Raw genomic sequence first — 57,671 nt, 5'->3', positions numbered from 1 at the left:
AGCAAATTCTAAAAGTGGTAACAATTTACTTTCTTCTTTGCCAACCATCATTTTAAAGTAATTAGAAAAACCCAATCCATGAATAAAACCAAAAAGAACAGCAAACAATAAGTTGATGCTTTGTTTACCAGAAGATGCCTTTTTAGCTGTAAGCACATTTACCAGTCCGGTTATAAAAATAGTTACCGGAATCGCAAACTCAATAAGATCCATTTTTACTTTTAGAATTCCGTAAGCAGATAAAGCCAATGTAATAGAATGTCCGATAGTAAATAAAGTAACCAACCATAAAACTTTTTTCCATTGGTGAAAGCTAAAAACTACAGCCAAAACAATTAAAAATAAAATATGATCGTACGCAGCTAAGTCTAACACATGGTTTAAACCCATTTTAAAATACAGTAAAAAATCGTCCATTTAATAAAAATCGTTAGGTGATTGTCAAAGATATTAAAAACTGTAATCGTATTAAAGCTTAAATACACTATTAACAATTCTAATTGCTAAATTTTAAATAATATTAAATTTATAAGTATTCATTTCTTTAAATCAATAATAATTTGATTAATACGTAAATATTACAACTAAAAATACGTATAAATACGTAATAATACTTAGTTTTGTGATTCAAATACGTAATTATGAAAACAGTTATAGTTGTCGGAAACGGAATGGTTGGTTATAAATTTTGTGAAAAATTTGCAGCAACTCCAGAAAGTAAAAATTTTAAAGTTATTGTTTTTGGTGAAGAGCCAAGACCTGCTTATGACCGAGTTCATTTAAGTGAGTTTTTCGAAAACCAAGATGCAAAAGCTTTAGAAATGGCACCTGCAGAATGGTACAAAGAAAACGGAATAGATTTAGTGGTAGATGAAAGAGTTTCTGACATACAAAGAGAAACCAAAACAATTATTACTGCAAAAAACAGAGTGCTTAATTACGATTACTTAGTTTTAGCTACAGGTTCTTCTGCTTTTGTTCCGCCAATTAAAGGCGTAGAAAAAGAAGGTGTTTTTGTATACAGAACCATCGAAGATTTAGAAGGAATGTTGGCGTATGCTGCAAAATTGAAAGAGAAAAACCCAAATGCAAGAGCTGCTGTTTTAGGTGGAGGATTGTTAGGTTTAGAAGCTGGTAAAGCAGTTATGGATATGGGTTTAGAACCTCATATTGTAGAGTTTGCGCCTAAATTAATGCCAAGACAATTAGATGCGAGAAGTAGTAAAGTTTTGCAATTAAAATTAGAATCTATAGGATTAAATATACATTTAAGTAAAGCAACCAATCAGATTTTAGGTGATACATCTATCACAGGAATGGAGTTTGGCGAAGACGATGTTTTAGATGTAGAAATGTTAGTGGTTTCTGCCGGAATTAGACCAAGAGACGAGCTTGGTAAAACTTCTGGTTTAGAAATGGGTGTTCGTGGCGGAATTGTAGTCAACAACAAAATGCAAACTTCCGACGAAAATATTTTTGCAATTGGTGAGGTTGCTTTGTACAATCAAATGATTTATGGTTTAGTTGCTCCTGGTTACGATATGGCGGGTGTTGCGGTGAATCAAATTATTGGAAATACAGAAGAGTTAATGCCTGCAGAAATAGATATGTCTACCAAATTAAAATTAATTGGTGTAGATGTAGCAAGTTTTGGAGAACCTTTTATGCCAGCATCAAAAGGACATTCTGTTATTTTCGAAAACAAAACACAACATTTATATAAAAGAATTAATGTTAGTTTAGATGGTAAATCTTTATTAGGAGGAATCTTAGTAGGTGATGCATCCGACTATAATATGTTACATCAAGTATTTTTAAACGGAATGGCAATTCCAGAAGATGCAGCACAATTAATATTACCAGCAACAGAAGGCGGAGCTTTTGGTAGCGCATTAGATTTGCCAGACACAGCGCAAATTTGTTCTTGTGAAAATGTAACGAAAGGTCAGATTTGTGGCGCCATAAAAGATGGTTCTTGTGAGGATTTAGCCGGAGTTATTTCATCTACAAAAGCAAGTACAAGTTGTGGTGGTTGTAAACCAATGGTTACCGATTTGGTAAACGAAACTTTAAAATCGTTAGGAAAAACGGTTAAAAATGTAATCTGTGAACATTTTGAATATAGCCGACAAGAGTTATACGGAATTATAAAAGCCAAAAAACTGACTTCTTTTAATGAGGTCTTAGATGCTTGTGGAACCGGACATGGTTGTGAAACGTGTAAGCCTTTGGTTTCTTCAATTTTTGCAAGTTTATATAATGACACGCCAAATAAAGAAGACGTTACCCAAGATACTAACGATAAATTTTTAGCAAACATACAGCGTAACGGAACGTATTCTGTAGTGCCAAGAATTGCGGGTGGAGAAATTACACCAGAAGGTTTAATTGTTTTAGGTACAATTGGTGCTAAATATAATTTATATACCAAAATTACTGGTGGAGCGCGTATCGATTTCTTTGGTGCAGAATTAAACGATTTACCGGCCATTTGGAAAGAGTTAATTGCTGCTGGTTTTGAAAGCGGACATGCATACGGAAAATCTTTAAGAACGGTAAAAAGTTGTGTAGGTTCTACATGGTGTCGTTACGGTTTAGATGAAAGTATCACGTTTGCCATCGAACTAGAAAACAGATATAAAGGATTGCGTTCTCCTCATAAAATTAAAGGTGGCGTTTCTGGTTGTATTCGTGAATGTGCAGAAGCGAGAGGTAAAGATTTTGGAATTATAGCTGTAGAAGGTGGTTGGAATCTTTATGTTGGTGGAAATGGTGGAGCAACACCAAGACACGCACAGTTATTAGCAGAAAAAATAGACAACGAAACAGTTATAAAATATTTAGACAGATACTTAATTTATTACATACAAACGGCTGCTCCGTTAATGAGAACTGCTGCTTGGTTAGATAAATTAGAAGGCGGAATAGAGCAATTGAAAAAAGTGGTTGTAGAAGACAGTTTAAATATTGTTGAAGATCTAGAAAAAGAAATGCAATTCTTAGTAGATGCTTACGAATGTGAGTGGAAACAAGCAATTGAAAACGAAGAAACAGAAAAACGTTTTCAGCATTTTGTAAATTCAGAAGATAGAGATGATAACTTGGTATTTGTGCCTTTACGTGATCAGAAAATGCCAGAACTTTGGAAAAATTAATTTTTCAGCTATAAATGATAACGTACAGTTTTGTCATTTCGACGTAAGGAGAAATCACATAAAGTTGCTCAACATTATGTGTTCACCGTAATGCGACTTCTCTTAAAATCAAATTGACAGAACGTTTTAAAATAACATTTTAAATCTCAATTATTTTCAATAAGACCACTTAGTTGAACAGAAATAACAAATATAATTATGGACACATTACTTTTAAAATACAAAACAGTAAAAGAAGCAGATGTAAAAGTTTGGTTTAAAGCAGCATCGGTTAGTGCATTTCCCAAAGATGGTGGCGCCTGTGTAAAATATAAAGATTTACAAATTGCAGTTTTCAATTTTTCGAGATTAGGTAAATGGTACGCTTGTCAGAATTTATCACCAGAAAAGCAAGAAAACGTATTGTCTAGAGGTATGTTAGGCGATCATAAAGGGATTCCTAAAATTGCGTGTCCGTTGCATAAAAAAACGTTTTCATTAGAAACGGGTGAAAATTTAAATGCAGATTTAGCACCTATTGCTGTGTATCCTATTAAGATTGAAGCAGAAAATGTGTATATTGGCTTCTCAGAATAGAAAAATGAAAATGGTTTTTTCTATTTAGATTCCTGTTTTCACAGGAATGACAATTTTAACGGATACTACCAAGAAAATTGGTAGCACGTTTTTAAATAAATACAAAAGATGAAGCCAACAATATTTGAAACTGCCATTGCATTAATAGATAAAAAAAATGCAGAAGACCCAAACACCTATCAAGTTTCTGGATTAGAGTATCCTAAAGAGTTATTGTACTCGCAAAGGATGACGAGAAAGTTGCTTCAGTTTGACTCTAATGCATCAAAAGCACTTCAAATTTCTGTAAGAGGGCATCATATTTGTCGTTGGAAAATTGGTAGAAAAGAATATCCAATGGATAGAGTTGGATATTTAAAATGGCGTGAAGAATTAAAAAAGATGCATGCAAGTACTACCGGAGAAATTCTAGAACAAGTTGGTTTTGATGAACAATTTGTAGACAGAGTAGAAAAAATTATCTTAAAAAAACTCATAAAGAAAAACGAAGAATCTCAAACTTTAGAAGACGTTATTTGTCTGGTTTTTCTAGATTATTATTTTGATGAATTTGCAGCAAAACATACCGATGAAAAAATTATCGATATTTTAAAGAAAACATGGGTAAAAATGTCTGACAATGGACATGCAGCTGCCTTAAAAATTCCATTTTCAGAAAAAAGTTTGGCCTTGGTAAAACAAGCTATTTCATAAACAAAATGTAATTTATTATGACTAAAAACGGCAATTCATTAGACCAAAGAACGTTTAATAAATTAAGCCGTTTATATATTGTGGCATTAAGTACTATTGCACTTTCTGTAATTATTAGTCAGGTTTTAGTTCGCAATCATTTAGAAACTCAAAAAAGTGATTCTACCGTAATTAATGTTGCTGGTAGACAAAGAATGCTGAGTCAGAAATTAACCAAAGAAATAGTTTCTCTTTTGGTTTCTTCGGATGAAAAAAATAGAATTCTCCTTAAAAATAAAATAACAGCCACACTTTATTTGTGGGAATTATCTCATACGTCACTTCAAAAAGGAAATGACAGTTTAGGGCTTCCTAAGCAGAATAGTGATAAAATTAAAAGCAAGTTTATAGCAATTAACCCTGTTTTTGAGACTATTCAAAAAGCATCAAAGGCAATTATAGAAAAGTTAGATAATGCTACTATTTCTGTAGAAGAATTAACTTCGGATATTAAAAAAGTAACTAATAATGAAGGTTCTTTTTTGTTGATAATGGATGAAATTGTAAATCAGTACGATTTAGAAGCCGATGAAAAAGTAGTTTGGTTAAGAAAATTAGAACTTTCTTTAATGGGTTTAACATTATTGATTCTTTTAGGAGAATTAGTATTTATTTTTTGGCCGGCAGCAAAATCGGTAAAAGCAACATTATCAGATTTATTATTTGCAGAAAAGAAGGCTAAAAAAATGGCTTTTGATGCAGATGAGTTAAGTCTTTCTAAAGAAAAATCAATAAAAGAATTACGCGCTTTAAGTCATGCTATGGATGAAACTTTGTTGTTTGCAAGAGTCTCTCCAAGTGGAAATTTAATTCATATGGGAAATAAGTTTTCTCGTTTGTTTAAGTTATCAAAATTTAAAAAAGAAGTATTGTTTTGGACTGTTTTATCGAGCAATGAAAACGAGCAATTACTAATTGAAGACTTAATTAATAGTCATAAAAAAACGGGTTGGCAAGGTGAAGTAAAAGCAACCATAAAAGGCGATATAGCAATTTGGTTAGAAATGTCGATAGTGCCTTATAGACCTACAGAAGAAAGATCTGAATTGTTAATTATTGCATCAGAAATTACAGATAGAAAAGTAGCTCAAATAGAAATAGAAAGACTTACAGAAGAAAGTTTTGAAGAGAAAATTAGTCAGCAAAAGATAATTTCAAGTAAGATTATTGAAAATCAAGAAAAAGAACAAAACAGAATTGCTAAAGACGTGCATGACGGAATTGGGCAAATGCTAACTGGATTAAAGTACAATCTAGAAAGCATCAATATGAATGATATTGAGAAAACGACTTTAAAAATTGAACACCTAAAAGAATTAACTACCAATATTATAAAAGGCGTTAGAACCGCTACGTTTAACTTAACGCCGCCAGAATTATCAGATCACGGAATTGTGCCTGCAATTACCAAGTTAACCCATGAGTTAGGTAGATTAACGGGAAAGGAAATCATCTTTTTTAATAAAACAGGTTTTAACGAACGGCTAGATTCTTTAGTAGAAATTAATATTTACAGAATTGTACAAGAAGCAATTAATAATGCTATTAAATACGCGGATTCTTCACATATTTTAGTGTCTCTTTCTCACAGCCAAAATATTTTAAGTATAAATATTGATGATGACGGACAAGGTTTTGAACCCTCTAAAGTAAAGAAAGTTAAAAATGGAGATGGTGGTATGGGCATGACTTTTATGAAAGAGCGTATTAAATATATTAATGGTCGTTTGTTCCTAAATTCTGAATTAGGTGAAGGAACTAGAGTTACATTGAATATTCCTATTTAATAGTCCATCTTAATCTTCCAAAAGGGAAGAAACACAATACCCACACCACTTTGCGCCTTAGCGAGAGAAACCCCACAACAGTGATAACCCCAAACATAGCAACCTTATGTGGTCGAAAAGACAAAACGAGAAATGAACTATTGATAATTCTTTAACGACAATATCCACACCACTTTGCGTCTTAGCGCCTTAGCGAGAGAAACTCCATAACAGTGATAACCCCAAACATAGCAATCTTATGTGATTTCTCCTACCGTCGAAAAGACAAAACGAGGAGCAAACAATTTAGATGAAACACAATAACCACATCACTTTGCGTCTTTGCGCCTTAGCGAGAGAAACTCCACCCTATAAAATACGTAGTTTTACTTAAAAACCTTATTTTTGTACGTATAAAATAGTTACAATTATGATAAATGTAGTTTTAGCAGACGACCATGTTTTGGTACGAGACGGAATAAAAGCACTTTTAGAAGATCAAACAGGAATTACTGTGATTGATGAAGCTTCTAACGGAAAAGAAGCGCTAGAAGTTATTGCTAAAAACAAACCGCACGTTCTTATTGTAGATATTCGTATGCCGGAAATGAACGGAATTGAAGTAGTTGCAGAAATTACTAAAAACAAGATTGATGTAAAAACTCTTGTACTTTCTATGCACGATTCTGAAGAATACGTAGTAAAATCGATTCAAGCAGGAGCAGATGGTTATTTATTAAAAGGAGCAAGTAAAGAAGAATTTTTAAAAGCGGTCAATAATGTAGCTGCTGGAGATAAGTATTTTACCGGTGATGTTTCTACCATTATCATGAACAACTTTGTAAACGGAAATACAGCCAGAAAAGAAGAACCTAAAACAGTTATAAAAGAACTTCCTTTTAAATTGACAAAGAGAGAAAGACAAATACTGACTTTAGTTTTAGAGTTAAAGAATAATAAAGATATTGCTGATGAACTAGCAATTAGTAAACGTACTGCAGAAGTACATCGTTTTAACTTAATGAAGAAACTAGAAGCTAAAAACCTACAAGAATTAACCAATAAAGCGAAAGAATATCAGTTAATATAGAATAAACCGCAAAGCTCAGCTCGCAAAGAAAAGAATCTCTGTGCATCTCTGAGTTTCTTAGCGCATCTCTGTGTAACAACTAATACTTACTTTTTCGTTTGATTTTTTTTTAATTTATCAATTACAAATACACTGTATATCATAATTAGTAAGCCAAGAATCATAGCGCTATATTGTAAATTTCTATAATCAGCTAAAAATGTCATTCCGATTGTTGAAAGTGCCATTCCAAGTACAAATAGGTTTATTCCTTTATTATTTTTCATTTTTGTTCTGTTTATTTTCAATTGATTAGTAGTATAATTGAACTATTTGTTACAATTTATCTCTTGATTTTTAATTGAATAGCATCATTTTATATAATACACCTTTTTCATACCAATTATTTTTAAACCCCAATTTTATCAAATTCATAAATTCGATACTACGTAATTATTAATCTAGTAAATTTTAAATAATACGTATTTTTTAGATAGTTAATTAAGTATTTATACTTAGTTTTGTGTATCTAAAAATATGTATTATGATAAATCTAGCTCAAGAAAAGTCAACAAAATTAAGTCTATTCGATTTTAAGAATGTAGCAACTCGTACATTCTGGATTACCTCAATATCATTCTTTTTATGCTTTTTTGCATGGTTTGGTATTGTACCATTTATGCCAGATGTTGTAAAAGATTTAGGTTTAACACCAGATCAAAAATGGAACTCAATTATTTTAGCCGTTTCTGGTACTGTTTTTGCCCGTTTACTAATTGGTAAATTATGTGACAAGTACGGACCAAGAATATGTTATACTTGGTTGTTAATGTTAGGTGCAATTCCTGTAATTTTATGTGGATTGGTACAAACACCCACTCAATTTTTAGTTTGTAGACTATTTATTGGTTTTATTGGAGCATCCTTTGTAATAACACAAGTACACACTTCTTTAATGTTTGCGCCTAATATTGTAGGTACTGCAAATGCAACTTCTGCAGGTTGGGGAAATTTAGGTGGTGGAGCCAATAGATTAGGAATGCCTTTAATTGCAGCAGCAGTTGTTGCTTTTGGTGTTGCAGATGGTGAGGCTTGGAGATATTCTATGGTAATTGCTGGTATTGTTTGTTTTGCAATGGGAATTGTATATTACTTCTTTACAACAGATACGCCAAAAGGAAATTTTAGCGAGTTAAAAGAAGCTGGAGAAATGGTGGTTACTAAAAAAGACCAAGTTGGTTTTTTAGAAGTATTAAAAGATTATAGGGTTTGGATTCTTTTTGTAGTCTATGCAGCAAGTTTCGGAATTGAATTAACCGTTTATGGAACTATGGATGATTATCTTCAAAATACGTTTCAATTACAAAGAGTAACTGCTGGTAACATTGTTTTATCATTTGCATTGATGAATATTTTTGCAAGAACTTTAGGTGGTTTCTTTGGTGATAAATTCGGTAAATTAAAAGGATTAAGAGGTCGTGTTTTATTCTTATCTTTCATTTTAACATTACAAGGAGTAATGTTGATATTTTTCTCTGGAGCAACCAGTTTAGTTTTAGGAGTTGTATTATTAATTTTATTTAGTTTAAGTGTTCAAATGGCAGAAGGAGCAACGTTTTCTGTAGTGCCATTTATCAATAAGAAAGCAATTGGTTCTGTTTCTGGAATTGTTGGAGCAGGAGGTAATGTAGGTGCTTTTTTAGCAGCAATGTTGTTAAAATCTAAATCTGCATTGGCAGAAAAATCAGCAATTTTATCTAGTGAAGGTTTAAGTGCAGAGGTTGTTAAGGCAGCACAGTCTGCGGCATCTTCAAGCGCGGTGTCTAGCGGATATTTACTAATTGGTTTTGTCGTTGTAGTTACAGGTATTGTGGCATTAACTATTAAATTCTCAACAGAAGAAGAAGAAGAGCAAGCTCCAAGAGGTGTAGAAGAGTTAATACCTATAAAAATAAAAGCTTAAAAGAGAGTTCTTAAGCGTCCAATCTAATCAATAAAAAAATAACAAAATTCATTGTTAATCTTGTGTTTTTTTATTGATTTAAAAATTCGATACCACTTTTTTAGTGTATTCAGAATAATAAAATCAAACTTTGGTTGGTAAAATTTTAATGTCGTATTTAGTATAAAATATTGGTCTAAATGATTAAAAATGAAATTAAAACAACGTGTTCTTACTGTGGAGTAGGTTGTGGAATTATCGTAAAAAAAGACATTAACAACAAGATTTTTGTTGAAGGTGATAAAGACCATCCTGTTAATAAAGGAATGTTATGTTCTAAGGGGATGAATCTGCATTACGTTGCCAATGATACTTCAGACAGAATTTTGTACCCAGAAATGCGATGGTCTCGTTCGCATCCGCGTGAGCGTGTTTCTTGGGATACAGCTTTAGATAGAGCAGCCAGTGTTTTTAAATCCATCATAAAAAAACATGGTCCAGATTCAGTAGCTTTTTACGTTTCCGGACAAAGTTTAACCGAAGAATATTACATAGCAAATAAGCTAACAAAAGGGTTTTTAGGAACCAATAATATAGATACCAACTCACGTTTATGTATGAGTTCTGCGGTGGTTGGTTACAAGAAAACATTCGGAGAAGATAGTGTGCCAATTTCGTACGATGATATAGAATTAGCAGATTGTTTTTTAATAACAGGTGCAAATCCTGCTTGGTGTCATCCAATTTTATTTAGACGAATAGAAAAACACAAAGAAGAAAATCCGAAGGTAAAAGTTATAGTAATTGATCCACGTAAAACAGATTCAGCAAAATTTGCAGATTTACATTTGCAATTAACACCAGGAACCGATGTTGTTTTGCACAATGCCATTGGTAGGTGTTTGTATAAAAGTGGTTTAATTGACGAAGATTTTATCAAAAAACATACGCAAGGTTTTGATGGTTATAAAGAAGTGATTTTTGGAACATCTTTAAAGCAAGCTTCCAAAATTTGTGGAGTTCCGGCAAAAGATATTCAGAAAGCCGCAGAAATGATTGGTCTTGCAAAAGGATTTATCAGCATGTGGGCAATGGGTTTAAACCAAAGTGTAATTGGTACAGACAAAAACACCTCACTTATAAACTTATCTTTAATAACGGGACAAGTTGGTAAACCAGGTTCGGGTCCATTTTCGTTAACAGGGCAACCAAACGCAATGGGTGGACGAGAAGTTGGAGGAATGGCAAACTTATTAGCAGTTCATAAAGATTTAGGAAACGAAGAACACAGAAGAGAAGTTGCTCAGTTTTGGGGAGTAGATAAAATATCTGCAAAACCAGGCTTAACAGCAACAGAATTATTTGATGCTTTAGAAAGCGGAAAAGTAAAAGCTGTTTGGATTGCGAGTACAAATCCGTTGGTGAGTATGCCAAACTCTCATCAGATAGAAAAAGCCATGGCAAAATCTAAATTTGTGGTGGTGCAAGAGATTTCTCACAAAGCAGATACTTTAGCTTTTGCAGATTTGGTTTTACCAGCTGCTGCTTGGTTAGAGAAAGAGGGAACTATGACAAATTCTGAACGTAGAATTTCTTATTTACCAAAAGAAATTGAAGCGCCAGGAGAAGCAAGACCAGATGTAGAAATTTTCTGTGATTTTGCACAAAGAATGGGCTTTAGAGGTTTCGATTTTAACGGAGCAGAAGAAATTTACGACGAATACGCGTCTATGACCAAAGGAACAAATATTGATGTTTCTTTCTTAAATTATGATCGTTTAAAAAACGAAGGTACTTTTCAGTGGCCCGTAAATGAATATAGAAGTAAAGGAACACCGCGTCTTTTTGAAGATAAAAAGTTTTATACACCATCTCAGAAAGCAATTTTTAATACACCATCTACCATAGAAAATACATCCGTAAAAACAAACGATGAATTTCCTTTAATTTTAACCACGGGTCGTATTAGAGATCAATGGCACACGATGACGAAGACGGGGAAGGTAGCAAGATTAAAAACACATTATCCAAAACCAGTTTTAGAAATTAATCCGGTAGATGCTTTTTTAAACAAAATTAAAGAGGGTGATATTACCGAAATAAAAAGTGCAAATGGAGTTGTAAGAGTGCGTGCAAAAATTACAGACGATATTAAAGAAGGTGTTGTTTTCTTGCCAATGCATTGGGGTAAAGTGTTAAAAAGTAATTTAAATAGAGCAAATAATTTAACAAACACACATGTAGATCCGGTTTCTAAAGAACCCGATTTTAAGTTTACATCTGTTTCTGTTTCAAAATATAAAAAACCGAAGGACAAAATTATTATTGCTGGTGCAGGGGCCGCAGCTTTTCGTTTTTTACAAAATTATAGAGATTATAATGAGGTTGATGAAATTCATGTTTTTTCTATGGAAAAGAACCTGTTTTACAACCGTGTTTTATTACCAGAATATATTACAGAAGAACTTTCTTGGGAGCAATTATTGAAAATAAAAAATGCTGAATTAAAGAACTTAAATATAAAAATTCACCCAGAAACAATTATCAATAAAATTGATAAAGAAGCAAAAGTTGTTACAGATTCTAACGGAGAAACGCATTCGTTTGATAAATTAATTTTAGCAACCGGAAGTAGACCTTTTATCCCGAAGGATGTACAAATAGAATTACCTGGTCGTTTTACCATGCGTAATAAAAGTGATGCAGACAGCTTTAAAAATTACCTAAACAATACAGGTTTGCCTCCAGAAGAGCAACATGTTGTAATTGTTGGTGGAGGTTTGTTAGGTTTAGAGTTGGCTGCCGCGATGAAGCATAAGAATGTAAAGATTACAATTATTCAACGTGCATCTCGATTAATGGAACGTCAGTTAGATAAAATTTCTAGTAAATTATTATCTCTAAATGTACAAGAAAGAGGTATTCAAATTTATTTTGATAATGAGGTAAGTACTGTTTTTGATGATGAAGATACAGGCGAATTAACCATCAACCTAAAATCTGGAAAATATATTACGGCAAACGCAATTGTGTATGCGATTGGTACCAGACCAAATATAGAAATTGCTAAAAATAACGGTGTTCTTTGCGGACGAGGTGTAAAAGTGAATCAGCATTTACAATCTTCTCATCCAGATATTTTTGCCATTGGAGAGATTGCAGAGTTTGAAAACAAGTTATTCGGAATTACTTCTGCAGCAGAAGAGCAAGCAGGTATTTTAGCCAACTTTATTGCTGGAGATATCAGTGAAGCTTACAAAGGTTCTGTGTTGATGAATATTTTAAAATTCAGCGATTTAAACTTGTGTAGCATTGGTGAAATTAAAGTGCCAGAAAACGATCCGAGTTACGAGGAAATTATTTTCACAGATATTTCTAAAGGATATTATAAGAAGTGTATTGTAAAAGACGATTTATTAATTGGAGCAGTTTTAGTAGGTGATAAAAACGAATTTGCAGAGTTTAAAACCTTAATAGAAAGTAAGATTGAAATGTCTGACAAACGAGATACTTTATTGAGAGGAGCCTCTAACGATACTCCAATGTTGGGAGAATTAGTTTGTTCTTGTAGCCAAGTAGGATCGGGTAATATAGAAGAAGCAATTGCTGGTGGTTGTACAGATTTTACAGCATTATGTAATAAAACGGGTGCCGGTTTAGGGTGTGGAAGTTGTAAAACGGAAGTAAGAGATATTTTGAATAATGCAAAAGTAACGGTATGAGCAAGCAATTAAATAGATTAATAGTTAGAGGTGGCGTTTTATCTCCAGGAGAACTAAAATATATATGCGAATCTGTAGAAAGTTTAGGTCAGAAAACAATTTCTTTTGGTTCTAGACAAGATATTTTATTACCAAAAAAAATAAATCAAGAAGAGCTTGCTCAATTTGATAAATTAGAATTGGTAGAAGCAGATGATACGGGTACAGAAAACATTGTTTCGTCTTATGTTTGTGCAGATATTTTTCCGAGTACTTCTTGGTTAACAGGTGATCGGTATTTGTATTTATTAGAACAATTTCGCTCAAAATCGAAGTTGAAAATCAATTTAACCGATCCAAAACAACGTTTAGTTCCTTTGTTTACAGGGAATATAAACTTTATAGCTTCAGAACACGAAGATTATTGGTATTTGTATGTGAGGCTTCCAGATTGGAAAAAAACGCAAATGTACCCAGCTTTAATTTATAGTTGGGATTTAGATAAGATTGAAACAGCCATAGAAAACATCCTTCAGGAAGAACCAGAAACCATAGAAATGATTTTTGATTTGGTAAGTGATGCCATTGACACCAATAATAGAACAGTTGATAAACCTTTAGAAGTGCCTTTTTATCCTTTTCCTTATTTTGAAGGAATGAACAAAATTGGTATGGATAAATATTGGTTGGGCTTGTATTGGAGAAACAATAAATATGATATTTCTTTCTTAAAAGAAATGTGCGAATTGTGCTCTGAAAATAAAATTGGTAAAATTTCTATTACACCTTGGAAATCTTTTGTAGTGAAAGGGATTCCGAAAGAATCTAAACTGGTTTGGGAGAAGTTTTTAGGCAAGCGAGGAATCAATGTTCGCCATTCTATGTTAGAGTTAAATTGGCACATTCCGGTAGCCAATAAAGATGCCTTAAATTTAAAGAAATACTTGGTTTCTAACTTCGATCAGAATGATATTAGTACCTATGGTTTAACCTTCGGAATTACAGATTATAGCAAAGCCGCTTATTATTTTACATCCATCGTAGTTGAAAAAAATAAGCAACCAGAAATGATTGGTAATTTTCAGACAAGAGATACGTATAACCTGTTATATGCTAAAAATTTCGATCCAAATACAAGACAATATATTATGCACGTACAAGACGTGGATAAAGTAGAATTACCAGGTTTGTTGATGGAGTTAAGTCAGTTGTATTTTGATCAATTAGGTAGTGAAAAAGAAGTAGAGAAAGAGGCTGAAGCAAAAAAGGAAACAACCGAATTAGAAGTATATCAATGTAAAGATTGTTTAACAATTTATGATGAAGCTTTTGGAGATATTACACAAGATATTGCACCTAAAACTTATTTTAAAGACCTACCAGAAAGTTATGAATGCTCTCTTTGTGAAGCATCAAAAACCAGTTTTCAGAAAATAGTACTCGTTAAATAATATCAATTTATACAACATACAAAAGTTTAAAATAAAGATATTTTTCAACAGGATAATATGAGTTTTATCATAAAAAAGATGTTTTTGTCTTTTTATATTACATGCTCAAATAAAAATTAAATTAGAACTTAAAATAGAATTAAAAATGAAAAAACAATACATAGTTTTAGCGTTATTGTTAGTGAGTTTCCAATTTGTAAACGCACAACTTACTTTAGACGGAGAATTTAGACCACGTACAGAATATAGAAACGGATTTGGAAGTTTAATTCCGGATGCAGCAGATGCAGGGTTTGGAATTTCTACAAGAGTACGGTTAAATACTAGCTACATGACCGATAATTATTGGGTATATGTTAGTTTACAAGACGTAATGGTTTGGGGAGAAAACAGACAGATTTTACCTAATGATCAAAATAACTCATTTGCCATTTTTCAGGCTTGGGCAGAAATTAAATTAGGAGAGAATACATCTACAAGAGTTGGTCGTCAAGTGTTATCTTATGATGATCAAAGAATTTTAGGAGGCTTAGATTGGGCACAACAAGGTAGAAATCATGATGCTGCTTTAATTAAGTATAAAAAGAACAATTTTATGTTAGACTTTGCACTAGCATTTAACCAAGATTATTCAAATCCAACAGGTTTTCAATCCGCAGGAACTGCGTATAATACAACAGGTTATTTCTCATATAAAACAATGCAAATGTTATATATGAAGCAAAAATGGAATAAATTATCTGGTAGTTTATTGTTGTTAAATAACGGTTTTCAAGAATTTGATGCTACTACAAATGAAGCAGATGGAGTTAGTAATTTACAAACTTTAGGAACGCATTTAGAGTATAAAGACGGAAGTTTTGGTTTGTCTGCAAATGCTTTTTTACAGACAGGGAAACGTCAAGGTGCCGTTGATGTAAAAGGTGCTTATTTAGTAGGTTTAGATGCAACATATAAAGTAGCGCCAAAAGTAGGTTTAGGTCTAGGTATTGAGGCAATTAGTGGTAATGATGGAGCTGCAGGGGAAACCGGAGCGTTCTTTCCATTATATGGAACAAACCATAAATTTAATGGTTTTATGGATTATTTTTATGTGGGTAACCACGCAAACTCAATTGGTTTGGTAGATTATCATGTAAGTGCAAACTTTACTATAGATGATTCTTCTAGTTTAATGGTAAAAGCCCTTAATTTTAGAGGAGAGCAAGCCTTAGCAAGTGGAGAAAAATCTTTAGGAACAGAAGTAGATTTAGTTTACAAAAAGAAATTTAAAGGCTATTCTTTAGTACTTGGATATTCGCAAATGTTTGCAAGCGACGGTATGTATGAGTTAAAAGGAGTTACAGAAGCAACTGCAGCTAATAATCAGAATTGGGCTTGGGCAATGTTAGTAATTAAGCCTAAGTTTTTAAGTGGAAAATAAAAAATAGCAAAGTAAATTATTAGTATTATAGTTCCTTTTTAGTGTTAAGAATTATGATTTCTAATATTTTAAATCCCTCTTTTAGAGGGATTTTTCTTTTGTGTAAAGTCAATAGTAGTCTACTAAAAATGGTTTTAACACACAGTTTGTCTTTTCGACCGTAGGGAGAAATCACATAAAGGTTATAAATTGTTGTAGCATCACTGTTATGAGGCTTTTCGTAGACTCGAAGTGACGTTGGGTGTTTATACTCACAGTTTGTCATTCCGAAATGAGCTTTTTTCAAGCGATTGAGGAATCACATAAAGTTTGTAAATATTGCTGTGGTATCACTGTTATGAGACTTCTCCTAAACTCGAAGTGACAAACGGTGGTGGTTTTGTTGTGTGCATATTTGAGTTGGGTGGAATGCATTTAGCATAAAAAAAGCCACTAATTCACGAATTTTTTATGTTTTGAGGTTAAAACAAAAGAATAAGACTATTTTTTTTATGGACAATTCTGCTTGTTTAGTATGTCTTTTTTTTTGTCATTTAGATTAGCGGTCTTACGTCTTTTTAATATATACTAATGATGATATATTATTTGAAAAATATAGAAAAGTCTAGTGCGTTTTCGTCCTAGAATCATGATATTATTAGTAATTTTATCAAAAAAAAATGAAGTATAAAGCTGTTATATTCGATTTAGATGGAACGCTCGTAAACTCAATTAAAGATATTGCAGATGCGATGAATATTGTGCTTAAAAAACGCGAATATCCTACCTATAATTATGAAACATATAAAACTTTTGTGGGCAGTGGTGTTAAAAGTTTAGTGATTAAAGCGTTACCAGATGCAAAACCTAAAACGGAAGAAGTAGAAGAATGTCTTATAGATATGATGCAGGTGTACAGTGAGGTTTGCACAAATAAAACAAAACCTTATGAAGGTATATTAGAGTTATTAGAAGCGTTAAAAACAAAAAATATTAAAGTAAGTGTACTTTCTAATAAAGAAGATACGTTAACTAAAAAAATATCGGCCTTTTTGTTGCCAGATTATTTAAGTCCTGTTTTAGGATTGAAGGTTGAGGTTGATAAAAAACCAAACCCGAAAGTAGCTTTAGAAATCTGCGAGGAGATACAAGTAAAACCAGAGGAAACCATTTTTGTTGGTGATACAGACGTAGATATTTTGGTAGCTAAAAATGCAAATATGCTTCCTGTTGGCGTGTCTTGGGGTTTTAGGGATAAAAAAGGATTGATAGAAGCTGGAGCGACACATATTTTAGAACATCCTTTAGATTTGTTGAAAATTATAGAACTAGATTAGTAACAAAAAAAACGTTTCTTTTTTTAAAGGACTCGTCACAATAAGATCATTTATATTGATTTTTATAATAAAATTCATTTAAATAGATAGAATTTCATCAAAAGTTTTAACTGATTAAGTTAGTATCATTTTTAGCTATTTAATTAAAAAACCTCAACTTTTACAGTTGAGGTTTTTTTTTGTTTCTTTTATACTTTGATATTAAAGTAATCTACTTTTTAATAATGCCATCTTACAAATGCTTCCATAGCTGCGTAATGAGACAAGCCTAATTGGTCATATAATTCTGCGGTTTCTCTATTTCGGTCTTCTGCACGTTGCCAAAATTCTCTACTGTCTGCACCTTGAAAAACAACACCATCTTTCTGAGATTGATGCTTAAAAATTCCTTTTCTTTTCTCTAGAACTTGGTCTGGTCCCATTGGTACGGCCATTTCTATTTCATCAATGCCCCATTCTTGCCATGCACCTCTGTACAACCAAACCCAACAGTCTTTCATAAACTTTTTAGGTTTTAGGGCTCTAACAGCTGCAAAAATTGCATCTAGACACACTTTATGAGTTCCGTGTGGATCTGCTAAATCTCCAGCTGCATAAATTTGATGCGGCTTAATTTTTTCGATTAATTCTTTGGTTATCTCTACATCTCCAACTCCAATTGGGTTCTTTTTTATCGCTCCGGTTTCATAGAAAGGCAATTCCATAAAGTGGATTTGAGTATCTGGTAACCCTATAAAATGACTGGCTGCTCTTGCTTCTCCTTTTCTAATTAATCCTTTAATGTATCTAACCTCTGCAGTATCTATTTCGCTCGCTTTTTTGTTCTTTAAAAAGTCTGCTGCTTTCTTGTAGATTGCATTTGCTTCAGAATTATCAATTCCAAATTTATCATTATAATCACACACAAAACTTGCAAAACGCAATGCTTCATCATCTGCAACTGCAATATTGCCAGAGGTTTGGTATCCAATATGTACTTCATGGCCTTGCTCATGTAATCGTTTAAAAGTACCGCCCATACTAATAACGTCATCATCTGGATGCGGACTAAAAATTAAGACACGTTTTTTAGCGGGTTCAGCTCTTTCTGGTCGTTTACTATCGTCTGCATTTGGTTTTCCACCTGGCCAACCGGTAATAGTATTTTGTAATTTGTTAAATATTTTTATGTTGATGTCATACGCAGGACCCGAATCTGCCAACAAATCGCTCATTCCATTTTCTATGTAATCGGCATCTGTTAACATTAAAATTGGTTTCTTCAAATAAAGCGCTAAACTTAAAACGGCTTTTCTAGTAAGCGTGTCTGTCCAAACTATTTTTTCTACCAACCAAGGCGTATTGATTCTTGTTAATTTAGAAGCTGCTGCTTGGTCTAAAATAAAAGTTGCATTTCTATGTTCTTGCAAATAAGAAGCAGGTACTAAACTTGTAACCTCATCTTCTACAGAGGCTTTTATAATATTAGATTTGCTTTCTCCCCAAGCCATTAAAATGACTCTTTTAGCTTCCATTATTTTTTTAACACCTAAAGTAATTGCTGTTCTTGGTGTGTTTTCTAAACCAGAAAAATCTCCACTAGCTGCAACTCTTGTAATATGGTCTAAAGCAACCAATCTTGTTTTAGAATTTTGAAGAGATCCAGATTCGTTAAACCCAATATGACCATTTCCTCCAATTCCTAAAATTTGCAAATCGATACCACCTAAAGCTTCAATTTTTGCTTCATATTGATCACAATAATCTCTAATAGCTGCTTTTGATAACGTTCCGTCTGGTACATGACAGTTTTCTGGTAAAATATCTATGTGATTAAACAGTTGTTCTTGCATAAAACGCACATAACTGTTTATAGAATCTGGTTCCATTGGGTAGTATTCATCTAAATTAAAAGACACTACGTTTTTAAAACTTAAACCTTCTTCTTTATGTAATCTTACCAATTCTGCATATAGTCCTTTTGGTGAAGAACCTGTTGCTAAACCTAAAATACAAGGTTGTTTTTGAGACTGCTTTACCTTAATAAGGCTCGCAATTTCTTGTGCAATTGATTTTGCTGCTGATGTAGAATCTTCATATACGATAGTTCCAATATTTTCGAATCTTTTTTCGAAACCTGTTGCTTTGTCTATAGTGCTTTTTAACATAATTTGTTATTTGTTTCTTTGAAAAGTTACTTTATTTATTTGCTCCAGTTTTTAATTTTATGTCCCCATATTGCAAAAAATAGTACAATGGCATAACAAGGAATTAGAATCCAATAACTACTGGTAGAAGCTGTTGCTATTGCTTCTGCTTCTTCTAATCCGCTTGTCATTAATTGATGTTTTCCTGCATCTACTAATTTTCCGTATAATGGTAAAATAACAGCTCCTCCTGCAATTGCCATAATTAATAAAGCAGATGCAGTTTTAGTGAATTTACCTAGCCCATTTAATGTTAGAGGCCATATTGCAGGCCAAACTAAGGCGTTTGCAATACCTAAGGATGCAACAAATAGAACAGAGGTAAAACCTGTAGTTGATAGTATACAAAAACTAAAAATAATACCAAGAATGGCACTTATTTTTAGGGCTGTATCTTGTTTTAGGTATTTTGGAATAAGGAATACTCCTAGTGCATACGTTACTACCATTGCAGATAACGTAAACAATGTAAAGAATTTAGCATCTGCAGCTGGTATTCCTAGAGATAAACCATAAGCTATAATAGAATCTCCGGCTATTACTTCTGCACCAACATATACAAACAATGTAAGTACTCCTAACCAAAGATGTGGGAATTGAAAGATACTTGTTTTTGTAGTTTCCTCATTTTTAACGTCATCTTCAACTTCTTCCTCTGTTGCTTCAACTTCTGGTAAGGGAGCTTTTCTTATTAAAATAGCAAAAATGAATAGTACAACTGCCATTACTATATAAGGTGTAATCACACTATCTGCCATGGTTGCTAATAATTGTTCTTTTTCTAAAGCAGAAACGGTTCCTATTTTTTCTTTAACTTCATCAATTCCAGATAATAAAAGAGCTCCAAAAACTAAAGAGCCTAAAGCACCTGCACTTTTGTTTGCAATACCCATTAGCGCCATACGTTTTGCACCACTTTCAATAGGTCCTATAATTGTAATGTATGGATTAGCAGCTGTTTGACATAAAGTCATTCCGGTTCCTTGAATAAAGATTGCTGTTAAAAACAACCAATATGTTTGAGATTCAGCTGCTGGAATAAATACTAATGCTCCAATAGCCATGATTGATAAACCCAAAGACATCCCTTTTTTATACCCTACTTTTCCTATGATATAAGATGATGGTAGTGCCATTACAACAAATGATATATAGGATGCAGAAGCTACCATGTAGGATTGCGCCTCTGTTAACTCATTTAAAGTTTTCATAAACGGAATTAAGGCACCGTTAATCCAAGTTACAAAACCGAAAATAGAAAATAACCCTGCTATTATTGCAATTGGAATTGTATAATTTGTTTTTGATAAAGTTTGTTGATTAGACATATATAAGAGATTTTAATAGGTGATTTAGTTGGTATAATTATTTATAGACTTATTTTTTTAGAAAAACTTTTTATCAATTTAAATTGATTTTTTGCTCTGTCTAAATTATGCTCTTGGTAACTGATTTTGTAATAAACATCATTATTTAAGTAGTCTGTTAAAAAACGCAGTGCCATTATAAAAATCATTGTTTTTGCTGCTAATGGCAAATATTTTAATTCTGTTTCTGTTAATGAGTCTTGGGTTTTTTCTAAAAATCCTTTTTCGTATGCTTTGTAATAGTCTAAATTGAATTCTACTTTAGATAAATCTGTTTCATCTTCTGCGGCTGTGTTACAAATTGTTCTAATAGCATCGCCAAAATCATAATGAATAATACCGGGCATTACGGTGTCTGTATCTATCATACAAACTCCTTTATTGTTTTTTGTAAATAACGAATTAGATATTTTTGTATCGTTATGTGTAACTCTTATAGGAATTTCACCTGCATCTTTTAAGTTTTGAAGAATGTGCATTTCTTCCTTTAAATCTGCCACTATTTGTATGTAATCTGCAGCTTTGGTTAAGCGGCTTTTAGAAGCACTTTGTATAGAAGAAGCATACTGCTTAAAACGAAAAGCCATGTTATGAAAATTAGGAATCACCTCTATTAATTGGCTGCTATCAAAATCTGATGTTAAGTTTAAAAAGTCTCCTAAAAGTTTTCCGCCTTCGTACGCAATTTCTCCATCTTTTACAATTTCGTGGGTCACGCTATCATCAATAAAAATCATCACATTCCAGAAATTTACACCTTCTTTGTGGTAATAAGAATTACGATTCTTTTCTTTTATAAAACTTAAAACAGTCTTATTTAATGCTTCGTTTGATGCGTTTGAATATTTGCTTCTAATATGATTACTTGTTAACACTTTGTTGTTTACCAAACCTGGTACATCTTTAAAAACAACCTCATTGATTCTTTGGAGTATGTAATTCGTATCTCCATCTGTTTTTATTAAAAAAGTATCATTTATATGCCCAGAATTTAATTCTGAATGACTTTTATAATTAAATTGATGATCGAATTCGTTAAAAATAGAGATAATCGTTTCTGCTTTCATATTAGTTCCATAATTTAGTTGGATACACTCCGTTTTCTTTTAGTTTATTAATCTCTAATTGTGCTTTTTCTTTATCGTCACTATAGGTAACTCCAAACCATTTAGAGTCTGATTCTATTACTTTTACAGATGCTTTTTTAGACGCCAACATGGTATTTACAATGGTTGGTAAATAAAACTCTGCTTTTAAGTTTTCTTTATTTTTTTCTAAAAAGTCTAAAAATAAGGTGTCTCCAAACTCAAAACATTTAGGAGTAAAACCCCAAAAATTCATAGAAACAGTGGTGTTTTCATCAATAGGAACCATTTCTCCGTTATTATCTTCACTTTTTAGGATTCCGTCTATTTTTTCAATTCTAACTCTTTCTGTAACATCAGTTAAAAAACCGTCTTTATCAACAGTGCATTCTCCTCTAGAAACATAACCGTTTTCTGAAATTGTATTTTTTAAAGAATAAGCTACCATGCTAAAATTATAACTATTTTTATCTGTATTTCTTAGCTTTTCTGCAATGGCAACAAAAGCTTGTCTGCTATAAAAATCATCTGCGTTTATAATGGCAAAATTTTCTTTTACCACATCTTTTGTCATTAATAAAGCATGCCCTGTTCCCCAAGGTTTTACTCTTTCTGGATTTCTGTACTTTTTAGGTACGTTTTCTAATTCTTGAAAGACATATTCTATAGTTATCTTACCTGCTAATTTTGAATTATAAATAGCTTTAAATTCTTTCTCAAAAGTTTTACGAATAATAAATACCACTTTACCAAAACCAGCGTGAACGGCATCATAAAGAGAAAAATCTATAATAGTATCTCCTTCTTTAGTAAAACTGTCCATTTGTTTTAAGCCGCCGTAACGACTTCCCATTCCTGCTGCTAAAATAACTAGTGTAGGTTTCTTGTTTTCATTCATAATTAGTTGATATTTAGTCAGTATTAATGTTTTTGTTAAGTTTCAATGGTTTCTGATTGAAACAAAAATATATATATTATTTTGTGTTACCAAGAGAATAGTAATAAAATGTGCTCGAACACATTTATTAAGACGAAAAGATATATATTTGCTTTGATGAAGAAATATACTATTAAAAACATAGCAGAATTAGCAGGAGTATCTAAAGGAACGGTAGATAGAGTTATTCATAAAAGAGGTAAAGTATCTGCAATAGCTTTAGAAAAGGTTACTGCTATTTTAAATGAAATAGATTACAAGCCTAATTTACTAGCTAGAAGTTTAAAGAACACCAAAGATTACCACATTTGTGTTGTTTTGCCAGATTATAATAAAGATGCTTTTTGGCTTCCATGTTACCAGGGTATTGTAGAGGCAGTAAATGAATTTGCGTCTTTTGGTATTTTTATAGAGCCCTTCTTTTTTCATCCTAATGATGTGTATTCTTTTGTAGAGGTTAATAATAAAGTATTAGAATTATCTCCGGATGCTGTTTTATTAGCTCCTTTATTCTATAAGGAAACGGTAGCTATTATTAATAAATATGCACTTAAAAAGATTATTGTTAGTAAGTTTAATAATCAATTAGAAATAGAAAATACAAAGAATTTTGTTGGTCAAGATTTATTTAAAAGTGGTAGAATAGCGGCAGAATTGTTACAAATGATTGTTAAAAAAAATGCTTCGATTGCTATTATTCATGTCGATGAAGATTTTAATAATTCCATTCACATGCAAGAAAAGGAAAAAGGCTTTAGAGCGTATTTTGATGAAATAAAAAATGCTAATTATAAAATTGTAACGCATAACTCTAAACAATCTGACCTTGCAAATAATCTAGAGGCTATATTTTCTGAGTCTTTTACTTCGGATGCCATATTTGTAACCACTTCTAAAATTTTTGAGGTTGCAGAATTCATCCAAAGTAAAAATTTAAATCACGTAAAATTGATTGGTTACGATTTATTGGAAGAAAATATTCAGTATTTAAAAGACAATATCATTCATTTTTTAATTCATCAGAACCCTAAAAAACAGGTGTATTTAGGTATAAATTATTTAGTTGATTTCTTTCTTTTTAATAAAGAAATACCAACAAAAAGCTTGTTGCCAATAGATATTATTACAGCAGAAAACTTAGAAACTTATTTAGAAAATTGAAAACATACTCCGTAAAATATAGTGAAGAAAATGATATTGTAATTTCTGGAGACGGAAATAACAATATATGGAATAAGGCCGATTCTTTAATTGACTTTACATCACCTTGGAATGGAAATGTGATAAAAAAAACAACATTTAAGGCTGTCTATAATTCAGAAAAAATATTTTTTCAATTTATAGTGAACGATTCTTTAAGACATCTTCATTTATCTGAAAATAAGAATGACAGTATTAATGTTTCCGATAGGGTAGAGTTGTTTTTTAGAAGTGATGCTTCTATAGATCCGTATTACTGTTTAGAGATTGATACTGCAGGAAGAATTATGGATTTTAAAGCAAAGCCGAACAAAAATTTCGATTTTAATTGGAGTTGGCCAAGTGAGGATATCTTTGTAAAATCGTCTATCAATAAAACGAATTTTATTGTAGAAATTGCCATCTCACTTCAATCTTTAGAAGCATTAAACTTGTTAAAAAATGGAATTATAGAAACAGGTATTTACAGAGCAAAGTACCACAAACAAAAAGAAGGTACATTTTTACCAACTTGGATTACTTGGGTAAACCCAAATACAAAAACACCTAATTTTCATACTCCAACTTCTTTTGGAATTTTAAAATTAGAGAGGTTCTAAATTTCTTTTAAAATTTAATATTAAAATCTAACCGAACACGGTTTCCATTTTCTTTTTCTATACCCAAAGGAACAATTTGATTTACAAAAAAAGCTCTCAATTTTAAGTTCATACTTTGGTTGATGGCATAACCACCCATAACCTCTAATCCTTTAAAATTTGTAAGTCTTCCGTCATTAGAACCTTGTGAAGAATAATCCCATCTTGCCCAATCGTTTTGTGCAAAAAAATCTACCGCTGCAAATTTTTCTAAAAAAGAGTAGGTGAAGTTCAGTTTCCAATCTCCAGATTTTTTAAGGTTTCCAAAACTTAGACTCGTGATCATTCCTTGTTTTTGATTCGAAATTTCTTTTGAAATAGTAGGGTTGTTATCATAATTTTTTACGTTTTGATAAAAATCGAAACCAGCTGTAATTTGTTTTTCTGGCGCAATTATAAATTTTGCACCCATATGTAAAATGGCGTAATCCATTACAAAAGTTTCATTACCATCAGGAATATTTGGAATATTATTAAAATAGTAAAACGAAGGAAAAAGCTTTAACCTTTTTTGTAAATGGGTTGTAACCACCTGAATTCCTTGAAACGAAGCATCTTTGTCTAAAGAAGATCCATTAGAAGCCACAATAAAATGGCCTGTATTTACTTGCAAAGCGTTTATAAAATTACCTTCTAAATTAAAGGAACCACTTAAAGATATTCCTTCTGGAAACACATTATCACTCCAAAATAATTCATTTTGTTTTTCGAAAGGAAAGGCATTTTTTCCAAGCCAAGAAGAAAACCATTTATGGTTAAATTTTACATATATTTTTTCAAAAGAAATAGGTAAAGTTCCAAATTCTTTAAAACTATCACCTAGTGTTAATTGAGGGTCTTGCTGCTTTTTTGGATCTCCAGTACGCAATCTAGACCCAAAAGAAAGCCAATCTTTGTATTGATACTCTACACCAAAACGTGCCCTATATCTTAACCTTGTTCTATCATTTCTATAAGTTCCGTCGCTTTTACGAGAACTCCAATCTTGTTCTACTCTAAACCTAAAATCACCCTGAAAAGAAAGTTTAGATTTTGTGCTATCTATTTGTCCAAATAGTAACGTTGGAAATATTAAAAGTAGCAGTAAGTTACCGATTTGTTTCAAAATGATAAATTTAATTTGAGTATGTTTTATTTAATTACATTTAATCTTTTACCTACTTTAATAAATGCAGCTACCGCTTTATCTATATGTTCTTTTGTATGCGCTGCAGATAATTGTACTCTAATTCTTGCTTTGTCTTTTGGTACTACTGGAAAGAAAAAACCAATTACATAAATACCTTCTTCTAATAATTGATTTGCCATAATTTGAGACAATTTTGCATCATACAGCATAACGGGTACAATTGCAGCATCTGCCCCCACTAAATCGAAACCTGCTGCTTCCATTTTAGATCTAAAATAATTGGTGTTTTCCTCTAATTTATCTCGTAAAGAAGTATCATTTTCTATCATTTCAAAAACTTTTAAAGAGGCACCAACAATTGCAGGAGCCAAAGAATTTGAAAATAAGTAAGGTCTAGAACGCTGACGTAACATTTCTATAATTTCTTTTTTACCAGTAGTAAAACCACCCATTGCACCACCCAAAGCTTTTCCTAAAGTTCCGGTAATAATATCTACTCTGCCAAGTACATTTTTTAGTTCAATAGTACCACGACCGGTTTTACCTATAAAACCAGAAGCATGGCATTCATCTACCATTACCAAAGCATCATATTTATTTGCCAAATCGCAAATTTTATCTAACTCGGCAACAACACCATCCATAGAAAATACACCGTCTGTAACAATTATTTTAAAACGATGGTTTTGTTTGTTGGCTTCAATTAACTGTTCTTCTAAAGAAACCATATCGTTATTGTTATAACGGAAACGAGCTGCTTTACACAAACGAACTCCGTCTATAATAGAAGCGTGGTTTAGGGAGTCGGAAATGATTGCATCTTCTTTAGATAATAAAGGTTCAAAAACTCCTCCATTAGCATCAAAAGCGGCAGCGTACAAAATGGTGTCTTCACAATGAAAAAATTGGGCAATTTTAGCTTCTAATTCTTTATGAATATCTTGAGTTCCGCAAATAAAACGAACTGAAGACATACCAAAACCATGAGAATCTAACGTGTCTTTAGCTGCCTGAATTACTTCTTTGTTATTAGACAAGCCTAAGTAGTTATTGGCACAAAAATTAATTACTTCTTCTCCTGTAGAAACTTTTATAACGGCATCTTGAGAGGTTGTAATAATGCGTTCTTCTTTAAATAAACCATTGTCTTTAATGGCTTGTAATTCTTTTTGTAAATTCTCTTTTATGCTTCCGTACATCGTGTATCTTTTATTTTACAGTATTTAAACTGTATTTTTCTTTCATTATTTTAGAAGTGCTATCTAAATTGAATTCTGGTTTTCTGTTTCAATCTTGTCTTGCAGCTGCATCATTTATACTTTCTGGCAACGAACTTACAATTTCTAATTCCATTTTACTTGCATCTTTTTTGTAAGTACAGTAACTATTTGTTTTACTGCTTCTAAAATTAAAAAAAGGAATAAAACCTTAAATGTACTTAAGATTTTATTCCAAACATAATTCAAAAAAAAAAAACTAATATGTATATCCTTTAATTTCTGCTAATGCACCAAATCGGTCATTATCATGAGCAGAATTCATGGAGATTTTAATATATCTTGTAGTTTGTAAATTTTCAAAATCTATATTCTGATTGTCAGTAGAATTTGCTAAATTAAAATCTCCTAATGCAATCCAATTAGTATTATCTACACTCACACTTACAGAAATAGTGCTCACTGTTCTAGAAAGATTATCTCTTTGATTAAATTGTAAACCGGCAATTTCTGTACTTGTTCCCATATCAATTGTAATATGATGCGGATAAGCAGCAGTACCGCAATCTCCGTTCCAACAAGAATGCCAATAAGTTGCTAAATCTCCATCTAATACATCTGAAGCTAAGCCATTATTTGTCCCATCTTCTCCTACAGCTTCTTCTGTACTAAAATCTTTAATAGACCAATTACTTCTGTCAATTAAAGATACCGTTACTGTTGTAGGTGGTGTTGGTATTGGTAAAGTAGAAAAATTGATGTTTGGCGCTGTTCCGCTTACGGTTCTCGTAAAAGTTGTACCCGGAGTAACAGTATCATTAAAGAAACCACAATTCTTTAAAAAGAATTTATTTCCGTTAGCTCCACCAGAAAAGTCTACTCTATCTCCTGCGGCTGCAGTAGCATCTGCAGTAAATTTGGCGGTAGTAACTTCTGTCCAAATTTTATCAGTAGAATACGCCCATTGATTTCCGTATTCTCCTTGTCTTGTTTTGTAACCAGTACTTGGGTTAAAGTTTTCTAAGAAAGAATGAGGTCTTTTTATATAGGTACTTGTTTTTGGTCTTCTTAAAGAAGCTATTAACTCCCATTTATCTGTATCAGGATTAAAGAAGTATCCTGTATAATCTGTAGAACCAGACACTTCTGTAGAAGGTTCTGCTTTTAATAATAATTTATAGGTAACTCCTGCTTTCCAATTTACATTTTTAAAACTCTGTATTCCAGAACCTTCATTTCCAAAATCTTGAACCGTTACGCCAGCACCATGTCCTAAACTAGTTACTTTATAATCATCCGGAATTTGGTTTGGATCGTCTGTACTAAAAGCACTCCAAATAGAAAATAATACACGTCTTTCGGTATCAGAATTTACTTGTAAACCAAAATACCCTTCTGCATGCCCATTTACCATAAAGAAAGAACCTAACTTATCTTGTCCTACAGGAACTGTAACTTCATTATAAAAATATTGAATTTCTTTGTTCTCTGGCAGATTGTAGTTTAAATGAACAGAAGGACCTCTTCTACCAAAATGCTGATTGGTTGTTGGGTTAAAGTTAAGTGTAGAACTTATTGCAGAACCACCTAAAAGTAAGCTGTTAATATCGCCAATATAAGTACCAGATTTAGAGATTCCTTTAATTTCTATATAATTATATCCTGCTGGCACTGTAAAAGAGCCAACATCTATTGTTGTATATTCTGTAGAGGTAAGTGTAATTTCTTTTGTTATAGTACCTACTGTAACTTTTATTTTTGATGTTCCATCTTCAGATTTTGCACTGAAACCAACATCTAAAGTTCCGGCTCCTGTATTTACGTACGTACGAATTACATCATCTGTTGATGACCAGTTATGAATTCCGTCTGCAGAAATAATTGCTAGATCTTGCGCTAAATTATCAATAACCCAACTATTAGAACCAATTGGTATTGTTTTAGTAAAGGATAAACTGGTTACAGCATCTTTAGGGTCTACAGGTTCTGGCGTGGCACTTTCTGCAGCAGAGCATGAGCAATATAAAAATACAGATAATGTAACAACTGTAAATAATAGTAAGGTTTTATTAATTCTAAATTGATTATTTAATATATTCATTGCTAAATTTATTTGGTTGTATTATACTTTTGGTGGTTGCTATTATTGTTGATTACAATTACAGATGTACCGGCATTTGTTTTTATTTTTTTTAGTGCTCTAACATCTTTATCAGCAAAAAAACCAGTTTTTGTATTTACAAAAAATTCAAACTCACCTTGTTTTTTTCCTTTTAAGAAAACACCAATTCCACTATCTGCACGCGTAGTTTCTATTTCTGATAAATGGTTATTTCCTGCCATTAAAAGATCTTTAATTTCATCGCCATCAAAATCATCAAAAAGAATGCTGTTTATAGGAGCTCTTTGTGCTTCTAAAGGAAATGGCTTAAAATTAAAATTACCAGCACCTTCATTTATAAATATTCCAGATTGAAATTCGTTTACTTCGTAGTGTAACGATTCAGAAAAATTAGCACCTAATATGCCTCCAATGTCTTTGCTTGCAAACTCGTTGTAGGTTTTTATTCTATCTTTTAAATAAGGCATTTGTTGTGCAGTACAGCCTTTTCCTCTAACGGGTACTTGTTTGTTATTGTAGTATTTAGCCAACATAATGTCTTCTGTACCATTGTTGTCAAAATCATGTGTGTATACATGAAAAGATTTTTCTTTAGAAGCATGGAATTTATAATTCAGTCCTAAATTACCAGCAACAATATCTTTATCTCCATCACCATCAATATCTTCAATTACAATGGTATTCCACCAGCCTTTGGCTGATGATAAACTAGCGTAAGAATTATTTTCAGATAGTTTTCCGTCTTCATTTACAAAGACTTCAATCCCCATCCATTCTCCGGTAACAATTAAATCGATATCATTGTCATTATCAATATCTGCCCATTGCGCATCTGTAACCATACCAATAGTTACTAATTCTGGAGAAATAGTAGCCGTTTTATTTTTAAATACACCTTTTTCATTTATCAAAAGATAAGAAGTAGGAGCGTAGGGATATTTATCAGGAACAACTCTGCTTCCTATAAATAAATCGATGTCTCCATCATTATCATAATCGGCAGCTCTAACAACAGATCCAGCTGTTTTTAAAGATGGAATTTTAGTAGTATTTCTTCTGAATTTAAAATTTCCATTATTGATGTACAATCTATCTTCTAAAAGGTCTGAGCCTTCTTTAAATTCATAACTTCCGCTTACTACATATAAATCTAAATCTCCATCATTATCAGCATCAAAGAAACTAGCAGAAACATCTTCATATTTACTGTCTTTTTTAAAATCTGCAATTGCAATTGAGGTATAACCTCCACTTTTTTGAGCAATTAATAATTGTGCTTCTTGTAGATGGGCACCTCCTATAAAAAGATCGTCTAAACTATCATTATTTAAGTCAGCTTTTGCTATTGTTGGTCCGGTTTGAGATAATTTATGAGGTAACAATACTTGTTTATCAAAATCATTATACGGAATTTCTTTGTGAGAAAAATTAAAAGCTTCTTCTGTAAATATTTTTGTAGTTACTGGTTTTTCTACTTTTGAAATTTCAGAGCTTTCAGCATAATTGATGGTTAAAGTCTGATTGACTTTTACGTTCTCTAAAACCTGTTTTTTACCATTATACCATGTAACTTCTAACTTCGGAATTGTGGTGTTTTCTCCAATACCAAAATTTAAAGTGTTAGACATAGAAGAAAGATATCCTCTAGCATTTATTAATTGTCTTGTAATTATTTCGTCGTTATTTAGAAATAATTGAACCTTTGTACCTACACCAAATTTGTTTTTATCAGAACCTTTAAACTTAATGTTTAAGTAGTTTTTATTACTGGTTTCTCTGGTGTTATTTCTTAGAATAGTAGCGTCTTCATCTAAATTATTGGTAACAATATCTAAATCGCCATCGTTGTCTAAATCTACATAAACTGCTCCGTTAGAAAAAGTTGGTGCTTCACTTGCCCAATCTTCTGTAGTGTTGCTAAACTGTCCTTTTTGGTTGTTTTTAAAAAAGTAGTTGGTTAATTTTTGTTGTGGTAATTTCTGAGTGAATTTGTAGAAATCTTCTTCACTTAGTTTTGCTTTATTTTCTTTAATATATGCATCAATTTCTTTGTTAGTGTCTCTATCTACCACATCTCTATACACACCATTTGTAACGTAAATATCATTATAACCATCTAAATCGAAATCTGCAAACAGCGTAGACCAACTCCAGTCTGTACTTGCTATACCAGACATGTTAGCGACTTCGCTATAGGTATTATTTCCGTTATTTATTTGCAATACATTGTGCATGTATTGGTGGTGGTAATCTGCATCTACCATTTCTTGAAAACGGTCTATAGACATCATAGACATGGTGGTTTTAGAACGTACATAGTCTTCGGGACTCATATCTAACACCATTAAATCTGTGAGTCCGTCATTATTAATATCTGCAATATCGCTACCCATACTATAGTAAGAAATGTGCTTAAATAAGTCATTTCTAGCTTCAGTAAAAGTACCATTGCCATTATTTAGATAGGCAAAATCTGGTGTAATAAAATCGTTAGAAACATAAATGTCATCCCAACCATCATTGTTTAAATCGCCAACTTGTGCATTTAATCCAAAGCCAATATCTAGTTTAATTCCGGCTTCTTTAGAAACATCTGTAAAATGCCCATTTCCATCATTTTGATACAATCTATCGCTACCTCTTAAGCTTTTCGTTTGTTCGCTTCCTTCAATTTTATCTAAGTCTATAATTTTTCCTGTTAAACCAAAATCTGAAGGAGCATTTGCAATATACACGTCTAAATCTCCATCTTTATCATAATCGAAAAAAGTAGAATTTATAGATTTATTAGTATCTGCTAAACCATATTTTTGAGCTTGCTCTGTAAAAGTAAGATCGCCATTATTTATGTATAACATATTGGCTAATTTTTCATCTCCTTGGTACCAACCTGCTCGGTTGATATAAATATCTAAGAAACCATCATTATTAACATCGGCTACAGAAACACCTACATCAAAACCTGGTCTTTTTACAATACCAGCTTTTAAGGTGATGTCTTCAAATTTAAAATTGCCTTTGTTGATAAATAATTGATTGTGATATACGTTGGATGTGAAAAATAAATCTTCTAAGCCATCATTATTAAAATCGGCAGCAGCAACGCCACCACCAATATAAATGTATTGATATTTATAGTAATGCAGTCTTTCTGATTCTAATATTTTATTTTGAAAAGTTACTCCAGAAATATCCGAAGGTACTTTTGTAAACATTTTTTCTGAACCTAAACTATCTACAGATTTAGAACATGAAAAAACACTAAATACTATAACAAGTGCGCTTAAATATTTTAGGGCTATGGTTCTCAAAATTGTTTACGTTTATTAAATTAGTTAAAAAAGGTATTTAAAAGCCAAGACAAAAGATGTTGCCTTGGCTTTAAAAAAAAGGGGGAACTATATTTTAAAAGTAAGGTGCAAACTCAGCTAAAGCAGCGTTGTTAGAACCGTCATAAACTGTTATTACATTCAGTCTAATGTAACGAGCAGCAACTACTTCTTCTAATTCTTTTTGTTGTCCTACTTTTACTTTTTCTAAAGAAAATTCGCCTAAAGAAGTCCAAGTAGTATTGTCATCACTAATTTCTATAGAACAAGTTTCAATGTTTCTAGAAAGAGATTGTCTTTGTGTAAAAATAATACCACTAATCTCTTTTACAGATAACATATCTATAACAAAAGAATGAGGAGGTACTGCGGTACAACCATTCCAGCAAGTATGCCAAAAGGTATCTGGGTTACCATCAAACGTATTAAAAACTCTTCCGTTTCCTTCTCCTTCTCCGTCTTGATCTTCTTGACTAGTGTAATTTGTAACTACCCAACCTGTTGTATCTAAAGGTACAGGAGGTAGTTTAAGACTCGTGTCTATAAGTACTGTATCTGGTGTGCAAGAATATGTAATTGCTAATATGGCAATTGAAAATAATGCAACCACAGAGAGTGTTATCTTTCTTTGTATGATTTTTGTTTTCATAAATTTCATTTATTTTAAGTGTTCCAAATCTTCATTATCGTTTTCAAAATACCTTGTGAGGTTTTTTTACTAATCATTCTGAATTAAAGTTGGTTGTATTAATATTTGTTGCTCAGGAATAAATTCTATAATAACATTGTTATTAGCCTCTATTTCATAAAATGGATTTGAATTATTTAAGTGCGTACCAGGATACTTTCTATTCATTGTTTTTCCATTTCTATATACATCAAATTTTCTATGACCTTCATAAGCTAATTCTAATCTACGTTCTTCTAAAACAACATCTAATATTGATTTTCCTACAGGAATAGTACTCGTTGTGTATGTAGGAACTGTAGCTCTTGTACGTAAAACATTTACTTCATCTAGGGCAGCTTGTGTAGCTCCTTGTTTGGCCAACGCTTCGGCTTTGTTTAAGTACATTTCTGCTAAACGAGATACTGTTGGAGACCAAAGGTGTAAATCGTTTTCTTGTTGAGATGCTTTAAGGATAAAGAATTTTGGATACCCATTTCGTTTGTCCATATCAAAATCAAAAGTTACATCTTGTCGTCCGGTAGCTGCTACAAAGTAATGTTGTGTTTTACCAGCTACTGTTTCAGATAGTAAAGGGTATGTAATTTCATCATCTTGTAAAGTAATTACACCACCTGTATTTGTAGTACGTCTAAATTGGTATGTATAGGTATCATCTACCCAATATACCGCTGGAATTTTTTGACCATTAGCATCTAATAAATATTGTGGTTCTATAAAACTTTTTCTTAAATCACTTGCATTTTTATTTACCAATTCTAGATAGGTTTGAGAAGCATACATTTCTCCCCAACCAACACCGTCTATCGTTGCGTAAAAAGAGCCAATTGTATACCAATCTTCAGTTCCAGGAATATCAATATCTTTGGTTAAAGTAATAGAAAAAATTGCCTCTTCGTTTTCTGCCGGAGCTAATGTATTCATTACAGCAAAACGGCTAGAAGGTAAAAGTGAATAACGCCCGGAGTTGATTACTTTATCGGCATATTCTATGGCTTTTGTATTATCTTCCATATATAAATATACACGAGATAATAATGCTTGTGCCGCTTCTTTAGTAGCAAAAGAAGCACTTTTGTTTTCATTCATTAAAGCTTCTGCTTTTAATAAATCTGCAATTACTTGGTCATACACTTCACCAACCGTATTTCTGTCTGGTAAATCTGTAATATCCGAAGTTAATTTTAAAGGAATTGATAGGTTTGAAACACCTTGGTTATAAGGTTTTCCAAAAACATTACCCATTTGGAAAAATACGAGTGCTCTAATGTAATAGTTTTCTCCAATTACTTGATCTGCTTCTGCAGAGCTACCTTCTGTTAAGCTCTCTATAACTCTATTTGTACCAACAATAGCTTTAAAAGAATTACTCCAAAATCTATTATTTCTTGAGTTGTTTTGAGTTCTTTGGTAGTTGTAAAAGAAAAATAGGGCATCTGTTGTTCCACCACTTATCATTACATTATCTCCAGAATATTCAGACATTCTATGTAAATCGTCTGACCAACCATCATATCCTTTATCACCCTTTAAAAACAAATAATTACCAAGAGTAGCAGATTGGGCGGCTCCAGGATCTTTAAATAAATCATCTGCGGATATTTCTGTGAAGGGACTTCTATCTAATTCACAAGATGTAAAAACAGCTGTGATTGCTAGTAGTGATATATATATTATTTTCTTCATGTTTAAATTTTTATTTAATTAAAACGTAATATTAAGTCCTAATGCATAACGCTTTGGAATAGGGTAGCCTAAATCTGTAAAACCACCAGCTCCTCCAATAGTAGGATCTACACCTGTAAACTTCGTAAAAGTAGCTAGGTTATCTCCTGTTAAATAGATGTTTGCTCCAGTTACACCAATTTTACTTAGTACATTTTCTGGTATGTCAAAAGAAACTCTAACATTATTTAATCTTAAATAACTTCCGTCTTCTAAATAACGAGAAGAAGTTTGGTTACTTCCTGGATAACCACCAATTCTAGGTTTTGGATGCGTAACAATATCTCCTGGATTTTCCCATCTACTAGAACCTTCTGGCAATACCATTTGATTAAATTGTAAATAATACCCGTCTGAATCAAATAAATTACGAGAAGAATTGTATAATTCTGCTCCGTAAGCAAAACTCCAGTTAGAACTTAAAGTGAAATTTTTATATCTAATATTGGTATTAAAACCACCTGTAAAGTCTGGATTAGAACTTCCTACAATTTGTACAGTAGCATCATTATAATCTGCTGTAGTACTTACAGTACCATCTTCTTCGATTTTTTCATAAACAGGAGCTCCATTACCTGGGTTTACACCTAACCATTTTCTCATGTAGAAAGTACCTAATTCTTCACCTTCTCTAAGAATGGTAGATCCGCTAATGATATCTGTACCATCTGCAAGCTTTTTTATGTTATTTTGATTAAAACTAGCATTAAAGCCAACATTAATTCCAAAATCATCTTTATTTACGATGTCTGCACCTAAAGAAAATTCAACACCTTTGTTAGTAATAGATCCAATATTTTCATACCTACCACTAAAACCTGTTTGGTCTGATAATGCTCTGTAGTAAAGTAATCCAGAATTTTCTTTGTTATAAAAATCTACTGCTAAATCTACTTTATTAAAAAATCTAGACTCTAAACCAATATTTGTTTCAATCGCTTTTTCCCAAGTTAAATTTTCGGTACCTAACCTAAGCGGTTTTGCTGCAATAATACCAGCATATTGAAATTTAACATCATACGTACTTAAATATCCAAAACCACCTGGTTGATTACCAACTGCACCATGACTGGCTCTTAGTTTTAAGATATTTATATCATCGATATTAAAAAAATCTTCTTTGTGAATATTCCAACCTGCAGCTATAGAATAAAACGTACCATAACGGTAGTCTTTTGCAAATGCAGATGCACCATCTACTCTTACAGATCCTTTAGCAAAATATAAACCTTTGTAATCATAATCTCCAGAGAATAGGAAAGATTGCTGAGCAAATTCACTTGCGTCACCATTGGCAACAGAAGCTTTTAAACCAACACTTTGTACTTCTCCGTTTACAACCACATTTTCAGACCCAGTAGTAATGTTTTTAGAACTACCATCATTATACTCATAACCTGCTAAAAGGTTTATAGTATGATCATCATTAAAAGTGTTAGAATATTTTAACATTTGGTTTGTAAACCTTGTTAAGTTTCTATAGGTATAATCGCTTATAGAACCGTTGGTAGATTTACCTCCGTTAGATCTTGGATCTGTATAGCTAAAAGATTCATACGTTCCATATCTAAAGTTATTAGTAGATATAAAAGTTAAGTTTGGAGCTAGTTTGTATTCAAAATCGAAACTTGCAAACAAGTCAAAAGATTGTGAGTCTGAATAATTCCATTGACGGTCATAGAAAAAGTTTCTTTTATCTCTACCCAACCAATCATCTCCTTGAGAAGTATTTGCATTTATTACAGAACCATCTTCTGCAAAAGGATTGTCCCAAGGCATGTTTGTGTAAGCCTCATATAAATTAGCTTCTCTTGTATTATCTCTACCATCAAAAACAAAATTAATTTTTGGTTTAATCGTTAACTTATCGGTTATTTTATAATCTAGATTTGTACGGAAAGTATATCTGTCAAGCTCATTTCCTATAACAGTACCCTCTTCATTATAATACCCCATAGACATAAATAAATTATGCGTTTCTGTAGCAGATGTAAAAGTTATAGAAGCATCTTTTACAAAAGCGTCTTGTGTTGCTCCATCTACCCAATCGTAATCTCTATTTAATAAATCTTCTGTAAACCAAGGATTAGGATTTCCTATTTCTGTATGAAGATCATATAGTTCTTGAGAATTCATTAATCTAAAGTTTCCAGGATTAAATACATTTACACCACTTTTTAAAGAAACCTTAACTTGTGGTTTAGCGCCTATTTTACCTCTTTTAGAAGTAACTATAATTACACCATTTGCACCTCTGTTACCGTATAAAGCAGTTGCAGATGCATCCTTTAAAACAGAAATACTAGCAACATCATTAGGGTTTAATTTAGGATCACTATTACCAATAATAACACCGTCTACTACCCACAATGGTGAATTTGTAGAGTTGATTGAAGATCTACCTCTAATTAAAATACTTGGAGAAGCTCCAGGTGATCCACCACCAGGTAAAACTTGTACTCCAGTAACTTTACCTTGTAACATAGATGCTACTTCTGGAGTGGTTACATCGGCTAATTTTTCTGCGTCTATTTGCACAACAGAAGAAGTTACAGTCTCTCTTTTTTGAGTACCATAAGCAACAATTACCACTTCGTCTAATTGACTTAAACTCTCACTTATAGAAATTTTTAAATTTTGTTCATTTGCAACTGTTACTTCTTTGGTTGTATACCCAAGAGAAGAAACGACAATAATATCTCCAGAACTTAATTTAATGGTTACAACACCATCAAAATCTGTAGACCCTCCTTTGGTTGTTCCTTTAAGAACAACACTTACACCTGGTATTGGCACTTGGTCACTATCTACCACGGTAACAACAACAGACTTTTCTTGGGCAAATAGTACCGCCGAAAAGAATAGCATTGTTATAAAAAATAAGGTACTTTTTTTCATATAAGATTGGTTTTAGTTGATTTTTGATTAATAGTTTTCTTTAATCCAGTTATAAGGTTTTCTTTTTATCCAAGTTCCTCTTGTAAAGTCTGGGAAATCTTGAGGTTCACCATTGTTTTCTATAGATAATTCAGATAATGGAGTAATTGCACTCCAAGCTGCGGCATCATAAGCATCCATTGGTGGTGCAATATTTTCTTTAGCAGATTCTACAAAGGCATTTAATACAAAAAAGTCAATTCCTCCATGGCCAGCTTCGGTTGCAGAATCTCCATATTTTTTCCATAATGGGTGATCGTATTTTTCAAACCAAGCATCCATACCTTCCCAACCATGTCCTTTGGTTGTTCCTTCTACATGGATTCTTTGTGTGTGGTAATCAAAATCTGTTAAGCCTTGTACCCCCTGTACTTTAAAGCCTAATGAATATGGATGTGGTGTATTTACGTTGTGTGTTACTATAATGGTTTCTCCATTAGAAGTTTCTATAGTAGAGGTAATAATATCACCTTGTTTCCACTTTAATTTTGCATTCGGGTGGTCTTTTCCGCCATTATCAACAATATATTTATTTAATCCAATAGCTTTGGTAGCGTGAGATGTTAAAGAGACCATTCTATTACCTCTATTTATATCTGCCATAACTGCTACAGGACCTAAACCATGTGTAGGATACACATCTGCATTTCTTAATAAAGAATGTTGTGTTCTCCAAGCAGATTCAGAAATACCTTTCTCACCAAATTCTACACCTTTTCCATAAGCAGATTTTCCATCGTTTAATTTTACCCCTCTTAAATCGTGTTGATAGCCACATGTAAAATGTAATAATTCACCAAAAACATTTTGTTTTACCATATTTAAAACGGCAAGTACATCTCTTCTATAGTTAACATTTTCTAAAATCATTAAATGAGATCCTGTTTCCTCATGTGTGTTTACCAGGTCCCAACATTCTTCTAATGTATTTGCTGCAGATACTTCTAAGCCTGTATATTTACCAGCCTTCATAGAATCTACTGCCATTTTTGTATGCCATAACCAAGGTGTAGCTATAATTACAGCATCAATTTCTTTTAAAGCTAGAAGGTTTTTATAGTCGTAATCATCTTTACCAAATACTTCTGGAGCTTTTTTACCTGCTTTTTTAATTAACTCTAAAGACATGTCTATTCTCTTTTGGTCTAAATCACAAATAGCCACAATTTCAATATCTTTTCTTTGTAGTGCATTGTTTAAGTGATTTGTTCCTCTTAAGCCTACACCTATAAAAGCAATTTTTAATTTATCTTTTTTTAAATTAAAATCTGCACCAAATGATACACCTGGTAATATTGATAATCCTGCTGTTGCTATTGCTGCTTTTTTTATAAAAGATCTTCTTGAATTTGATTCCATGTTTACACAATGTTAAAGTTATACTGTACAAATATGGTTTTTTTAAGAGTATCTTAACTATATTTTTTCAGCCAAATAAGGCGTTATTTACAGTCAAAATTCAATTTTTGACTGATAAGTATACTTTTATGAATAATCTTAATACCTATATAATCTTAATCTAAGAAAAGACTTTTATAAAATAAAGAATATCTTTATGGAATATTATCCCCCATAATAAAAAAAATATGAGTTATAAGAAGCGATTTTTTTTCCTTCTAGTTTTGTTAATAATTGGCGCTGTTGTTCGTGTAAATGGGCAAAGTAATTTGAATATAAAACACATAAGTCCTTTTTATAAAAATAAAAAAATTGATATCGGTGAAATTGCACACGACTCTATAGGTAATATTTGGATGTCTAGTGGTTCTGGAATCTTAAGATACAATGGCTATTCTTATAATTTTATTGATAAAAAAGAAATTTTTTCAGAAATAGAAAAAAACGATAGAATACATCAAATTTGTACGGATTACTATAATAATATTTGGATAAAAACTAGCAATGGTCTTTTAGCTAAATACAACTCTAGAAAAGGTATTTTTACTACTTTAGATTATTTAATAGAGGAATCTATAGAAATTATAAAACCAATAAAAAAAGGACTTTTAATAGCCACAACTTCAGGAAAAATATACACTATTTATAAGAACCAAGCAGTATATATTTGTACAATTCTAAATACCAATAAATCTGAAAAACGAATTTCAAATATAGATTTTGATGGAGAAACAGAGTTTTTTATAAGTACTTATAATGGAAAAGTTTTTAACTATTCTCTAAAAACGAAACGTTTAGAAGAAATTATTGGAGATTATACCGGATATCCAGGGAAAATTATTTTAGAGGCAGATTACAAAGGTAAACTTTGGATGGGTACGGAGGCGCATGGTTTATTTGTGTACGATGTAAAGCGAAAAATATTTATACAAGACAGTTTTTTAAATGGAAAAACAAAAGGAATTGCAAAGGAATTCTTTATTAGTATTTTTTATGATTCAAATGGTTTTATTTGGTGTGGTACAGACGGTGGTGGTTTGTATAAAATTAATAGCAAAACAGGTAAAATTGTAGTTTATAAGAATAAGTTTCCTAATCATTTTTCTATTAGTAGTAATACTATAATGAATATTAGCGAAGATTTGCAACAAAATATTTGGTTGGTAACCAATCATGGTCACGCAAATGTAATTCCAAAAGAAAATAAAAACGTTAATTACCATAAAGGTTCTATTTCTAGCACTCCTATTAGAGTTTTAAGTATTTATAAGAGTAAAAAAGAAACCTTATGGATTGGTACAGATGGTAATGGATTAACTAGACTTGAAGCAAATAAAAAGGCAAAAGAATATTTTAATAATATTGATAACAATTTTTATATTCAATCTATTACAGAAGATGAAAATGCAAACCTTTGGTTAGGAACTTATAGAAATGGACTTTGGAAATTTGATGCTAAAACAGCCTTATTTTCAAAAATACCTGTAATAAACAAGCTTAACCAAAAGGGAAAAGATGTTAGAATTGTATTTAAAGACTCTAAGGGGCGTATTTGGGCAGGTTCTACTGTATCTTTAAATATATATTCTAAAAATGAAAAATTATTAGCAAGTTTTAATAATAAGCAAGATGCTTTAAATGGGGTTGTTGTAGAAAGTATTATAGAAGATCACGATAATAATATTTGGTTGGGTCAACAAAATGGAGGTCTTTATAAGTTTAATGAAAATAGTAAAGATTTAGTACAATCTACATTTACGCATTATGTTGATAAAGATGAGAATACGCTGCCTAGAATTATAGATATGAGTTTAGGTAAAGAGGGAGAAATTTGGTTTATCAACCAGAACTTTGAGCTTAAATTATTCAATTCAAAAACAGCTACTTTTTATGAGTTTAAGAATTTGTTTCCAAATAAAACACATACTTTTTCGGCGATAGAAGCAGATGATTCAACCAATTTATGGTTGAGTTCTTTTCAGGGTGTTCATCATTTTAATACAGAGAAAAAAGAGGTAACATCTTATTATTCATCCGAAGGCTTTCAAGAAGAACCTTATATATTAAGAAGTGGTTTTAAAGATAAAGAGGGACAAATTTATTTTGGAGGAGCAAAAGGAATTAATTTTTTTAATCCTAAAAAATTAGAAAGATCATCAGTCAAAAAAACTATAGAGCCACATTTATTTATTACTAGTATTGATATTTTAAACAAACCTGCAAAACAAATTATTCCCGAACAAATAACTTCGGAAATTTTTAATGTTGATCATTTAGATTTAAAATACAATCAATCTTCTTTTACCATTCAATTTGCAGCTATTGGTAATATTATTAACCCAAATTATAACTATTCTTATCGGTTAAAAGATTTTGATAAAGAATGGAAATCTACCTACTCAGAAGTTTCTGCAACCTATACAAATATACCTTCTGGTAACTACATTTTTGAAATTAAGGCCAATGAAATTAACCAGCCATTACAAGAGTTACATAAGCAAATTACAATTACTATATCACCACCATTTTGGCAAAACTCTTATGCTTATCTCTTTTATTTATTAATTTTATTTGTAATCATATTTATAGTGTCTAAATGGGTTTTAATAAGACGAAAATTATTGATAAATAAAATTAGCAGACGACAAGAAAAGGAGTTTAATAAAGCAAAAATGAATTTCTTTACCAAAATGTCTCATGAAATTCAAACGCCAATAACTTTAATTCTTGGGCCAATAGATAATATGTTAGAAAGGGCAGCACAAAATGGAGATCTTCTACTTAAAGAACGCCTAAAGATTATTGCAAATAATGCGAGTAGGTTATCTAGAATTGCCAGAGATTTAACTTTGGTTAGAAATAAAGATTTAAACAGGTTAAAACTTTCGGTTACTCAAAATAATTTAAAAGAAAACATAGATCAGGTTTCTTTATCCTTTAAAGAATTAGCAAGAATTAAAAACATCGATTTTACAATAAATTGCCCTAATAATATAGGAGATACTTGGTACGATAAAGATAAGATGGAGCATATTTTATATAACATTTTAGGAAACTCTTTTAAATACACCCCTAAAGAAGGGAATATTTTATTAACGGTAAAACCAATAAATAAAAAGGAAGTATTAAAAATCTCTATATCAGATTCTGGTATTGGAATTCCAAAAGATGAGCTAGAAGATATTTTTAAATTATTTTATAGATCTAGTAATAAAAATGAAGCAAAAGGTACCGGAATAGGTTTAGCACTTACCAAAGAATTGGTGACTTTACATAAAGGAAGAATTAAAGTAGATAGTTCTAAAGACGAAGGCACCACTTTTACATTTAAGATACCTGTTTCTGAAGATTCTTATTCAGATGATGAAAAAATTACGTCAAGTAAAAAAGAAGTTCATAAACCTATTGCTATAGAAACAAATTTGGTAAAAGAACCTGTTGTAAAAAGTACTATTAATAAAACCAAAAAGACAATTTTAGTTGTTGAAGATAATTTTGAGTTGCAAAATTTTCTACAAGATTTATTATTAGAAGAATACAATGTTATACTGGCAGAAAATGGTAGAGAAGGCTGTTATTTAGCCAAAAATAACTTACCAGATTTAATAATTAGTGATGTAATGATGCCAGAAATGGATGGTATAGAAATGTGCGAAGTGCTGTCTAAAGATAATTTAACAAAACACATTCCTGTAATTTTATTAACAGCAAAAAACTCTACCCAAGCAAAAATTACGGGTTTAAAAACGGGTGCAATAGAGTATATAAATAAGCCTTTTAACTCAAATGAGTTGTTGTTAAAAATTAATAATATTATTGCTTCAAAAGACTCTATTATTTCTAAATATAGAAAAGAACTAATTAATAGTCCTAAAATAAAAATAGAAAAATCGCAAGATGAACTCTTTTTAGAAAGTTTTAATGAAATAGTAAATGAACGCTTAAATGATCCTAATTTTAAGGTAGATGAATTAGCAGATAAATTAAATATGAGTCATTCTAGCTTGTATAGAAAATGTTCTTCGTTAACCGGTTTAAGTCTTATAGATTACATTAGGCAGGCGCGTTTAAATAAAGCTGTGGTCTTGTTGGTTAAATGTGGCTACAATATTTCTGAAGTTGCTTATATGGTTGGTTTTAACAACCCTAAGTATTTTTCAAAAAGTTTTAAAGCTCAATTTAAATTAACCCCAAAGGTGTTTAAAAATAAGGCAAATGCATCTAAAGATATGGAAGCGTATTTAAAAGAATACAACATAGATATATTAGACTTCGAATAATATTTAAACATAATTTTATGAAACTTCAAAGGTTTTAAAGCCTTTGAAGTTTTATTCTTATAATAAAATCACTCTTCTATATACATTTTGCTTTTTTCTATCAAAGCATCTTCATCACTATTTTTAAAAGGAATTAAATAAAAACTATAGTTATGTTTTTTATCGCCCTTAATTAAATATTTTTCTTGTGGTTTAGAGTACCAACTATCATCTCCAGCAACACCACGTTGTGCTAAATCTATATTTAATTGTACTAAATCTTGTTCTTTAATATCTATGGTATGTTTAGAAGCATTTATTTTTGGAATTCCATCTATTTGATACTCTTTATTAATTTTAGTGTTTCCTCCATAAGATAATCCTGCAGTAGTATCAAAATCTTCATTTGGCATGTGTAAAGCACTAATACCTAATCCTTTTTTAATGTTATTTGCAACAACTAATAAACCCGTATTATTCGTGTTTGCTAAGGCAACCCAACGGACATCTGTTTTGTAGCCGTTCTCTTGAGGTCTAATATAAGGTACGTATTGATTTTTTACCTTAGAGTGGTAAATAGCTACAAATGCTGCATTATTTCTGTCTTGGTAATTTTCCCAAGGCCCTCTACCTAAAAAAGTCATATTTTCATATTCTTTTAAAAGTTGCATGCGCATACCAATTCTTGGTAAATCTGCTCCATATTCTGTAGTATTTAGGGTATTATCTATTTTTACAACACCGTCTCCGTAAATTGTATACTTAGAAACAAATGTAGTTTCTACGCCTGGTAATTTATAAACTACATTTAAAAACACACTACCGTTGTCTAAGGTAGACACCTCTAATTTTACTACTTTAGAAAATAAGGAAGCTTTTTTCCATTCTATATTTTTAATATGCATTTGGCTTCCAAAATCATTATCTGTAACGGCTCTCCAGAAATTAGGTTTTGGCCCTTTTCCTTCTTTTAACAACTCTTTTCCTTTGTATTTATAAGTTGTTATTCTTCCTTTATCTTTACTAAAATAAACGTCTATATTATTATTAGAAACCTTAATTCCGTTTGCTTGTTTATCGATGTTTAATGTTGTTGAATTTTTAATTTCAGAAACACTTTTTTGATACTTTTTGGTTAGGTTAAATTGCTCGTGTGCAACTTCAAATCCTTTTGGTAAAATTCCCCATGTTTCTTTTGTTAAGGCACTTATCTCAAGAAAATATTCTGTGTTTTCTGTGTATTTTACATCGCTTAAATCTACTCTTACCAATTTACCAATATGTGGTACTACATCTATAGAATTAATTTTTATTGTTTTTAAAACTTTTCCATCAGCTTTAATTTTTGCAATAAAATCAAATGCGTTTAAATTTGTAAAATCGTATAAGTTTTCTATAAAAATTCTTAATTGATCTTTTTTGGTATAGCCACTATTTTTAAAGTTGATAAACTCATGCGCTTTTTTAACTTCATATAAAGCAGGTTGAGGTGTTCTGTCTGGAAACACAATTCCGTTGTTTAAAAAAGAATTATCTGTTGGCATATTTTCGCCATAATCACCACCAAAGGCATAATATTTTTCACCTTTACTATTTTTTTTCCAAATAGATTGATCTACCCAATCCCAGATAAAACCTCCTTGTAAATTATCATATTGCTCAATAATATCCCAATAATCCTGAAAATTACCTGTACTATTTCCCATTGCATGGGCATATTCACTTGGTATAAAAGGGCGATCTGTTTTGTGTTTTCCGATGTACTCAAAGGTTGCTGGAGACGGATATTGAGGAACAATAATATCTGTATTCCAATCCATATCTAAAATACTACCATCTTCTTCTTTATATGGTCGCTCATATTGTACAGGTCTTTTTGTAGCATCTTGTGCTTTTATCGCTTTATAACCAGCATAGAAATTAATACCGTTACCAGCTTCATTTCCCATAGACCAAATAATAACCGATGCATGGTTTTTATCACGCTGTACCATTCTAACCATTCTGTCTACATGGGCATTTTCCCAAGTTGCTTTTTTAGCCAAAGAATGCTCTCCATAATACATACCATGAGACTCAATATTGGCTTCATCAACAACATAAATTCCGTATTCATCACACAACTCATAAAATCTTCTTTGTTGCGGATAATGGCTTAAACGAACTGCGTTAATGTTATTTTCTTTCCAAAGTTGAATGTCTCTTAAAATTTGAGATTCTGGCACTACATGTCCCGTTTCTGGGTTATGTTCTTGTGTATTTACCCCTTTCAATGTAATTCGTTGCCCGTTTACCAAAAGCAATCCATTTTTAATTTCTACAGATCTAAAACCTATTTTTTGCGGAATTACTTCCAACGTTTTACCTTTTTTATCTTTTAATTCAACAAGTAATGTATACAGGTTTGGGTGTTCTGCACTCCATTGTTTTACATTATTAATTAATCCATTAAAATTAACAACACCTTTTTTACTGTTTAAAACATCTGTTTTTAGTTCATTAGAAAGAACTACTTTATTTTTATCATTTAAAACTTTATAATGAATACTAACTTTTTGTTTTTTTGAAGTGTGATTTTCTAAAGATACCGTTGCTTCAAAGACACCCGTTTGGTAAGCATTATCTAAAACCGATTTCACTTCAATATCTTGAATACGTGTTTTAGGTTGTGCATAAATATAAACACTACGTTCAATTCCGCTAATTCTCCAGAAATCCTGACATTCTAAATATGAACCATCCGTCCATCTAAAAATTTGTATTGCAATGGTGTTTTTTCCTGGTTTTATTGCTTCGGTAATATTAAATTCTGCTGGTAATTTACTCCCTTGAGAATACCCAATATATTTGCCATTTATCCAGACAAATCCACCAGATTTCATTGCACCTATCTGTAAGAACATTTCTTTATTGCCCCAGCTAGATGCCACATTAAATGTTCTTCTGTAAGAACCAACCGGATTGTAATTATCTGGTACATTACCTGGGTTTTTCGGGTATACTCCATTTATAAGTTCCATATCTTCTGCTATGGGAGCTTTATAATCTGCAAATTCATATTGATGATTTACATAAATAGGAATTCCAAAACCTTCTATTTCCCAGTTAGAAGGTACTTTTATCGTTTCCCAATCTGTAATATCTTCATCAGGATTCATAAAAGTTACCGATCTGTCTTTAGGATTTTTTACCCATTTAAAATTCCAATCACCATCTAAACTCTGTGTATATGTTTCTGTATTTGACAACGCCTTTTTTTCTGAAGTAAAAGAGGTAAACGAACTATGTGTATCTAATTTGTTTTCAGAAATAACTTTTTCATTTTCTATGTAGCTCTTATAATCGGTAATAGGGTTTAGTTTTTGAGACCAAAAAGAATTGGTTAATAATAACATCGCAATAAAAAAAGTGCCTTTAAAATTTAAATAATTTAATTTTTTAGAACTCATAATGGGAATTTTTTTAAACATAGTTTTCATTTTCTAAATTGGAGAAGATTATTGCCTTTATTGCTTGGGTAGCAATTCTAAAGAAAAAAAATGTAATATCAACTAAAAAACGAATTAGGCTACTTTTCTGACGGAATTTTACCCTCTATCACTTCTTATATTTGGCTTTTAATTTTAATCAACTTTAGAAAACACACGTTTTTGGTAAATTAATTTCCTGTAAGTTGAGATTAAGAAAGCATATTCAACAGATAAAAAAATATGAAGAACAACAAAAATACTTTTGATGCCATTGTAATAGGAACCGGAATTTCTGGTGGATGGGCCGCAAAAGAACTTTGTGAGGCAGGCTTAAAAACTTTGGTATTAGAAAGAGGTAGAGATATAACGCATATTACAGATTACAAAACAGCCAATAAAGAAGCTTGGGAATTAGATTTTAGAGATCAGACTTCTAACGAAGATTTAAAAAAACAAGGCAAGCAGGCTAGAACAGGCTTTGTAACTAAGCAAGCCTACAAACATTGGTTTGTAAATGATTTAAAACATCCTTATAACGAAACCAAAAGATTCGACTGGATTAGAGGCTACCATGTTGGCGGTCGTTCTTTAACTTGGGGCAGACAAGCGTTGCGGTTAAGTGATTTAGATTTTACAGCAAACAAAAAGGAAAATATAGCTGTAGATTGGCCTATTAGATATAAAGATATTGCCCCTTGGTATACCTATGTAGAAAAATTTATTGGCGTAAGTGGAGAGGCTTTAAACTTGCCGCAATTGCCAGATAGCCATTTTACACCCGCTTTTCCGTTAAATTGTGTAGAGCAAGAATTTAAAAACCAGATTGGTGAAAATTATAAGAATCGGTTTTTAACCATGGGTAGGTTTGCTAATATTACTGGAGATACTGTTTATGAAAACAGGCATACTTGTGCACATAGAAATAGGTGTATGCGAGGTTGTCCGTTAGGAGGTTATTTTAGTAGTAATGCATCAACATTACCAGCAGCGAATAAAACGGGTAATATGACGTTAAGACCCAATGCCATTGTCTATGAAATTATCTATGATGCAGATAAAAAGAAAGCAACCGGAGTTAAAGTTATAGATGCACTAACCAAAGAAGTACACGTTTTTTATGCAGAAATTATTTTTTGTTGTGCTTCTACAATTGCATCGACCAGTATTTTAATGCAATCTAAATCGGCACGTTTTCCTAACGGGTTAGGAAACGATTCTGGCGAGTTAGGTCATAATTTAATGGACCATCATTTTAGAGTGGGAGCCACCGCAATTTATAATGGGTTTAAAGATGTTGGTTATAAAAACACTAGACCCACCAGTTTTCATATAGTCCGTTTTCAAAATTTAGGAGATAAAGCATCAAAAAAAGAATATCTAAGAGGTTATTCTTTTCAAGGAGCAGCAAGCAGAAGAGATTGGAGACACCATATTAAAGAATTAAGTTTTGGTTTAGATTTAAAAGAAAATCTAAAAAAGCAAGGACCTTGGCGAATTGGAATTATTGGTTTTGGAGAATGTTTGCCGTATCACGAAAATAAAATGGTTTTAGATTATCACAAAAAAGACGAATGGGGTTTGCCTACAATTACATTTGATTGCGAGTTTAAAGAGAACGAAAAATTAATGAGAGTAGATATGAAAAAGGAAGCGATAGAAATGCTTACAAAAGCTGGTTTTGCTAATGTAAAAGGGTTTGAAGATGCTTTTGTGCCAGGACACGCCATTCATGAAATGGGTACAGCAAGAATGGGGAATGATCCAAAAACGTCCGTTTTAAATAAGAATAATCAAGTTCATAATGTGCCAAACGTTTATGTAACAGATGGTTCTTGCATGACTTCTACTGGCAACCAAAACCCGTCTTTAACCTATATGGCGTTAACAGCAAGAGCGGCACACCATGCAATACAACTATTTAAAAAACAAAATGCTTAATTATGGATAGAAGAAAAGCGTTAAAAAGCATGTCTTTGGCTATTGGTGGTTTTGTAATTACGCCATCTATACTTAGTATTTTTGCATCTTGTACTTCAGATAAAGTTGATGTTAATTATCTGTTTTTATCAAAAGAACAATCTTTAGTGATGAATCATTTGGTGGCTGTTGTTTTACCAATTTCTAATGTTAATATTCACTATACTTCGTTTATCGATAAAATGCTATATCATACAGTTTCTAAAGAAAATAAGCAGCTTTTTATAGCTGGATATTTAGAATTTGAAAAAAACTATCAGCGTTTATTTAATCAAGAAATATTAAAAGTGAATACAAGTAATATTCAAAAAATAGTAGAGAAATACTTTTCAATATCGAAGCAAAAAGAGGAAGCTGTTTTTACTTTGTTAGAAAAAGATTTTTCTTTGGTTGATGAAAATCAGAAATCTAAATATCTAAATTATTATTTTCTTACAAACGTTCGGTATTATTGCTTACTTGGGTATTGTACTTCAGAATATTATGAGAAACCGGTTTAGATATTGCCTTTGTAAAAATTATAAAAAGAACTTTCTCTACTACTAATTTTTTTAAATATGATTTTACTTTTTTATATTTTTTAGTTTTAACCTTATTATTAACAGAGTATATTATTTAATATTTTATTTTCTTCTAACGCATTCTCTATCATAAGGTCTTCAATAAATTCGTCAATCTGTTTTTTGGTAACATTGGGCATACAAATTAAATGACTAACATCTTCTGTTGCTAACTGCCACTTTTCTTTAATAGCTTGGGATACTTTAGGGAATACAACTGTAATTGCTTTTTCATTTCTCCATGCCTTTATACCTAATGCTGTTAATCTGTCTACGCAATAACTGGCTGTTTCTTCGCAATGCTGGTAACGCTTTTCTAGTCCTTCTATGCCTAGTTTTTTTATAGCATACCATAAAAAAAGCGGACTATGGCCATTTCTAGAGCCTGTAATAGTAGTATCATAAGAACCGATATAAGAAATCCCTTTAGAAATACGATCCTTTAAAGTCCGTTTGGTTATAATTACACCTGATGGAAAAGGAGATCCAATAAATTTATGACCACTTATAGATATACTGTCTGCTCCGTCTTGAAAATCAAAAGGAATGCGAGGTTCTATAAATGGACCATAACAACCAGACAAAGCAGCATCGCAATGTATATAATGATCTTGAATGGCTAATTTTTTTAAAATACCTTTTACCTTAGATACATCATCTTTGGCCTCCATCATCGTTGTGCCAAATGTTGTAAGAATAATAGCAGGTATATGACGATTAAGTTGAAGCGTGCTTTCTAGATCTTGATAATCTATTTCACCATTTTCTTGTGATCTAATGGTAATACTAGAAATATTTAATAGATGAATATTTTTCTTTACACTATAATGTGTAGATTCTGAATAATACACCATTGCTTTTGGGTATAATTCTCTTGCAATATATAAGCCATACAGATTGCTTTCTGAGCCTCCATTAGTTACATAACCCCAATAATCTTTTGGGTTGGCTCTAAAAAAGGACGCAAAAAAGTTAATTACTTCTTTTTCCATTTCGTGTGTATGCACTTTATAGGTACTATCTTCAAATGGGTCGCCTAAATTATTTATAGGGTATTTTAAGAATTCATTTAATTCAGAAAAGTCAAAATCTTTAGAAACAGGGTAACCGAGAAAAGTATCTCTTGCTTGTTTTACTTTTTTTAGAAGATCTTGTATTTGTTCGTCTTGCACAGTATTAATTTCCATACTATAAGGTTTTTTTTAAGCTTTTTAACACTGTAAATGTATAGTATGTAGTGTTTTTATTCTGATATATAATTGAATTAAGAAAATTAATCTATATTACATAAAATATCAGTTTTTTATTACTGTACTTCTTCTGATATAATGAAAATTTGGAAAAATAATCTAGAATGGATAAAATAGATAAAGAGATCTTGATGCATCTTCAAAGAGATGCGAAGCTAAATACAAAAGAAATATCGAGTTTAATAGGCTTAAGTGTAACGCCAACTTACGAGAGAATTAAAAAATTAGAACAAAGTAAAATAATAAAATTATATGTTGCCTTACTTGATAAAACTAAAATTGACAGAAAGGTAATTGCATATTGTCAAATTACGTTGGCTAAACATCAAAAAGAATTGATAAATAATTTTAAAGATGAGGTGCTTTTGTTATCTGAAATTATGGAATGTCATCATGTTTCTGGAAATTTCGATTTCTTATTGAAGGTATCTGCTAGAGATATTGATGAATTTTATGAATTTATTAATGAAAAATTATCTTTAGTGGGGGGTATTTTAACCATACAAAGTTCTTTTGTAATGGATTCTGTTAAAGATAGCACCGCTTATGAATTAGATTCGTTTATAAAGAAAAAATAACGATGTATGTGTTGTGTTGGTAATCAGGTCTTTGCGGCTGTTCGGGTTTGAGTATGCTGTTTTAAAATATGATTGTAAATAATAAAAACCTGTTAATCGTTTGATTAACAGGTTTTTTTAGTACTCAAGGCGGGAATCGAACCCGCACTTCCGAAAAAACTGGATTTTGAATCCAGCGCGTCTACCAATTCCGCCACTTGAGCAAGTATTAATAAGATTGCAAATGTATAAAATTATTTTATTTTAAAGTCTATAAATATATTTCAAAGTCAATAAATAAATTCTACTTTTGTGAGGATACAACAACACAACAAAAAATAACAACTAAATGCCTACAAATCAGTTAGCCCCAAAACTTTTTGCTTGCAGACAAAGCACCGTTTTGGCAGAAAAAATTGCAAAAGAATACAATACAACCTTAGGAAAAGTTAAAACAACTTACTTTAGTGACGGAGAATTTCAGCCAGCATTTGAAGAATCTGTTCGTGGAAGACGTGTTTTTATTATTGGTTCTACATTTCCGAATGCAGACAATTTAATGGAAATGTTGTTAATGTGTGATGCAGCAAAAAGAGCATCAGCAAGACACATAACAGCAGTTATGCCATATTTTGGTTGGGCTAGACAAGATAGAAAAGATCAACCTAGAGTTGCTATTGGAGCAAAATTAGTTGCAAAACTTTTAGAATCTGCTGGAGCAACTAGAATTATGACGATGGATTTACATGCAGACCAAATTCAAGGGTTTTTTGAAAAACCTGTAGATCATTTATATGCATCAACTATTTTTATGCCTTACATTAATAGCTTAAATTTAGACAACTTAACAATTGCATCTCCAGATATGGGAGGTTCTAAAAGAGCCTATGCATACTCTAAGCACTTGCAATGTGATGTTGTTATTTGTTATAAACAACGTATTAAGGCCAATCAAATTGGGCACATGGAGTTAATTGGAGACGTTAAAGGAAAGAATGTAATTTTAGTAGATGACATGATTGATACTGGAGGTACATTAGCACACGCAGCCAATTTAATGATGGAAAGGGGTGCATTAAGTGTAAGAGCAATCTGTACACATCCTATACTTTCTGGTGGTGCTTATGAAAAAATAGAAAACTCAGGATTAACAGAATTGATTGTTTCAGACACTATTCCGTTAAAAAAGGAGACATCTAAAATAAAAGTGGTATCTTGCGCGCCATTATTTGCGGATGTTATGCACAAAGTGCAAGACAATACTTCAATTAGTGGACAATTTTTAATGTAAATAAATAATACAAAAAAGTAATGAAATCAATTTCAATTAAAGGATCAAAAAGAGAAAGCGTAGGTAAAGTAGCAACTAAAGCCTTACGTAATGCTGGTATGGTTCCTTGCGTTATATACGGAGGAGAAAACCCAATACATTTTTCAGCAGAAGAAAAAGCGTTTAAAAAGTTGGTATTCACTCCAAATGTGTATACAGCAAGTTTAGATGTTGATGGGGTTAAAATACCAGCAGTTTTACAAGACATTCAGTTTCACCCGGTAACAGACAAAATTATTCACGTAGATTTTTATCAATTATTTGATGATAAAGAAATTACAATGAAGATTCCTGTACAATTAACTGGTACTTCTCCAGGGGTATTAAATGGTGGTTCTTTACGTTTTACAAACCGTAAATTAAGAGTAAAAGCATTACCTGCTAACTTACCAGATTTTGTAACTGCAGATATTTCTAAATTAAAAATTGGAAATAAATTAACAGTAACATCATTAGCAACAGATGGGTATACATTTATGCACCCAGACAATACGGTTGTTGTTCAAGTAAGAACTTCTCGTAACGCAACTGTTTCTGAAGATGATGAAGAAGAAGCAGAAGCAACAGAAGCTGCAGCAGAATAATTTTTGCAACATAAATTATAAAAAGCGTTACAAATTTGTAACGCTTTTTTTTTGCCATAAATTTAATTTTAAACCTTATAATTATAATTAGGCAATCTAAATTTATTTAATTCTTCTTATTTTTGAAGAATGAATTTTACAAACTTTTTTTCTGAAATATTTGGTATTAAAGTTGAAGCTAAAGAAAAGTTGATGAAGAAATTTTTAATTATAGGATTAGGTAATATTGGTGAACAATATACAAATACACGTCATAATATTGGGTTTAAAATTGTAGATGAGGTTGCAGAAGAACACAACGCAACTTTTGAAACAGAAAAGCTTGGAGATGTAGCTACTTTCCGTTTTAAAGGAAGAACATTTGTTTTACTTAAACCAAGTACATTTATGAATTTAAGTGGAAAGGCAGTAAAGTATTGGATGGATAAAGAAAATATATCTGTAGAAAATATTTTAGTAGTTACAGATGATGTAAATATAGATTTTGGAGTAATTCGTGTAAAAGCAAAAGGATCTGCTGGCGGACATAACGGTTTAAAAGATATTCAAGAAAAATTAAATACCCAGCAATATGCTCGTTTTAGATTTGGTGTTGGTGGTAATTACGGTAGAGGTAGGCAAGTAGATTATGTGCTTGGTGAATGGAATAAAGAAGAAACCAGCGAATTAATAGAGCGTTTGCCAACATCGGCTAAAGTAATTGCTTCTTTTGGTACTGCGGGTTTAAATAATACTATGAATACGTTTAACGGAAAATAAAAAAAGGTATCTATTTCTAGATACCTTTTTTTATTAAAGTTTACTTACTTTTTTAATTTCTTTCTAAAGTAATGTCTGTAATAGAATCTATTCTAACGTCACCTGTTCCTTCAACTGTTTGTTTTAGTACCATTTTATCTTCATTAAAAGATTTAATATCAAAAGAGCCACCAACAAAAGCTCCGTCTTCAGAAGCTATAAGAGTAATTTTTTTATCTGTTGCGTTTAAAGAGTAATTTCCACTAGAAGCAATAATTTCTACATTTTGTTCACCATTATTTGGTGTTAATATAAAATTTCCATCAATGCTATATGTTCCATTTGCTTTTAATTCTACAACTACTTTAAAAGAACTTCCTGTTTTTGTAGTTGTCGAAAGTGTAGATTCATTACCATTAGAAGCTGTTGCTATTTCTGTTTCTACAGATTTATAAGCTGTAAGGTTATAACTACCAACTAAATTGGTTGCTACTAACTCAAAAGAATTGTTGTCGTCATCACTACTACAGCTAGTAATAGAGATTGCGATAAATAAGATTAAAAATGATTTTAATAATTTCATAATATATTGATTTTTTTTTGGCAAAGATAAGTTATAATTTAAAATGCTACTATTAAAAAATAGCGCTTTTTTAACTACAGAATGTTAATTTTCACTAGCATACCATTCTGCAAAACTAGAGTCTGTTTCTTGCAGTTTTATAGCATGAAGTTTGATGTTTTTAGGGAGCCTATTTTTAATTTTTTCGGCAAAATCTATTACCATCATTTCACTTGTTGGTTGGTAATCTACCAATAATACATGGTGGCCTCTGTCTATTAGTTCTTTAGCCAAATCTACATGCGGTGTGTTTTTATTAAATACGGTTGCATGGTCAAAAATATCTACAATTTCTTCGTTTACAATCTTTTTTAAATCTCCAAAGTCAATCACCATACCAAATTTCACATTGTTATTGTCTTTAATTGGTTTTCCAGAAACGGTTACAGAAAGTTTGTAAGAGTGTCCGTGAACGTTTTTACATTTACCATCATAACCATATAAGGCATGGCCAGTTTCAAAGCTAAATTGTTTTGTAATTCTAATTGTACTCATTTGTGTTTTTTATTAGTTTGCTATTTCGAAAATAAGGAACGATAGAGAAATCTAATTAATCTGAGGTTTCTCGTCATTCTTTGTTCGAAAAGATAAAGTATTCTAATTATCTTCTGTTTCTAAATTTGTTGTAAAAGTAAACAATAACTAAAGCTACTGCCAATCCTAAAAATAAAAAATTTCCTCCCATTTTGTTTGTGTTTATTACTCTTTAATTAAAAAATTATTTAAAACATCTGCAATTTTTCTGTTGTCAGATAATTGCGGAATCTTGTTCTGTCCTCCAAATTTACCAATAGATTTCATATATTCATGAAAACCACCTTTTTTTACTTTTCTAACTATTAAAGGACGTAAAACTTTTCCTTCAATTAAATCTATATAATAAATATTTTGAGCCTGCATAGAGATGTCTATTTTGGTAGCAAACTCTTCTATATTTTCTGGTTCATTTTCAAATTCTATAAACCATTCATGATAGGGCAATCCCCTTTCTGGACTTACTTGTGGTGCTACCGTAAACTCACTAATATTTATGTTTGTGCCGGTTATTGCATCGTTTAAAGCTTTTTCTACTTCTTTACCAATAACATGTTCGCCAAAGGCGGATATAAAATGTTTTATTCTACCGGTAACTTTTATTCTATAAGGTTTTGTTGATGTAAACTCTACCGTATCACCAATATTATAACCCCAAAGACCTGCTGTTGTGTTTAAAATGATGGCGTAATTAACGCCCATTTTTACATCTTTTAAAGAGATTCTTGTTGGGTTTTCATTAAAAAATTCATCCGCAGGAATAAACTCATAGAAAATACCAGAATCTAATTGTAACAACATTCCTTTTTCTGTCTGAGAATCTTGATAGGCAATAAACCCTTCTGATGCTGGATACAATTCTATATAATCGATTTTTTTACCAATTAAACTTTCAAACTTATTTTTATAAGGTTCAAAATTAACGCCTCCGTAAATAAAGAAATTAAAATTAGGAAACAGTTCTGAAACTGATTTACCTGTTTTTTCAATTAATTTCTCAAAATACATTTGCACCCAAGAAGGAATTCCGCTAATAACAGACATGTCTTCATTAATGGTTTCTTCTACAATAGCATTTACTTTGGTATCCCAATCTTCTATGCAGTTAGTTTCCCAACTTGGTAATCTGTTTTTTAATAAATATTGAGGTACATAATGTGCTACAATACCGCTTAGTCTACCTAGTTTTACGCCGTTTTTATCACTTAAAACAGGGCTTCCTTGTAAGAAAATCATTTTTCCATCTACAAAACTGGCGTCGTTTTTTTCTTTGATATAAAATAACAAAGCATTTCTTGCAGCCTTAATATGTGTGGGCATAGAATCTTTGGTAATAGGAATAAATTTTGCGCCAGAAGTTGTGCCTGAAGTTTTTGCGAAGTATAGAGGTTTTCCTGTCCAAAGAACATCCGATTCTCCAGCTACAATTCTATCTACGTAAGGTCTTAAACCTTCGTAATCTGTAACTTTAACTTGTTTTTTAAAATCATCATAATTAGAAATAGTATCAAAATTATGATCTTTTCCAAAAGCTGTTTTACTTCCTTTAGAAATTAAGTTTTTAAAAACTTTTTCTTGTGTTTTATGTGGGGTATTGGCCCATTTATAAACTTTTTTTGTTGCAATTTTAGCAAACGGAATCGCAAAAAATGATTTAATGCTCATTATTTAAAATCTATAAAATTTGTTGGGTTTACGGTATAACCACCGTTCCAAAGTTCAAAATGTAAATGAGGTCCTGTACTTAATTCTCCAGTAGAACCTACAGTAGCAATTACTTCACCAGATTTTACAAAGTCTCCTTGTTCTTTTAATAAATTTCCGTTGTGTTTATAAACAGAAATATAATCTTTAGCGTGTTTTAAAATGATAACGTAGCCTGTTTCTGTAGTCCAACCAGAAAAAATAACGGTACCATCTGCGGTTGCTTTAATGGGGGTTCCGGTTTTTGCGGTAATATCTACAGCAAAGTGTTTAGAGGTAGCGTCAAAAGATTGAGATACGGTACCATTTAAAGGAGCAAAAAAGACAATTTTAATATTGCTTTTTGCATTTTGTTCAATAGAAAACAGTGTTTCACTCTCTATTTTTTCTCTAAATAAAGAATCTTCTTTTGTGGCAGCCAACTCACTTTCATCTATAAAACGATGTCTTGCTTCCGCTTGCACAGAATCTATACTTTCTGGTTGAATTTCTCCTGTTAAAACAGGTCTTAATGCTTTTGTGTAATTTTCTAAAATGGCTAATTTAATTTTTAAAGAATCTGCTTCAAAAGTTAAATTGGCGGCTTTTCTTTTTAAAGTAGTAGATGAGTAGCCCGGTATGTATTCTTTTAAAGGCGTAAAAGCAATTAATAAAATGGTGCCAGCTACTAATAGTATAGAAAAAAAACCACCCAAAACAAATACATTTAATCTTGATAATTTTAATGAAAAACGTTCTTCAAAAGTGTCTTCATTTAAAACAACCAACCTGTATTTATCAGTTAGTTTTTGTTTTAGTTTTCCCTTTTTTTTATCCTTTTTAGCCACAAATATTTATTTGATGTTTAGTAAATATACAACGAAACCCTCATAGAGCGTATTGTGTCTATGAACGATATAAATGTAATTTAATTATTTATTGTAGAAGTTCATTTCATCTATATATTCCCAAACTTCTTTAGGTAACAGAGGTTGTATGTTCTTTTTTTTTTTTTTTT

At 31.5% G+C, this 57,671-nt stretch carries 39 protein-coding genes and 1 tRNA gene (1 of these 40 only partly in view); 19 read left to right on the top strand and 21 right to left on the bottom strand.

The window, feature by feature from the left end; all coding sequences use genetic code 11:
• On the bottom strand, positions 1-417 hold the 5' portion of the coding sequence (locus tag GQS58_RS11495) for a HupE/UreJ family protein (protein WP_166385999.1). It extends 165 nt beyond the left edge of the window; the window shows 417 of its 582 coding nt (coding positions 1-417); its start codon is at positions 415-417; the stop codon falls past the left edge of the window.
• Positions 418-641: 224 nt separating this feature from the next.
• On the opposite strand from GQS58_RS11495, the gene nirB reads away from it, so the two are divergent.
• From nirB to GQS58_RS11470, 5 genes are all read left to right on the top strand, one after another.
• Positions 642-3,155: a nitrite reductase large subunit NirB gene (gene nirB, locus GQS58_RS11490; RefSeq protein WP_166385997.1), complete on the top strand. Its 2,514-nt coding sequence runs from the start codon at positions 642-644 to the stop codon at positions 3,153-3,155.
• A gap of 198 nt (positions 3,156-3,353) precedes the next feature.
• Positions 3,354-3,731: a nitrite reductase small subunit NirD gene (nirD, locus tag GQS58_RS11485; protein WP_166385995.1), complete on the top strand. Its 378-nt coding sequence runs from the start codon at positions 3,354-3,356 to the stop codon at positions 3,729-3,731.
• 108 nt (positions 3,732-3,839) lie between these two features.
• Positions 3,840-4,424, top strand: a complete 585-nt coding sequence (locus tag GQS58_RS11480) for a DUF4202 domain-containing protein (protein ID WP_166385993.1) — start codon at positions 3,840-3,842, stop codon at positions 4,422-4,424.
• Positions 4,425-4,441: 17 nt separating this feature from the next.
• Positions 4,442-6,250, top strand: a complete 1,809-nt coding sequence (locus tag GQS58_RS11475) for an ATP-binding protein (RefSeq protein ID WP_166385991.1) — start codon at positions 4,442-4,444, stop codon at positions 6,248-6,250.
• 409 nt (positions 6,251-6,659) lie between these two features.
• Positions 6,660-7,319: a response regulator transcription factor gene (locus tag GQS58_RS11470; protein ID WP_166385989.1), complete on the top strand. Its 660-nt coding sequence runs from the start codon at positions 6,660-6,662 to the stop codon at positions 7,317-7,319.
• Between the two features lie 86 nt (positions 7,320-7,405).
• On the opposite strand, the gene GQS58_RS11465 is transcribed toward GQS58_RS11470, so the two are convergent.
• Positions 7,406-7,585, bottom strand: a complete 180-nt coding sequence (locus tag GQS58_RS11465) for a hypothetical protein (protein ID WP_166385987.1) — start codon at positions 7,583-7,585, stop codon at positions 7,406-7,408.
• Positions 7,586-7,842: 257 nt separating this feature from the next.
• On the opposite strand from GQS58_RS11465, the gene GQS58_RS11460 reads away from it, so the two are divergent.
• From GQS58_RS11460 to GQS58_RS11440, 5 genes are all read left to right on the top strand, one after another.
• Positions 7,843-9,261: an MFS transporter gene (locus tag GQS58_RS11460; RefSeq protein ID WP_166385985.1), complete on the top strand. Its 1,419-nt coding sequence runs from the start codon at positions 7,843-7,845 to the stop codon at positions 9,259-9,261.
• A gap of 179 nt (positions 9,262-9,440) precedes the next feature.
• Entirely contained in the window at positions 9,441-12,962 is a 3,522-nt protein-coding gene (locus tag GQS58_RS11455; RefSeq protein ID WP_166385983.1) for a nitrate reductase, read from the top strand.
• The gene (locus GQS58_RS11450) at positions 12,959-14,392 is read left to right on the top strand and encodes a rubredoxin (protein WP_166385981.1); all 1,434 of its coding nucleotides are present in this window, start codon (positions 12,959-12,961) and stop codon (positions 14,390-14,392) included. Before GQS58_RS11455 ends, GQS58_RS11450 begins: the two co-directional genes overlap by 4 nt.
• 145 nt (positions 14,393-14,537) lie before the next feature.
• The gene (locus GQS58_RS11445) at positions 14,538-15,815 is read left to right on the top strand and encodes an alginate export family protein (RefSeq protein ID WP_166385979.1); all 1,278 of its coding nucleotides are present in this window, start codon (positions 14,538-14,540) and stop codon (positions 15,813-15,815) included.
• A gap of 659 nt (positions 15,816-16,474) precedes the next feature.
• The gene (locus tag GQS58_RS11440) at positions 16,475-17,131 is read left to right on the top strand and encodes an HAD family hydrolase (protein ID WP_166385977.1); all 657 of its coding nucleotides are present in this window, start codon (positions 16,475-16,477) and stop codon (positions 17,129-17,131) included.
• 218 nt (positions 17,132-17,349) lie between these two features.
• Here GQS58_RS11440 and nagB read toward each other — a convergent pair whose 3' ends face one another.
• From nagB to GQS58_RS11420, 4 genes are read right to left on the bottom strand one after another with little or no spacing between them, the layout of a single operon-like run.
• Complete coding sequence (gene nagB / locus GQS58_RS11435; protein ID WP_166385975.1) at positions 17,350-19,278, bottom strand: glucosamine-6-phosphate deaminase; 1,929 nt, start codon at positions 19,276-19,278, stop codon at positions 17,350-17,352.
• A gap of 35 nt (positions 19,279-19,313) precedes the next feature.
• On the bottom strand, positions 19,314-20,645 hold the full coding sequence (locus GQS58_RS11430) for a sugar MFS transporter (protein WP_166385973.1): 1,332 nt from the start codon (positions 20,643-20,645) through the stop codon (positions 19,314-19,316).
• Positions 20,646-20,686: 41 nt separating this feature from the next.
• The gene (locus GQS58_RS11425) at positions 20,687-21,751 is read right to left on the bottom strand and encodes a phosphotransferase enzyme family protein (RefSeq protein WP_166385971.1); all 1,065 of its coding nucleotides are present in this window, start codon (positions 21,749-21,751) and stop codon (positions 20,687-20,689) included.
• Position 21,752: 1 nt separating this feature from the next.
• Positions 21,753-22,667 carry an NDP-sugar synthase gene (locus GQS58_RS11420; protein ID WP_166385969.1) on the bottom strand — a complete coding sequence of 305 codons (915 nt, stop codon included), beginning with the start codon at positions 22,665-22,667 and terminating at the stop codon, positions 21,753-21,755.
• Positions 22,668-22,823: 156 nt separating this feature from the next.
• Between GQS58_RS11420 and GQS58_RS11415 the strand changes: the two genes are divergently transcribed.
• Positions 22,824-23,867: a LacI family DNA-binding transcriptional regulator gene (locus GQS58_RS11415; RefSeq protein WP_166385967.1), complete on the top strand. Its 1,044-nt coding sequence runs from the start codon at positions 22,824-22,826 to the stop codon at positions 23,865-23,867.
• Entirely contained in the window at positions 23,864-24,505 is a 642-nt protein-coding gene (locus GQS58_RS11410; RefSeq protein WP_166385965.1) for a carbohydrate-binding family 9-like protein, read from the top strand. Before GQS58_RS11415 ends, GQS58_RS11410 begins: the two co-directional genes overlap by 4 nt.
• Before the next feature lie 7 nt (positions 24,506-24,512).
• Here the strand turns inward: GQS58_RS11410 and GQS58_RS11405 are convergent, their stop codons facing one another.
• The 8 genes from GQS58_RS11405 to GQS58_RS11370 all read right to left on the bottom strand — a co-directional run bounded on the left by GQS58_RS11405 (position 24,513) and on the right by GQS58_RS11370 (position 39,050).
• On the bottom strand, positions 24,513-25,649 hold the full coding sequence (locus GQS58_RS11405; protein WP_166385963.1) for a putative porin: 1,137 nt from the start codon (positions 25,647-25,649) through the stop codon (positions 24,513-24,515).
• Between the two features lie 26 nt (positions 25,650-25,675).
• Positions 25,676-26,872: a glycine C-acetyltransferase gene (kbl, locus tag GQS58_RS11400; protein WP_166385961.1), complete on the bottom strand. Its 1,197-nt coding sequence runs from the start codon at positions 26,870-26,872 to the stop codon at positions 25,676-25,678.
• A gap of 277 nt (positions 26,873-27,149) precedes the next feature.
• The gene (locus GQS58_RS11395; protein ID WP_166385959.1) at positions 27,150-28,991 is read right to left on the bottom strand and encodes a DUF3472 domain-containing protein; all 1,842 of its coding nucleotides are present in this window, start codon (positions 28,989-28,991) and stop codon (positions 27,150-27,152) included.
• A gap of 8 nt (positions 28,992-28,999) precedes the next feature.
• On the bottom strand, positions 29,000-32,323 hold the full coding sequence (locus tag GQS58_RS11390; RefSeq protein WP_166385957.1) for a VCBS repeat-containing protein: 3,324 nt from the start codon (positions 32,321-32,323) through the stop codon (positions 29,000-29,002).
• A gap of 94 nt (positions 32,324-32,417) precedes the next feature.
• On the bottom strand, positions 32,418-32,990 hold the full coding sequence (locus GQS58_RS11385) for a discoidin domain-containing protein (RefSeq protein ID WP_166385955.1): 573 nt from the start codon (positions 32,988-32,990) through the stop codon (positions 32,418-32,420).
• 69 nt (positions 32,991-33,059) lie between these two features.
• Positions 33,060-34,715 (bottom strand): RagB/SusD family nutrient uptake outer membrane protein, encoded by a 1,656-nt coding sequence (locus tag GQS58_RS11380; RefSeq protein ID WP_166385953.1) that lies wholly within the window; start codon positions 34,713-34,715, stop codon positions 33,060-33,062.
• Positions 34,716-34,733: 18 nt separating this feature from the next.
• The gene (locus GQS58_RS11375; RefSeq protein WP_166385951.1) at positions 34,734-37,652 is read right to left on the bottom strand and encodes a SusC/RagA family TonB-linked outer membrane protein; all 2,919 of its coding nucleotides are present in this window, start codon (positions 37,650-37,652) and stop codon (positions 34,734-34,736) included.
• 27 nt (positions 37,653-37,679) lie between these two features.
• Positions 37,680-39,050: a Gfo/Idh/MocA family protein gene (locus GQS58_RS11370; protein WP_166385949.1), complete on the bottom strand. Its 1,371-nt coding sequence runs from the start codon at positions 39,048-39,050 to the stop codon at positions 37,680-37,682.
• Positions 39,051-39,277: 227 nt separating this feature from the next.
• Here GQS58_RS11370 and GQS58_RS11365 point away from each other — a divergent pair, with 227 nt between their 5' ends.
• Positions 39,278-43,369, top strand: a complete 4,092-nt coding sequence (locus tag GQS58_RS11365) for an ATP-binding protein (protein ID WP_166385947.1) — start codon at positions 39,278-39,280, stop codon at positions 43,367-43,369.
• 68 nt (positions 43,370-43,437) lie between these two features.
• On the opposite strand, the gene GQS58_RS11360 is transcribed toward GQS58_RS11365, so the two are convergent.
• Positions 43,438-46,797 (bottom strand): glycoside hydrolase family 2 TIM barrel-domain containing protein, encoded by a 3,360-nt coding sequence (locus GQS58_RS11360; protein ID WP_166385945.1) that lies wholly within the window; start codon positions 46,795-46,797, stop codon positions 43,438-43,440.
• Between the two features lie 261 nt (positions 46,798-47,058).
• On the opposite strand from GQS58_RS11360, the gene GQS58_RS11355 reads away from it, so the two are divergent.
• Positions 47,059-48,756 carry a GMC oxidoreductase gene (locus GQS58_RS11355; protein ID WP_166385943.1) on the top strand — a complete coding sequence of 566 codons (1,698 nt, stop codon included), beginning with the start codon at positions 47,059-47,061 and terminating at the stop codon, positions 48,754-48,756.
• Between the two features lie 2 nt (positions 48,757-48,758).
• The gene (locus GQS58_RS11350; protein WP_166385941.1) at positions 48,759-49,295 is read left to right on the top strand and encodes a gluconate 2-dehydrogenase subunit 3 family protein; all 537 of its coding nucleotides are present in this window, start codon (positions 48,759-48,761) and stop codon (positions 49,293-49,295) included.
• Between the two features lie 98 nt (positions 49,296-49,393).
• Here the strand turns inward: GQS58_RS11350 and GQS58_RS11345 are convergent, their stop codons facing one another.
• Positions 49,394-50,542, bottom strand: a complete 1,149-nt coding sequence (locus GQS58_RS11345) for a histidine decarboxylase (protein WP_166385927.1) — start codon at positions 50,540-50,542, stop codon at positions 49,394-49,396.
• 167 nt (positions 50,543-50,709) lie between these two features.
• Here GQS58_RS11345 and GQS58_RS11340 point away from each other — a divergent pair, with 167 nt between their 5' ends.
• A complete protein-coding gene (locus GQS58_RS11340) occupies positions 50,710-51,183 on the top strand; it encodes an Lrp/AsnC family transcriptional regulator (RefSeq protein ID WP_166385925.1) in 474 nt (157 codons plus the stop codon).
• Between the two features lie 121 nt (positions 51,184-51,304).
• On the opposite strand, the gene GQS58_RS11335 is transcribed toward GQS58_RS11340, so the two are convergent.
• Positions 51,305-51,386, bottom strand: a tRNA-Leu gene (locus tag GQS58_RS11335).
• A gap of 125 nt (positions 51,387-51,511) precedes the next feature.
• On the opposite strand from GQS58_RS11335, the gene GQS58_RS11330 reads away from it, so the two are divergent.
• The 3 genes from GQS58_RS11330 to pth all read left to right on the top strand — a co-directional run bounded on the left by GQS58_RS11330 (position 51,512) and on the right by pth (position 53,835).
• Positions 51,512-52,453, top strand: a complete 942-nt coding sequence (locus GQS58_RS11330; RefSeq protein WP_166385923.1) for a ribose-phosphate pyrophosphokinase — start codon at positions 51,512-51,514, stop codon at positions 52,451-52,453.
• A 20-nt stretch (positions 52,454-52,473) separates the two neighbouring features.
• Positions 52,474-53,076: a 50S ribosomal protein L25/general stress protein Ctc gene (locus GQS58_RS11325; protein WP_166385921.1), complete on the top strand. Its 603-nt coding sequence runs from the start codon at positions 52,474-52,476 to the stop codon at positions 53,074-53,076.
• Positions 53,077-53,205: 129 nt separating this feature from the next.
• Positions 53,206-53,835, top strand: coding sequence for an aminoacyl-tRNA hydrolase (gene pth, locus GQS58_RS11320; protein WP_166385919.1), 630 nt, complete (start codon positions 53,206-53,208; stop codon positions 53,833-53,835).
• 52 nt (positions 53,836-53,887) lie between these two features.
• Here the strand turns inward: pth and GQS58_RS11315 are convergent, their stop codons facing one another.
• From GQS58_RS11315 to GQS58_RS11300, 4 genes are all read right to left on the bottom strand, one after another.
• On the bottom strand, positions 53,888-54,397 hold the full coding sequence (locus GQS58_RS11315) for a hypothetical protein (protein WP_166385917.1): 510 nt from the start codon (positions 54,395-54,397) through the stop codon (positions 53,888-53,890).
• Between the two features lie 84 nt (positions 54,398-54,481).
• Entirely contained in the window at positions 54,482-54,931 is a 450-nt protein-coding gene (locus tag GQS58_RS11310; RefSeq protein WP_166385915.1) for a 6-pyruvoyl trahydropterin synthase family protein, read from the bottom strand.
• A 204-nt stretch (positions 54,932-55,135) separates the two neighbouring features.
• Positions 55,136-56,635 carry a GH3 auxin-responsive promoter family protein gene (locus GQS58_RS11305; RefSeq protein WP_166385913.1) on the bottom strand — a complete coding sequence of 500 codons (1,500 nt, stop codon included), beginning with the start codon at positions 56,633-56,635 and terminating at the stop codon, positions 55,136-55,138.
• Positions 56,635-57,501: a M23 family metallopeptidase gene (locus tag GQS58_RS11300; RefSeq protein WP_166385912.1), complete on the bottom strand. Its 867-nt coding sequence runs from the start codon at positions 57,499-57,501 to the stop codon at positions 56,635-56,637. Before GQS58_RS11300 ends, GQS58_RS11305 begins: the two co-directional genes overlap by 1 nt.
• Positions 57,502-57,671 lie beyond the last annotated feature (170 nt).

The sequence above is a fragment of the Polaribacter sp. 11A2H genome (genome assembly GCF_011379025.1).
GTDB lineage: Bacteria > Bacteroidota > Bacteroidia > Flavobacteriales > Flavobacteriaceae > Polaribacter.
Note: the sequence above shows the minus strand (reverse complement) of the source record. Positions and strands in the feature narration are given on the sequence as shown.

Bases quoted from the DNA above. Each gene is read 5' to 3' on its own strand.
- GQS58_RS11425 (WP_166385971.1), bottom strand. From the start codon at position 21,751: ATGAAAGCAGAAACGATTATCTCTATTTTTAACGAATTCGATCATCAA.
- nagB (WP_166385975.1), bottom strand. From the start codon at position 19,278: ATGTTAAAAAGCACTATAGACAAAGCAACAGGTTTCGAAAAAAGATTC.
- GQS58_RS11365 (WP_166385947.1), top strand. From the start codon at position 39,278: ATGAGTTATAAGAAGCGATTTTTTTTCCTTCTAGTTTTGTTAATAATT.
- GQS58_RS11370 (WP_166385949.1), bottom strand. From the start codon at position 39,050: ATGGAATCAAATTCAAGAAGATCTTTTATAAAAAAAGCAGCAATAGCA.
- GQS58_RS11455 (WP_166385983.1), top strand. From the start codon at position 9,441: ATGATTAAAAATGAAATTAAAACAACGTGTTCTTACTGTGGAGTAGGT.
- GQS58_RS11450 (WP_166385981.1), top strand. From the start codon at position 12,959: ATGAGCAAGCAATTAAATAGATTAATAGTTAGAGGTGGCGTTTTATCT.
- GQS58_RS11440 (WP_166385977.1), top strand. From the start codon at position 16,475: ATGAAGTATAAAGCTGTTATATTCGATTTAGATGGAACGCTCGTAAAC.
- GQS58_RS11480 (WP_166385993.1), top strand. From the start codon at position 3,840: ATGAAGCCAACAATATTTGAAACTGCCATTGCATTAATAGATAAAAAA.
- GQS58_RS11380 (WP_166385953.1), bottom strand. From the start codon at position 34,715: ATGAAGAAAATAATATATATATCACTACTAGCAATCACAGCTGTTTTT.
- GQS58_RS11330 (WP_166385923.1), top strand. From the start codon at position 51,512: ATGCCTACAAATCAGTTAGCCCCAAAACTTTTTGCTTGCAGACAAAGC.
- GQS58_RS11315 (WP_166385917.1), bottom strand. From the start codon at position 54,397: ATGAAATTATTAAAATCATTTTTAATCTTATTTATCGCAATCTCTATT.
- pth (WP_166385919.1), top strand. From the start codon at position 53,206: ATGAATTTTACAAACTTTTTTTCTGAAATATTTGGTATTAAAGTTGAA.
- GQS58_RS11420 (WP_166385969.1), bottom strand. From the start codon at position 22,667: ATGAATGAAAACAAGAAACCTACACTAGTTATTTTAGCAGCAGGAATG.
- GQS58_RS11360 (WP_166385945.1), bottom strand. From the start codon at position 46,797: ATGAGTTCTAAAAAATTAAATTATTTAAATTTTAAAGGCACTTTTTTT.
- GQS58_RS11325 (WP_166385921.1), top strand. From the start codon at position 52,474: ATGAAATCAATTTCAATTAAAGGATCAAAAAGAGAAAGCGTAGGTAAA.
- GQS58_RS11345 (WP_166385927.1), bottom strand. From the start codon at position 50,542: ATGGAAATTAATACTGTGCAAGACGAACAAATACAAGATCTTCTAAAA.
- GQS58_RS11445 (WP_166385979.1), top strand. From the start codon at position 14,538: ATGAAAAAACAATACATAGTTTTAGCGTTATTGTTAGTGAGTTTCCAA.
- kbl (WP_166385961.1), bottom strand. From the start codon at position 26,872: ATGTACGGAAGCATAAAAGAGAATTTACAAAAAGAATTACAAGCCATT.
- GQS58_RS11465 (WP_166385987.1), bottom strand. From the start codon at position 7,585: ATGAAAAATAATAAAGGAATAAACCTATTTGTACTTGGAATGGCACTT.
- GQS58_RS11475 (WP_166385991.1), top strand. From the start codon at position 4,442: ATGACTAAAAACGGCAATTCATTAGACCAAAGAACGTTTAATAAATTA.
- GQS58_RS11460 (WP_166385985.1), top strand. From the start codon at position 7,843: ATGATAAATCTAGCTCAAGAAAAGTCAACAAAATTAAGTCTATTCGAT.
- GQS58_RS11340 (WP_166385925.1), top strand. From the start codon at position 50,710: ATGGATAAAATAGATAAAGAGATCTTGATGCATCTTCAAAGAGATGCG.
- GQS58_RS11350 (WP_166385941.1), top strand. From the start codon at position 48,759: ATGGATAGAAGAAAAGCGTTAAAAAGCATGTCTTTGGCTATTGGTGGT.
- GQS58_RS11385 (WP_166385955.1), bottom strand. From the start codon at position 32,990: ATGAAAACAAAAATCATACAAAGAAAGATAACACTCTCTGTGGTTGCA.
- GQS58_RS11375 (WP_166385951.1), bottom strand. From the start codon at position 37,652: ATGAAAAAAAGTACCTTATTTTTTATAACAATGCTATTCTTTTCGGCG.
- GQS58_RS11305 (WP_166385913.1), bottom strand. From the start codon at position 56,635: ATGAGCATTAAATCATTTTTTGCGATTCCGTTTGCTAAAATTGCAACA.
- GQS58_RS11430 (WP_166385973.1), bottom strand. From the start codon at position 20,645: ATGTCTAATCAACAAACTTTATCAAAAACAAATTATACAATTCCAATT.
- nirB (WP_166385997.1), top strand. From the start codon at position 642: ATGAAAACAGTTATAGTTGTCGGAAACGGAATGGTTGGTTATAAATTT.
- GQS58_RS11355 (WP_166385943.1), top strand. From the start codon at position 47,059: ATGAAGAACAACAAAAATACTTTTGATGCCATTGTAATAGGAACCGGA.
- GQS58_RS11310 (WP_166385915.1), bottom strand. From the start codon at position 54,931: ATGAGTACAATTAGAATTACAAAACAATTTAGCTTTGAAACTGGCCAT.
- GQS58_RS11470 (WP_166385989.1), top strand. From the start codon at position 6,660: ATGATAAATGTAGTTTTAGCAGACGACCATGTTTTGGTACGAGACGGA.
- GQS58_RS11415 (WP_166385967.1), top strand. From the start codon at position 22,824: ATGAAGAAATATACTATTAAAAACATAGCAGAATTAGCAGGAGTATCT.
- nirD (WP_166385995.1), top strand. From the start codon at position 3,354: ATGGACACATTACTTTTAAAATACAAAACAGTAAAAGAAGCAGATGTA.
- GQS58_RS11395 (WP_166385959.1), bottom strand. From the start codon at position 28,991: ATGAATATATTAAATAATCAATTTAGAATTAATAAAACCTTACTATTA.